General features: G+C 70.3%; 31 protein-coding genes and 1 other RNA gene. 15 read left to right on the plus strand and 17 right to left on the minus strand.

Annotated elements, in window-relative coordinates; all coding sequences use genetic code 11:
• Both BM085_RS39775 and BM085_RS39780 read right to left on the minus strand, forming a co-directional pair.
• The coding region (locus tag BM085_RS39775) for a membrane dipeptidase (protein WP_177245507.1) at positions 1-407 on the minus strand (407 nt) is incomplete at its 3' end.
• A 75-nt stretch (positions 408-482) separates the two neighbouring features.
• Positions 483-1,922, minus strand: coding sequence for a flavin-containing monooxygenase (locus BM085_RS39780; protein ID WP_093891934.1), 1,440 nt, complete (start codon positions 1,920-1,922; stop codon positions 483-485).
• 79 nt (positions 1,923-2,001) lie between these two features.
• On the opposite strand from BM085_RS39780, the gene BM085_RS39785 reads away from it, so the two are divergent.
• From BM085_RS39785 to BM085_RS39825, 9 genes are all read left to right on the plus strand, one after another.
• Entirely contained in the window at positions 2,002-2,838 is an 837-nt protein-coding gene (locus BM085_RS39785) for a Nif3-like dinuclear metal center hexameric protein (RefSeq protein WP_093891935.1), read from the plus strand.
• Positions 2,835-3,575 carry a zinc ribbon domain-containing protein gene (locus BM085_RS39790; RefSeq protein WP_093891936.1) on the plus strand — a complete coding sequence of 247 codons (741 nt, stop codon included), beginning with the start codon at positions 2,835-2,837 and terminating at the stop codon, positions 3,573-3,575. Before BM085_RS39785 ends, BM085_RS39790 begins: the two co-directional genes overlap by 4 nt.
• A complete protein-coding gene (locus tag BM085_RS39795) occupies positions 3,572-4,966 on the plus strand; it encodes a bifunctional RNase H/acid phosphatase (RefSeq protein ID WP_093891937.1) in 1,395 nt (464 codons plus the stop codon). The genes BM085_RS39790 and BM085_RS39795 overlap by 4 nt, the downstream gene beginning before the upstream one ends.
• Before the next feature lie 221 nt (positions 4,967-5,187).
• Positions 5,188-5,580: RNase P RNA component class A (gene rnpB, locus BM085_RS39800), an RNA gene on the plus strand.
• Between the two features lie 598 nt (positions 5,581-6,178).
• Complete coding sequence (locus BM085_RS39805) at positions 6,179-12,430, plus strand: protein kinase domain-containing protein (protein WP_245789971.1); 6,252 nt, start codon at positions 6,179-6,181, stop codon at positions 12,428-12,430.
• 44 nt (positions 12,431-12,474) lie between these two features.
• A complete protein-coding gene (locus tag BM085_RS39810; RefSeq protein WP_093891938.1) occupies positions 12,475-15,435 on the plus strand; it encodes a DEAD/DEAH box helicase in 2,961 nt (986 codons plus the stop codon).
• On the plus strand, positions 15,435-19,589 hold the full coding sequence (locus BM085_RS39815) for an Eco57I restriction-modification methylase domain-containing protein (RefSeq protein ID WP_093891939.1): 4,155 nt from the start codon (positions 15,435-15,437) through the stop codon (positions 19,587-19,589). The genes BM085_RS39810 and BM085_RS39815 overlap by 1 nt, the downstream gene beginning before the upstream one ends.
• Complete coding sequence (locus BM085_RS39820) at positions 19,589-21,430, plus strand: DUF4357 domain-containing protein (RefSeq protein WP_093891940.1); 1,842 nt, start codon at positions 19,589-19,591, stop codon at positions 21,428-21,430. The genes BM085_RS39815 and BM085_RS39820 overlap by 1 nt, the downstream gene beginning before the upstream one ends.
• Positions 21,427-22,629, plus strand: coding sequence for an McrC family protein (locus tag BM085_RS39825; RefSeq protein WP_093891941.1), 1,203 nt, complete (start codon positions 21,427-21,429; stop codon positions 22,627-22,629). Before BM085_RS39820 ends, BM085_RS39825 begins: the two co-directional genes overlap by 4 nt.
• A 10-nt stretch (positions 22,630-22,639) precedes the next feature.
• On the opposite strand, the gene BM085_RS39830 is transcribed toward BM085_RS39825, so the two are convergent.
• From BM085_RS39830 to BM085_RS39840, 3 genes are read right to left on the minus strand one after another with little or no spacing between them, the layout of a single operon-like run.
• Positions 22,640-22,840, minus strand: coding sequence for a DUF397 domain-containing protein (locus BM085_RS39830; protein WP_093891942.1), 201 nt, complete (start codon positions 22,838-22,840; stop codon positions 22,640-22,642).
• Between the two features lie 21 nt (positions 22,841-22,861).
• Positions 22,862-23,062, minus strand: coding sequence for a DUF397 domain-containing protein (locus tag BM085_RS39835; RefSeq protein ID WP_093891943.1), 201 nt, complete (start codon positions 23,060-23,062; stop codon positions 22,862-22,864).
• A gap of 7 nt (positions 23,063-23,069) precedes the next feature.
• Positions 23,070-23,873, minus strand: a complete 804-nt coding sequence (locus BM085_RS39840) for a helix-turn-helix domain-containing protein (RefSeq protein WP_245789972.1) — start codon at positions 23,871-23,873, stop codon at positions 23,070-23,072.
• Between the two features lie 275 nt (positions 23,874-24,148).
• On the opposite strand from BM085_RS39840, the gene BM085_RS45040 reads away from it, so the two are divergent.
• From BM085_RS45040 to BM085_RS39860, 4 genes are all read left to right on the plus strand, one after another.
• The gene (locus tag BM085_RS45040; protein ID WP_093891945.1) at positions 24,149-24,361 is read left to right on the plus strand and encodes an ATP-binding protein; all 213 of its coding nucleotides are present in this window, start codon (positions 24,149-24,151) and stop codon (positions 24,359-24,361) included.
• Positions 24,358-24,594 (plus strand): hypothetical protein, encoded by a 237-nt coding sequence (locus BM085_RS39850; RefSeq protein WP_093891946.1) that lies wholly within the window; start codon positions 24,358-24,360, stop codon positions 24,592-24,594. Before BM085_RS45040 ends, BM085_RS39850 begins: the two co-directional genes overlap by 4 nt.
• Positions 24,595-24,759: 165 nt before the next feature.
• On the plus strand, positions 24,760-26,910 hold the full coding sequence (locus tag BM085_RS39855; RefSeq protein ID WP_093891947.1) for a UvrD-helicase domain-containing protein: 2,151 nt from the start codon (positions 24,760-24,762) through the stop codon (positions 26,908-26,910).
• Between the two features lie 431 nt (positions 26,911-27,341).
• Positions 27,342-29,654, plus strand: a complete 2,313-nt coding sequence (locus BM085_RS39860) for an ATP-binding cassette domain-containing protein (protein ID WP_093891948.1) — start codon at positions 27,342-27,344, stop codon at positions 29,652-29,654.
• Between the two features lie 133 nt (positions 29,655-29,787).
• On the opposite strand, the gene BM085_RS39865 is transcribed toward BM085_RS39860, so the two are convergent.
• The 5 genes from BM085_RS39865 to BM085_RS39885 all read right to left on the minus strand — a co-directional run bounded on the left by BM085_RS39865 (position 29,788) and on the right by BM085_RS39885 (position 32,756).
• Positions 29,788-30,567 (minus strand): SDR family NAD(P)-dependent oxidoreductase, encoded by a 780-nt coding sequence (locus tag BM085_RS39865; RefSeq protein ID WP_093891949.1) that lies wholly within the window; start codon positions 30,565-30,567, stop codon positions 29,788-29,790.
• Positions 30,568-30,744: 177 nt separating this feature from the next.
• Positions 30,745-31,092: a hypothetical protein gene (locus BM085_RS39870; protein ID WP_093891950.1), complete on the minus strand. Its 348-nt coding sequence runs from the start codon at positions 31,090-31,092 to the stop codon at positions 30,745-30,747.
• Positions 31,089-31,502: an acyl-CoA thioesterase gene (locus tag BM085_RS39875; RefSeq protein WP_093891951.1), complete on the minus strand. Its 414-nt coding sequence runs from the start codon at positions 31,500-31,502 to the stop codon at positions 31,089-31,091. Before BM085_RS39875 ends, BM085_RS39870 begins: the two co-directional genes overlap by 4 nt.
• A gap of 3 nt (positions 31,503-31,505) precedes the next feature.
• Positions 31,506-32,129, minus strand: coding sequence for a TetR/AcrR family transcriptional regulator (locus BM085_RS39880; protein WP_093891952.1), 624 nt, complete (start codon positions 32,127-32,129; stop codon positions 31,506-31,508).
• Between the two features lie 186 nt (positions 32,130-32,315).
• Positions 32,316-32,756, minus strand: coding sequence for an STAS domain-containing protein (locus BM085_RS39885; protein WP_093891953.1), 441 nt, complete (start codon positions 32,754-32,756; stop codon positions 32,316-32,318).
• A gap of 366 nt (positions 32,757-33,122) precedes the next feature.
• On the opposite strand from BM085_RS39885, the gene BM085_RS39890 reads away from it, so the two are divergent.
• Positions 33,123-33,494 carry an STAS domain-containing protein gene (locus BM085_RS39890; protein ID WP_093891954.1) on the plus strand — a complete coding sequence of 124 codons (372 nt, stop codon included), beginning with the start codon at positions 33,123-33,125 and terminating at the stop codon, positions 33,492-33,494.
• A gap of 301 nt (positions 33,495-33,795) precedes the next feature.
• Here the strand turns inward: BM085_RS39890 and fxlM are convergent, their stop codons facing one another.
• The 5 genes from fxlM to BM085_RS39915 all read right to left on the minus strand — a co-directional run bounded on the left by fxlM (position 33,796) and on the right by BM085_RS39915 (position 40,872).
• Entirely contained in the window at positions 33,796-34,968 is a 1,173-nt protein-coding gene (gene fxlM, locus BM085_RS39895) for a methyltransferase, FxLD system (protein WP_093891955.1), read from the minus strand.
• Between the two features lie 191 nt (positions 34,969-35,159).
• Positions 35,160-36,155: an NAD-dependent epimerase/dehydratase family protein gene (locus tag BM085_RS39900; RefSeq protein WP_093891956.1), complete on the minus strand. Its 996-nt coding sequence runs from the start codon at positions 36,153-36,155 to the stop codon at positions 35,160-35,162.
• Positions 36,156-36,223: 68 nt separating this feature from the next.
• Positions 36,224-38,449 (minus strand): SulP family inorganic anion transporter, encoded by a 2,226-nt coding sequence (locus BM085_RS39905; protein WP_425443296.1) that lies wholly within the window; start codon positions 38,447-38,449, stop codon positions 36,224-36,226.
• A 128-nt stretch (positions 38,450-38,577) separates the two neighbouring features.
• Complete coding sequence (locus tag BM085_RS39910; protein WP_093891958.1) at positions 38,578-40,122, minus strand: hypothetical protein; 1,545 nt, start codon at positions 40,120-40,122, stop codon at positions 38,578-38,580.
• A 183-nt stretch (positions 40,123-40,305) separates the two neighbouring features.
• Positions 40,306-40,872 (minus strand): YbhB/YbcL family Raf kinase inhibitor-like protein, encoded by a 567-nt coding sequence (locus BM085_RS39915; protein WP_093891959.1) that lies wholly within the window; start codon positions 40,870-40,872, stop codon positions 40,306-40,308.
• A 102-nt stretch (positions 40,873-40,974) separates the two neighbouring features.
• On the opposite strand from BM085_RS39915, the gene BM085_RS39920 reads away from it, so the two are divergent.
• Complete coding sequence (locus BM085_RS39920) at positions 40,975-44,358, plus strand: AfsR/SARP family transcriptional regulator (protein WP_177245508.1); 3,384 nt, start codon at positions 40,975-40,977, stop codon at positions 44,356-44,358.
• Between the two features lie 28 nt (positions 44,359-44,386).
• Here BM085_RS39920 and BM085_RS39925 read toward each other — a convergent pair whose 3' ends face one another.
• On the minus strand, positions 44,387-44,668 hold the full coding sequence (locus BM085_RS39925) for a hypothetical protein (RefSeq protein ID WP_093891961.1): 282 nt from the start codon (positions 44,666-44,668) through the stop codon (positions 44,387-44,389).
• A gap of 1 nt (position 44,669) precedes the next feature.
• On the minus strand, positions 44,670-45,241 hold a 572-nt coding region (locus tag BM085_RS39930; RefSeq protein ID WP_143121291.1), incomplete at its 5' end, for a DEAD/DEAH box helicase.

Consider the following 45,241-nt stretch of genomic DNA (forward strand, 5'->3'; position numbering starts at 1 on the left):
GAGGCGACCCGCACGCCCAGCCGGTGCAAGGTGGGCAGCAGCTCGACGCTGGCGTCCAGGCCGGGGGCGCTCTCCAGCGCCAGCACCAGGGCGATCCTGCCCTCGCCGAGGGCCTGGTCGATCTGGGCGCCGTCCAGGCAGAGCCGTACCGCGTCGGGGTTGCCCTCGGCCAGGGTGTGCGCGCACTCGATCATGCGCAGGGTCTGCCGCAGCGCCCCCTCGGGCCGGTACTGGTCGTCGATGAAGACCGGCAGCACCTGCACGTTCACCCCGCCCTCGTGGAGCTGGGGCAGCCAGCGCTCACGGAAGAACGACGCCCACTGCCGCGGGGGTCGTGCCGTGACCGCCATCAGCAGGTCGTTGTGGGTATCGGCGACCACGGCGTCACGGTGGAGTTCAGCGGACACGGGCAGGCCCTTCTTCGCAGGTGGCTCTCGTCACGGATGACGCTATCGAGAGCCCGTGCCCGGTGTCCGGACGGGTCAGCGCGCGAAGCGGAACGCCGCCGGCCGGGGCGCCCTGGTGATCCGCCGGTAGACCGTCGTCGGGGCCGGCCAGTTGTTGGTCACCCGGCCCGCCGCGTTCTTGTACCAGCTCGTGCAGCCCGCCCCCCACACCATGGAGTCCATCGCCCGATCCAGGCTCCGCCGCCACGCCTCCATCGCCTCGGGCCTGACCTCCATCGGCCCTCTTCGCGCGAGGTACGGCAGGCAGCGCATGATGTATCCGACCTGACACTCGATCATGAAGACGATCGAGTTGTGGCCGAGGTTGGTGTTGGGCCCGTAGAGCAGGAACAGGTTCGGGAAGTGCGGCACCGCGATGCCGAGGTAGGCCTCCGCCCCGTCCTTCCACTCCTCGCCGAGACGGCGCCCCTGACGGCCGGTGATGTCGATGGGCGCCAGGAAGTCGGTGCTCCGGAACCCGGTGGCGTAGACGATCACGTCCGCCTCGCGGAGGCCGGTGGCGGTCTCGACGCCCGCGGGGACGATCCGGGTGATCGGTTCGGTGACGAGATCCACGTCGGCGCGGGTCAGCGCGGGATAGAAGCCGCTGTCGATGATGACCCGCTTGCAGCCGACCGGGTAGCCGGGGGTCAGCCTGGCCCGCAGCTCCGGATCCGGGACCTGGTCGCGCAGGTGCTCCAGGGCGCGCCTGCGCAGCAGCCCGGCGCTCCATCCGCCCGCGAGGGCCCGGTAGAGGGCGCCCTCGGCGTACCGGTAGACCCACTCGCGGTAGCCCCGCTGCAGGAACGGCACATGGCGGAAGGCCGTCCGGGCGGTCTCGCCGAAGACGGCGTCCGGCTTGGGGATGACCCAGTTGGGAGTGCGCTGGAAGACGTCCAGGTGCCCGGCGACCTCGGCCACCCGGGGGATGAGCTGCGCCGCCGACGACCCGTTGCCGATCACCGCCACCCGCCTGCCGGTCAGGTCCTGGGAGTGGTCCCAGCGGGCGGAGTGGAAGGCCGCGCCCCCGAAGGAGGACATCCCCGGGATGTCGGGCAGCCGGGGGCGGTTGAGCTGCCCGACCCCTGAGACCACCACGTCGAAGAGCTGCTCACCGGCCGCCGTGCGGACCCGCCATCTGCCCAGCGACTCGTCGAAGGCGGCGGCCGTGACCTCGGTGTTCAGCCGGATCCGCGGGCGCAGGCCGTACTTGTCGGCGCACATCTCCAGGTAGCCGAGGATCTCCGGCTGCCCGGGGTAGCGGCGGGTCCAGCTGGCGTATCTCTCGAAGGAGAAGGAGTACAGGTGCGAGGGGATGTCGCATCCGGCCCCCGGATAGGTGTTGTCCCGCCAGGTGCCGCCGACCCCGGGCCCCTTCTCGAAGATCGTGTAGGAGCGGATCCCCGCCCGCTCCAGCCCTATGGCCATGCACAGCCCGCCGAACCCGGCACCGATGATCGCGACATTCGGCTTCATACGCCAGCCCTTCGAGGTCAGGATCCACTTACATTAGGCGATCCGCCTGCGTTCGGACATAGGCCGGTAGTCTGCGCACGTGCCTACTCTTGCCGACGTCGTCCGAGAGCTCGAATCGACCTACGACCCCCGATGGGCGGAGTCGTGGGACGCGGTCGGACTCGTCTGCGGGGACCCCTCTTCGGAGGTGCGCAGGGTCCTGTTCGCGGTGGACCCGGTGGCGGCCGTCGCGGACGAGGCCCTCCACTGGGGCGCCGACCTGATCGTCACCCATCACCCGCTCTACCTGCGCGGCACCACGAGCGTCGCCGCCACCACCTTCAAGGGCCGTCTCGTCCACACACTGATCAAGAACGACGTCGGCCTCTTCACCGCCCACACCAACGCCGACGTCGCCGACCCCGGAGTCTCCGACGCGCTCGCCCACGCCGTGGGCCTGACCGGCCCGCTCACGCCTCTGCTGCCCTCGGCGGACGACCCCCGGCGCGGCCTCGGCCGCGTCGGCTCGCTGCCCGCCCCGCTCTCCCTGCGCGAGTTCGCCCGCCAGGCCGCCCGGGGGCTTCCCGGTACGGCGGGCGGCCTGCGGGTCGCCGGAGACCTCGACCGCGAGGTCCGGCGGGTCGCGGTGAGCGGGGGGTCGGGAGACTCCCTCCTCGGTACGGCCCGCGCCGCCGGAGTGGACGTCTTCCTCACCGCGGATCTGCGCCACCATCCGGCGAGTGAGTTCATGGAGGCCTCCGACGGCCCCGCGCTGATCGACGCCGCCCACTGGGCCACCGAATGGCCCTGGCTGACCGAGGCGGCACGCCGACTGGCGTCCGGATTGGCCGGGAAGGGGATTACTGTTGAGACGCGCGTATCCGAGACGGTCACGGACGCCTGGAAGACAACAGCAGAGTGCGAGGATTTGAAGTGAAAGCAGCCCCGGCAGCCCAGAAGCGTCTGCTCGACCTGGCCGAACTCGACTCCGTCATCGACCGGCTGGCCCATCGTCGCCGCACTCTGCCCGAGCTGGCCGAGATCGACGAGATCTCCGCCCGCGTGGCGAGGCTCGCGACTCAGGTGATCTCGGCCGAGACCGAGGCGGGTGACCTGGCCCGCGAGCAGTCCAAGGCGGAGGCGGACGTCGACTCGGTCCGTATCCGCGCCGAGCGCGACCAGAAGCGCCTCGACTCCGGCCAGGTCTCCTCCCCGAAGGACCTGGCGAGCCTCCAGTCCGAGATCGCCTCCCTGACCCGCCGCCAGGGCGACCTGGAGGAGGTCGTGCTGGAGATCATGGAGCGCCGGGAGTCGGCCGACGCGCAGGTCACCAAGATCGCCGCTGAGCGCGACGGGCTCGCCGCCGCCCGCAGCGTCTCCGAGGACCGCAGGGACGCCGCCTTCGCCGAGATCGACAAGGAGAGCGCCGAGGTCAGGGGCAAGCGCTCGGAGGTCGTCGCCGACATCCCCGCCGACCTGCTGGCCCTCTACGACAAGCTCCGGGACCAGTTCGGGGTGGGCGCCGCGATGCTGCAGGGCGCCCGCTGCCTCGGCTGCCGCACCAGCCTGTCCATCGCCGAGATCAACCGCATCAAGGCCGCCTCCCACGACGAGGTGATCCGCTGCGAGGAATGCCGCCGGATCCTGGTCCGCACCGCAGAGTCAGGCCTGTGACCTCCTTCGTCATCGAGGCCGACGGAGGGTCCCGGGGCAACCCCGGACCCGCCGGCTACGGTGCGGTCGTCAAGGACGCCGCCGATGGCCAGGTGCTGGTCGAGACGGCCGAGGCGATCGGCGCCCAGACCAACAACGTCGCCGAGTACCGAGGGCTGATCGCGGGCCTGCAGTCGCTCCTCGCCCTCGCGGGCGACGGCGCGGTCGTCGAGGTCCGGATGGACTCCAAACTGGTCATCGAGCAGATGGCCGGCCGTTGGAAGATCAAGAACGAGGGGCTGCGCCCGCTCGCGCTGGAGGCGGGCGCCCTGGCCCGGCGTCTCAGGGTCACCTGGCAGTGGATCCCCCGGGAGAAGAACAAGGACGCCGACCGGCTGGCCAACGAGGCGATGGACGCCGCCGCCAAGGGCCGCCCCTGGCAGCCCAGCGGTTCGGCACGCATGGGTGCGGCGGGCACGGGTTCCGTACGCACGGGTGCGGCGGGTATCGGTTCGGTGGGCACGGGTTCCGCACGCACCGGTTCCGCGCCCAGCGGTTCGGTGGGCACGGGTTCGACGGCCGCCGCCGGCCCCTCCGAGGCCCGGGAGCTCGGCCCCTCCGACGCCTCGGCCGCCCAGGTCTCCGGCCGCCCTGCCACGGCTGCCGCCCCGCTCGCCGCGCAGGACTCCCTTCTCGACCTCATCGACGCCGATGCCCTCTCATTGGGCCAGGACGTCTCATCGGGCCAGGCGGCGGCGTCCGGGACCGCGGGCACCGGTTGGCGCGCGCCCACGACGGTGGCGACCTCGCTGCTCCTGCTCCGGCACGGCGAGACCCCGCTCTCGGTCGAGCGCAGGTTCTCCGGACTCGGCGACCCGGAGCTCACCCCCAACGGCATCGCCCAGGCGGAAGCCGCCGCGGCCAGGCTGTCGCGCGAGCCGTACGGCATCCAGGTGGTCGTCAGCTCACCGCTCAAGCGCGCCCGCGCCACCGCCGAGATCGTCGCGGCCCGGCTCGGGCTGGAGGTGATCGTCGAGGAAGGGCTCAGGGAGGCCGACTTCGGCGACTGGGAGGGCCACACGTTCACCGAGATCCAGCGCCGCTGGCCGGACGCGCTCACCGCGTGGCTGGCGGACCCGTCCGCCGCGCCGCCGGGTGGGGAGAGTTTTGGGGTGGCGGCGCGGCGGGTCCAGGCGACCGGGGACCGGCTGGTCGAGCGGTACGAGGGCAGGACGGTCCTCGCCGTCTCCCACGTCACGCCGATCAAGATGCTGCTCCAGTCAGCGCTGCTGGCTCCCCTCGCCGCGCTGTACCGCATGCATCTCGATCTGGCAGCCCTGTCCCTGATCGAGTATTACGCCGATGGGCCGGCGGTGGTCAAGGCGTTCAACGACACCTCGCACCTGCGCTGAATCGGCACTTCCCCGCCGGCGGCCCGTGTGTGCGGGGGCGGCACACCCCCCGTCCCCCGCGACACGCGGAGCCCGTCCGGTCTGGTGATCGGTCGTGCTCTCATCGGTCGTCCCCCGGGCGCTCGTGCCCCCTGGGGCCGTGTGATCCCCATTCCACCGGAGATGACTTGCCGCTCGGTTGGAGACCACTTGGGAGCCGATAGGCTTGCGGTCACGGCGGACGAGCCGGCCGGGCGGCCGCGTCGGGTCTCTTCGGAGGCCCGCCGAGGAAGGTCCGGGCTCCACAGGGCAGGGTGGTCGGTAACGCCGACCCGGGGTGACCCGCGGGACAGTGCCACAGAGAACAGACCGCCTCCCGCAAGGGAGGTAAGGGTGAAACGGTGGTGTAAGAGACCACCAGCGCCCACGGTGACGTGGGCGGCTAGGTAAACCCCACCCGGAGCAAGGTCAAGAAGGGACGCTCTTCGGAGCGTCCCGCGCGCGACGTTTGAGGGCTGCCCGCCCGAGTCGCGCGGGTAGACCGCTTGAGGCCGTCGGCAACGACGGCCCTAGATGGATGGTCGCCCCTTCACGCAAGTGAAGGACAAAACCCGGCCTACAGGCCGACTCGTCCGCCCTCTCGCCGCTGACCTGCGGCGGAACCCTCGCTCGGGGAGATCGAAGCCCCGAGAGGGCACATTACGCGGACCCGAGCGCCGAGGCGAAGGCGTTGTCCAGTGCCGTGCGAGCCCGCTCGGACGCCTCTGGGACCAGATGCCCGTACAGGTGGTGCGTCCATGTCCTTGCGATCGATCCGACTCGCCATGTGGTCCGTCGCCGCGGTGCGCCACGTCGAAGTGGCCGGGGCCGATGGCTCCCTCGGGATGAGCGTGTTCTCGCCCGGTGAAGGCCCGCGGAGGATGGCTTCGGGGTCATAACGATCACCACGTTGGGTGTAACTCCGACCTGCTGGGACGTGGATATGACAAGCATGCGTCTATGTGCAGGCCGTCCCACGGCCCCCTCGATGATTTCTCACGATTTGGCATACTTGTCCGTTTTTATCTAGGTCGCTAGGTCGCTGTTAATGCGGTCAACAAGGAAGACGTGTGTTCCATTCTCTGTCAAGAGTGTACGCTGCTGGAAATATTAATGACCTACCTTTTTGTGGCATAAAAATATGCCAATTTCCACTTTAGTCCGTTTTGTCCCTGAGTGTAGGGAGAACGAAGAGTGTCGGTGAATCTGGACTGGGTGGCGAGCCGGTTCCGTCTCCTGGGAGCCGTCGGTAAAGGCAACATGGGGGAGGTTCACCGCGCCGAGGATCTGTGGGCGCCCGAAGGCACAAAGGACCGCGTCGTAGCGGTGAAGCTGATCCTGCGCAGCCGCTCCGGAGCCATGCTCACCTCGGCTACCGACCTCAAGACGGTCCAACGGTTCGAGCGCGAGGTGCGCATCATGCGCAGGCTCGACGGCCACCCGAACCTTCCCCGCACTTTCGACGGTGGTGTGGACAACACCGGCCTGCCTTACCTCGCCATGGAGTTCCTTGACGGGGAAACCTTGCGAGACTTGGTGAGCGAGCATTCGCAACTGCCCATCTCCTGGGTGGCGGCGCTGGGGGCGCAGATCGCGAACGGTCTGTCCGCGGCGCACACCGCCGGGGTCGTCCACCGCGACCTCAAGCCTGCCAACGTCATGCTGCTGCGTGGCGGCGTAGTCAAGGTCCTCGACTTCGGCATGGGCCGGATCGTCCATGACGTCGGGACCGGCAAGGTGACGAGCACGGGTGTCACGCTCGGCACCGCTCGTTACATGGCGCCCGAGCAGTTCCGCGCCTCGGCGGTGACCCAGGCGGCCGACCTCTACGCCCTCGGGTGCATGCTGTTCGAGCTCCTTACCGGCGTCCCGCCATTCCACAGCGAGTCCGCGCACGAGCTCGGGCACAAGCACCTCTCCGAACCTGCACCTCCGGTACGGCTGCTCCGTTCCGACGTCCCCGAAGACCTGGTGAGGCTCGTCGAGCGGCTGCTCGCCAAGGACCCGGCGGAGCGGCCCGCCGACGCGGTCGCCGTGCGCGAGGCTCTGCTGCCGTTCGTCGAAGGCCAGGAGCAGGTCTCCGGCTGGGATGGCTTCGATCCCGTACGTCACCTCGCGGCTGCTCGCGCTGAGAGTCGCGTTCCCACGTTCCCCGCCAATCCTGTGAACACTCCGGAGCCTCGGCAGGGCGCATCGGGGATGGACGTCTTCGGCGTGCATCGCAAGCTCATCGAGGACTACCGGTCGTTCACCGAGGGCGGCACGATCATCCGCGACGACCGGATCTCGGCCTTCGTCGAGAACGACCTGGACGCCAAGTCCCAGTGGCCCGACCCCTGGCTGTCGTTGAACCCGTTCTTCGCCTCGGGCGGCACCGTTCTGGAGCTCGCGAACGAAGGAGCGCTGCACCCGGAGTGCGCTCGTATCTTCCAGGCGGGCAAGACCAGGGACGGCATGGTGTGCGACGGCCGTCCGCTCACGCTCCACCGGCACCAGCGCGAGGCCATCGACACCGCCCGATCGGGTGCCTCCTACGTCCTCACCACCGGCACCGGATCGGGCAAGTCCCTGTCGTACATCGTGCCGATCGTCGACAAGGTGCTGAGGGATCGCGAGCACGAGGGCCCCAAGGCCCGCAAGCGGGTCCGCGCGATCATCGTCTACCCGATGAACGCCCTGGCCAACAGCCAGATCAAGGAGCTCGACAAGTACCTGCGCGACGGCTACGGCCCCGGCCGTGAACCGGTCACCTACGCCCGCTACACCGGCCAGGAAGACGACGAACGCCGCAAGGAGATCCGCGACAACCCGCCGGACATCCTGCTCACCAACTACGTGATGCTGGAGCTGATGCTCACCCGGCCGGGTGACCGGCTCTCCCTCATCAAGATGGCCAAGGGGCTGGAGTTCCTCGTCTTCGACGAGCTGCACACCTACCGCGGCCGCCAGGGAGCGGACGTCGCCCTGCTCATCCGCCGGGTGCGCGAGGCATGCCAGGCCGAACACCTGCAGTGCGTCGGCACCTCCGCCACCATGTCCAGCGAGGGCACCGCCGAGGACCAGAGAGAGGTCGTCGCCCGCGTCGCCACCACCCTCTTCGGCACCGAGGTGAGCTCCGGGAACGTCATCGGTGAGACGCTCGTGCGTGCCACCGAGGAGGCCCCCGGCACGGTGCCGGCCGAACGGCTTCGGGCCCCGGGGGCGCCGCGTGCCTACGCCGACCTGGTGCGGGACCCTCTGGCCCGCTGGATCGAGACGCGTTTCGGCCTCGCCGTGGACGCGGCGGGACGCCTGGTACGGCAGAAGCCCGCCAAGATCGAGGAAGCGGCCGCCGAACTCGCCCGGGACAGCGGCCTGACCGAGGACGTGTGCGCGGACGCGATCCGCCGAACGCTCAAGGCCGGCGCGGAGGCCAGGCACCCGGTCACCGAGCGCCCCCTGTTCGCCTTCCGGCTGCACCAGTTCCTCTCCAAGGGAGACACCGTCTACGTCACCCTTGAGGACAAGTCGACTCGTCACCTGACGCGTGACTACCAGCTCGTCCAGCCTGGCTCGGATGGCAAGATCCTGCTCCCGCTGGCCTTCTGCCGCGAGTGCGGCCAGGAATACCTGACCGTGTGGCGCACGGAGAAGGACGGCAGGGGCCTCTACGGCCCGCGTCCGGACACCGCAGCCACCGGTGGCCGGGCCGGGGACGGCTACCTGTACATCGACCCCGACCGGCCCTGGCCGCGCACGCCCGAGGAGGCCATCGCCGACCGCCGGCTGCCCGAGTCATGGCTGGAGGTCGACGACGGCGGGCAGGAGATCGTCCGCAACTCCTACCGGGTGCGACTGCCCAGTGCCGTCACCGTCGATCCGTACGGGGGCGAGGGGCGAGGCGAGCTGAAGGCGGCCTTCATCCCCTCCCCGTTCCTGTTCTGCCTGCACTGCGGGGTGAGCTACGAGCAGGTCAGGGGCAAGGACTTCGCCAAGCTGGCGCGGCTCGACCAGGAAGGGCGTTCCTCGGCGACCTCCCTCGTCTCCACCTCCATCGTCCGCTCCCTCAAGGAGGCCCCGGCCGAGGCGCTCAAGAAGGAAGCCCGCAAGCTGCTCACCTTCGTCGACAACCGGCAGGACGCCTCCCTGCAGGCCGGTCACTTCAACGACTTCGTGCAGATCACCCAGCTGCGCGGCGCCCTGTACCGGGCGGCCGTCGAGATGGGGGAGGAGGGCATCCGCCACGAGGAACTCGCCGCGCGCGTCGCCGGCGCCCTGGGCTTGGACGTCGCCGAGTACGTGGGCACCGCGGATCTGCCGCCCTCGATGGCGCGCAACGCCGCCAAGACCCTGCGGGACGTCATCGCCTTCCGCCTCTACCTGGACCTCGAACGAGGCTGGCGCGTCACCATGCCCAACCTGGAGCAGACGGGGCTGCTGAAGATCGACTATGAGGACCTGGGGTGGATCGCCGAGAACGAGGACCGCTGGTCCGGAACCCACCGGGAGCTGCGTGAGGCCGAGCAAGGCCGGCGCGAGGAGATCATGCGGGTTCTGCTGGACGAGATGCGCCGAGCCCTCGCCATCGACGTGCAGCACTTCCGGGAGGACTTCGACACCCTCCAGCGCGCCAGCGAGGAACGCCTCATCGACCCCTGGGTGCTCTCCGCGAGCGACCGCCCCGGGATCGGCACCGCCTATCCCCGGGGGTCCAGGCCCGGTCTGGACCGTTCCGGGCTGTTCCTGTCCGGGCGCGGCAAGTTCGGCAAGTATCTACGGCGGGTGCACTTCGGCAGCGACCTGCCGGTCGACGACGCCCAGCAGATCATCGTGGACCTCCTGAAGGTGCTCGCAAAAGCCGACCTGGTACGGGAGATCGACGCGACTCCGCAGCGCGCCGGCCGCTTCCGGCGTCCGGCCGGTCCGGCCGTCACCGGTTATCGCATCTCGGCCGCGGCCCTCATCTGGCGTGCCGGAACGGGCGAGACCGGCACGCACGACCCGCTGACCCGCACCTATCCCAGCGGCGAGGGCCCCCGCGTCAACACCTTCTTCCGCGACCTCTACCGGAACGCGGCCGGCGCCCTCGGCGGCCTCGCCGCCCGCGAGCACACCGCCCAGGTCGCCCCGGAGGAACGGGAGAGGCGCGAGGAGGCCTTCCGCACCGCCGAGCTGAAGTTGCTGTACTGCTCGCCGACCATGGAGCTGGGCGTCGACATCTCCGAGCTCAACGCCGTCATGATGCGCAATGTGCCGCCCACCCCGGCCAACTACGCCCAGCGCAGCGGACGCGCCGGCCGGTCGGGGCAGCCCGCGCTCGTCACCACCTACTGCGCCACCGGAAACAGCCACGACCAGTACTACTTCCGCCGCTCCGAGCGCATGGTCGCGGGGGCCGTCGCACCACCGCGTCTGGACCTCGCCAACGAGGACCTCGTCCGCTCCCACGTCCAGGCCATCTGGCTCGCCGAGACCGGGACCAAGCTGGGACGTGCCATCCCCGACGTCATCGACGTCGGCTACGCCGAGGACGCCCGCCGTCCCGACCCCGCGCTGCCCCTGCACGACCACGTCGCCGCCGACTCGCGCAAGCCGGGCGTCCAGGCCCGTGCCGTGGCGGCCGCCCGCAGGATCTTCGGCGGACTGCTGACCGAGTTCGCCGACACCACCTGGTGGCACGACCAGTGGATCGAGGAGAAGGTCCGTGCCGCGCCCGATGTCTTCGACCAATCGTTCGACCGCTGGCGTGCGCTGTTCCGGGCCGCCCTCGTCGACCAGGCCGAGCAGAACCGGCGGGTCCTGGACCACACGCTCTCCGAGCGCGACCGCAAGATCGCCGTCGGTCGGCGAAGGGAGGCCGAGACCCAGCTCAACCTCCTGAAGAACGAGAGCGTGGACAGCAAGTCGGTCCTGTCCGACTTCAATCCGTACCGCTACCTCGCCAGTGAGGGCTTCCTGCCCGGTTACTCCTTCCCCCGGCTGCCGCTCGCCGCGTACGTCCCCACGAACGGGCGCAAGTTCGGCGACGGAGACTACCTCCAACGGCCCCGGTTCCTGGCGATCCGCGAGTTCGGGCCCGGCGCCCTCATCTACCACGAGGGCGCCCGCTACCAGGTCACCCGCATCCAGTTGCCACCGGACGCGACCGGTGACGTCGTCACCACCGGCGCCCAGAGATGCGCGGGCTGCGGCTACCACCACGACCCCAAGGACCGCGACGACCGTTGCCGGATGTGTGACGAGCCGCTGAGTAAGACCACGCACGGGTTGCTCCAGCTGCACACCGTCTACACCAAGCGCCGCGAGCGGATCTCCTCCGACGAGGAGGAACGCCGCAAGGCGGGCTTCCGGCTCGTGACGTCCTACCGCTTCCAGGACCATGGCCCGCGTCCCGGCCGCCGGGACGCCCTGGTCTCCGACGCCGGCGGCGGGCTCGCCATCGTGTCGTACGGAGACTCGGCGACCGTCCGCCTCACCAACATGGGTCGCATGCGTGCCAAGCCCGACGATCCGGACGGCTTCTGGCTCGATCCCGCCGACGGCCGCTGGATGAACGAGCGCGACGCCGGCGAGGCCTCCGGCGATTCCAGCGAGATGCCGGTCATCGATGCCGACGGCAACGAGAAGCGCCGCAAGAAGCGTGTCATCCCGTACGTCGAGGACCGCCGCAACATCCTGGTGCTGAAGCTGGACGAGCCGCTGCCGAGGCCGGCCGCGCTCTCACTCATGTACGCGCTGGAACGCGGTATCGAGGCCGCCTTCGAGTTGGAGGACTCCGAGCTGGCCGGCGAACTGCTCCCGCCGGACGACGGCCCCCGCGACCGGATGCTGTTCACCGAGGCGGCCGAGGGCGGTGCCGGTGTCCTGCGCCTGATGCAGTCCGAGCCCGAGGCACTGGCCCGCGCCGCGGCCGAAGCCCTGTCCATCTGCCACTTCGACGCCGACGGCACCGACCTGGGAGGCCCGCACCCTGACCGGCCCTGCGCCCTGGGCTGCTACGAATGCCTGCTCACCTACGGCAACCAGCTCGACCACGGGTCGATCGACCGCCACTCGGTGCGTGACCTGCTGCTGCGCTTCGCGGGCGCACGGGCGCAGACGACCGGCCAGGGCGAGACCCGCTCGGAGCAGCTGGCACGCCTGGCCGCGCAGTCGGACACCGCGCTGGAGGGCAGGCTCATCGCCTGGTTCAAGGAACGCGGTCTGCGGCTGCCCGACGAGGCGCAGACCTTCGTCACCGAGGCGCTCGCCCGGCCCGACTTCGTCTACCGGCTGCCCGGCGTCAACGTCGCGGTCTTCGTCGACGGACCCGTCCACGAACACGTGGCGGTCGCCGAACGCGACGCCGAAGCGGAGAACCGGCTGTTCGACAGCGGCTGGGACGTCGTCCGCTTCCCGCACGACGGCGACTGGGCCGTCATCGCGGAGGAGTTCGAACGCTACTTCGGGCCCGGCGTAGGGGCCTGAACCGGAGAACCGTCGCGACAACCGCAAAGGAATCCATCCCCCCGATGACGACCGCCTCCTACACCCCCGGTTCCCTGGTCTCCGCCCGCGACCGCGACTGGGTCGTGCTGCCGGAAAGCGCCCCCGACATGCTCGTCCTGCGTCCCCTGGGCGGGGCCGACGACGACATCGCGGCCGTCTTCCCGGACTTCGAGCCGGTGCGAAGCGCCGAGTTCGCGCCCCCGTCACCCGCCGACCTCGGCAACCACCGCGCCGCCGGCCTGCTCCGCTCGGCGCTGCGCATCGGCTTCCGCTCCGGCGCCGGCCCTTTCCGCTCACTCGCCGGGATCACCGTCGAGCCCCGCGCCTACCAGCTCGTCCCGCTGATGATGGCGCTGCGCCAGAAGACCGTACGCATGCTGATCTCCGATGACGTCGGCATCGGCAAGACCGTCGAGGCCGGCCTGATCGCGAGCGAGCTCCTCGCCCAGGGGAGCGCGCGGAGCCTCGCCGTGCTGTGCTCTCCCGCGCTGGCCGAACAGTGGCAGGAGGAACTGCGCAGCAAATTCGGCATCGACGCCGAACTGGTCCTGGCCTCCACGGTCTCCAAGCTGGAGCGTGGGCTCGACCTCGGCCAGTCCCTGTTCGACAGGCACCCGAACGTCGTGGTCTCCACGGACTTCATCAAGTCTCCCCGTCATCGCGACGACTTCGTGGACCACTGCCCCGACCTGGTCATCGTCGACGAGGCCCACACCTGCGTCGCCGCCGACGACAACAGCTCCGCGCAGAACCAGCTGCGCTACGAGCTCCTCCAACGCGTCGCCGACCCCAAGGTCGACCGTCACCTGATCCTGGTCACCGCGACCCCGCACAGCGGCAAGGAGAGCGCGTTCCGCAACCTCCTCGGCCTGGTCAGACCGGAGCTCGCGGAGGTCGACCTCGCCTCGGAGGAGGGCCGAAGGCTCCTCGCCGCGCACTTCGTGCACCGCAAGCGGGCCGACGTGCGCCAGTTCCTCACCGTGAACGACGGCCTGGCCGACGACGACCTCGCCGAGGAGACCGCCTTCCCCTCGGACCGGTACTTCAAGGACGAGACCTACAAGCTCTCCCCGGCCTACCGCGCCCTCCTCGACGACGCCATCGCCTACGCGGGCGAACGCGTGACCGCCGCCGGCGACCGGGGCAAGCGCGAGGCCCGGATCGCCTGGTGGTCGGCGATCGCGCTGCTGCGATCCCTGGTCTCCTCGCCACGGGCCGCCGCGCAGACCCTGCGCACCCGCTCCGCCGCCGCGACGGCCGCCACCGCCGAGGAGGCCGACAGACTCGGCGCCCCGCTGACCGGCGACTCATCCGACAACGACGCCCTGGAAGGTCTCGACGTCGCTCCTGGCGCGGAGACCAACGAGGCGGGGGTGCGCCTTGCGGAACTGGCCGACCGTGCGGCGCTGCTGGAGGGACCGGTCGCGGACCTGAAACTCGCGGCACTGACCAAGCACCTCAAGGCGCTGCTCGCCGAGGGACACCACCCGATCGTCTTCTGCCGCTACATCCCGACCGCCGAGTACGTCGCCGAGCACCTGGACGGCAAACTCGGCAAGAGGACCGTCGTGCGCGCGATCACCGGGACTCTCTCCCCGCAGCAGCGCCTGCAGCGCATCGAGGAGCTCGCCGACGCGGCGGGCGACGACCCCGCCGCCCGCCGCGTCCTGATCGCCACCGACTGCCTGTCCGAGGGCGTCAACCTCCAGCATCATTTCGACGCCGTCGTCCACTACGACCTCGCCTGGAACCCCACCCGCCACGACCAGCGGGAGGGCCGCGTCGACCGCTACGGCCAGAAGAGGGACATCGTCAAGGTCATCACCCTCTACGGCGGTGACAACGGCATCGACGGCAAGGTCCTCGAAGTCCTCATCGCCAAGCACCGCCGGATCCGTAAGGACCTGGGCGTCTCCGTCTCCGTCCCCGACGCGGCCTCCTCCGGGGTGACCGACGCGATCGTCGAATGGCTGCTGATGCGCAACCAGCGCCGCGAGCGGGAGATCCACCGGGGGCAGGACGCCCTCTTCGGCCTCGAAGAGCTCAGGGCGATCGACGAGAAGGCCACCGCGCTGGAGGCGGAGTGGAACTCCGCCGCGGAACGCGAGAGAACGTCCCGCTCCCGCTTCGCCCAGCGTTCCATCCACCCCGAGGAGGTCGCCCGCGAGGTCGCCGCGATCCGCGACACCCTGGGCCGGCCGGGGGAGATCCGTGACTTCGTCCGGCAGGCCCTGACCGCCCTCGACGGGGTCCTGCGCGACGACCCGAGCGGCACGGGAGACTTCACCGCGGACGTGAGCGGCACCTCCGCCGGGCTCCGTGACAGCCTCGCCCCCGTCATTGGAGGCGGCGCCGTCGAGTCGGGCCGCCCGGTCCCGTTCCGGGCGACGGCGGCGGTGGCGCGCGGCGAGGCCGCCCTGGTCCGCACCGATCCCGTGGTCGGCGCGCTCGCCGGTCACGTCCTCAACGCCGCCCTCGACAGCGGGGCCGACGGCCCCCGCCCCGCCCGCCGCTGCGGAGTGATCCGCACCGGGGCCGTCGGCACCCGCACCACCCTGCTCCTGCTCCGCTACCGCTTCCGCCTCACCCTGCCCTCCCGGGCGGGCGAGCGGCAGCTCGTCGCCGAGAACGCCCGCCTCCTGGCCTTCCGGGGCTCACCCGCGAACGCCGAGTGGCTGCCCAGCGAGGACGCCCTGTGCCTCCTCGACGCCACCGCCGACGAGAACACCGACGCCATGTTCGGCGAGCGGACCATGAGCCGCGTCCTCGCCGGGCTGCCCGCCGTCACCGCCCACCTGGAGGAGTACGGCGAGCAGCTCCGCGCGGAGCTGCTCGACTCCCACCGCCGGGTCCGCACCGCCTCCGGCGAGATCATCCGCGGTCTGGAAGTCATCACGCAGAGACCCGCCGACATCCTCGGCGTCTACGTCTACCTGCCCGCGTCCCAGGCCGCCGCTCCCACCGCCGCCGGAGGAATCGCCTGATGTCCGCCGTCACCCGCAACCAGGTCTTCTCCGCCGTCCACACCGTCGGGGGCCTCCTGCCCGCCGACATGCTGGTCCGTATCTCCGAAGGCAAAGACGTCAAGGGCTCCCTGCCCGCCGACTACCGCGTCGTCGGCTCACGGTCGGTGCGCGACGACGCCGAGCGACACTGGGAGTACCTCAAATCGATCTGGAAGGAGCTGCGGCTGAAGCTTCCCCGCACTCCGGAACCCGAGACCCCGGCCGACCACACGGGCCTCGCGATCACACAGTGGCTCGAACCGCTCTTCGAGGAACTCGGCTTCGGCGGCCTGACGGTGATCGGGGCGACGGGCATCACCTCCGACGACGGCGGCAAGACCTTCCCGGTCAGCCACCGCTGGGAGCACGTTCCCGTGCACCTGGCCGCGTGGAACGCCGCCCTGGACAGGCGTCCCGGCGGCGCGGGCACCGTCCCGCCGCAGTCGCTCGTCCAGGAGTGCCTCAACCGCGCCGAGGCCCACCTGTGGGGCGTCCTCACCAACGGACGCCGGCTGCGCCTGCTGCGTGACTCCAGCGCGCTCGCCACCGCCTCGTACGTCGAGTTCGACCTGGAGGCGATCTTCGATGGCGAGCTGTTCAGCGAGTTCGTCCTGCTCTACCGGGTGCTGCATTTCACCCGCTTCCGGGTCGGGGAGGGCGAGGCGCCGTCGGCGTGCTGGCTGGAGAAGTGGCGCGCCGAGGCGATCGAATCCGGCACCCGGGCGCTGGAGCACCACCGCGACGGGGTCCAGAAGGCCATCACCACGCTCGGCACCGGCTTTCTCAAGCATCCCGCAAACGCGGACCTCCGTAGGAACCTGGACGTCCACACCTTCCACGCCGCGCTGCTCCGCCTCGCCTACCGGCTGATCTTCCTCTTCGTCGCCGAGGACCGGGGCGTGCTGCACCACCCCGACGCCGGCGAGCAGGCATGCGACCGCTACGCCGACTACTTCTCCTCCGCCCGGCTCCGCCGTCAGGCGAGCCGCCGCCGGGGCACCGCGCATACCGACCTCTACCGGGCCCTGCGGATCGTCCTCGACGCGCTCGGCGATGAGAACGGCCGCCCGGAGCTGGGGCTGCCGGGCCTCGGCGGCCTCTTCGACGACGCCGAGACCGACGCCCCGCTGCGCGGCCTGTCCCTGGCCAACACCTACCTGCTGGAGGCCGTACGCCACCTCTCCCGGGTCCGGGACGTCAAATCGGCGCGCTGGCGTCAGGTGGACTACCGCAACATGGGCGCCGAGGAACTCGGCTCCATCTATGAGTCGCTCCTGGAGCTCGTTCCCAAGCACAGCGCCGTCGACAGCACCTTCGAGCTGGTCGATCGCCTCGGCAACGACCGCAAGAAGACCGGCTCGTACTACACCCCGAGCTCCCTGATCGAGACCCTGCTCGACTCCACCCTCGACCCGGTCATCGACGACGCGGTCAAGCGCGGCGAGCGGAAGGCGTCGGCCGCGAGGGAATCCGACCCCGCCGAGGGCATCGTCGCCGAGCTGCTGTCACTCACCGTCTGCGACCCGGCCTGCGGCTCCGGCCACTTCCTCGTCGCCGCCGCCCGCCGGATCGCCAAGCGCGTCGCCGCCGTACGGGAACGCAACCCGGAGCCCACCGTCGACGCGGTCCGCCACGCCCTGCACGAGGTCATCGCCCGCTGCGTGTACGGCGTCGACCTCAACCCGATGGCCGTCGAGCTGGCCAAGGTCTCGCTCTGGCTGGAGGCCCTGGAGCCGGGCAAACCGCTCGGCTTCCTCGACGCGCACATCAAGCATGGCAACGGACTGATCGGGGCGACGCCCACGCTGATGCGCGGCGGCATCCCGAACAAGGCGTTCAAGGCCGTCGAGGGGGATGACACCGGATTCGCGAAGTTCCTGGAGAACCAGAACGACAAGGAACGCGCGGGGCAGTTCACGCTGTTCGAGGTGCGTCAGGAGATGAAGGTGGCCAACACCGCCTTCGCCCCTGAGCTGCGCCGCATCACCGCGGCTCCCTCCGACGACCTCGCGGACGTCCACCGCCAGGCCGCCGCTTACCGTGACTGGGAGACCTCCGAGGCGTATGCCCGCGCGGTGCGGGTGGCCGACGCCTGGTGCGCGGCGTTCATGTGGCACAAGACCAAGGACGCGCCGCCCGCGATCACCGAGAAGGTCTTCCGCGCCCTGCAGGACCCGAAGGGCACGGCCGCCTCGGAGGGGACCCACAAGGAGATCGAACGGCTCCGCGACCAATACCGCTTCTTCCACTGGCACCTGGCCTTCCCCGACGTCTTCGTGGTCCCGGACGGCGACACCGGCGCGGACGTGGACCCGGCCACCGGCTGGGCAGGCGGCTTCTCCTGCGTCCTGGGCAATCCGCCGTGGGACAAGGTCGACTTCGAGGACAAGAAGTACTTCAGCGTCGTCGAGCCGTCGATCGCCGCGATCTCCGGGGTGGCGCGGCGGACCCGGATCGCCGAGTGGATGAAGGAGAACCCGGAGGCGGGGGAGCGTTACCTGACCGAACGCCGCAAAGTGAAATCCACATTCCACTTCACTGGCAAATCTGGAGTGTTCTCGTTCTGTCAAGCGGGCCTCAGTGTCAAGGGTGTTAATTCTCTTTTTCTGGACCATCTCTTCGTGGAACGGTTCTCGTCGATCATCGCGCCCATGGGTCGCCTTGGATGCATCGCTCCGACAACCATCGCGACAGGAGCTGGTGCGCAATACCTGTTCAGCGATCTCACCCGGCGCGGCGCCATCGCTTCACTGTATGACTTTGAAAACCGCAAGCCACTATTCGTTGGGGTGCACTCCAGCTATAAGTTCTGCTTGCTTTCCCTGACTGGCCGGGGGCTACGAGAACCGGTCGCGGAGTTCGCATTCTTCCTTGAAGAAATCGGAGACCTCGACGATGTCGGCCGAGTCTTCGCGCTCAGCCCGGAAGAGATCGCGATCATCAACCCCAACACCGGAAGCCTGCCTATCTTTCGCACCCGCCGCGATGCCGATCTCACCACTGCAATCCACCAACGCATCCCGGTTCTGAAAAGCGAGATCGTCGAAAACAGAAATCCCTGGGAAGTCAACTTCAAGAATCTTTTTAATAGCACCGACGACTCAGATCTCTTCAATGCGAGTGAAGCCTTAGAGTCCAGTAATTGGGGGCGAGAGGGGAACGTCTATATCCGGGACGGAAAGCGAATGCTTCCAGTGTATGAGGGAAAGATGGCTCACATTTTTGACCATCGCTGGAACCGATACTATGGCGCCGGGGACAATGACTATGAGGCCGTCCCGATAGCCACTAAGATTGACGCATACGGTGTAACGAACCCTCGGCGGTGGATCCAGGAAGACGGACTCGTTCTAACCACTCGCAATAAAAAGGACGTCAAGATTCCAGGCGTATCTCTGAGGCTAGAAGAAGAAGGGTGGAGCCACGACTGGCTGTGCGGCTGGCGAGATATTGCTCGCACAACTGACGAGCGCACCGCCATCCCTGCCTTTATTCCCCGCGTAGCATCCGTAGAGACCTTTACGCTGATGTTGCCGACGGCTACTCCCATGCTTACCAGTGCCCTCGTCGCCGCACAATCCTCGCTGGTCTTCGACTTTGTCGCCAGGCAAAAGGCAAGCGGGGCACATATGGGACGCAGGATATGGAAGCAGCTGCCCGTTCCCAGTCCCGAGATGCTGGAACCCCACACGCCGTTCATCACTCCCCGTGTCCTTGAACTTGTGTACACCGCGCACGAAATGGCCGGGCTCGCCCGTGACCTCGGTGACTCCGGCGCCCCCTTCCAATGGGACGAGGAGCGCCGTGCCCGGATCCGGGCCGAGCTGGACGCCTACTTCTTTCACCTCTACGGGATCGCCCGCGAGGACGCGGACTACATCCTGGAGACCTTCCAGTCCGACTCGGGCGGCGGTCTCAAGAACAATGAGATCGCCAAGTACGGCACCTACCGCACCAGGGACCTCGTCCTGGCCGAGTACGACCGCATGGCCGCCGCCGGTGTCAGCCTGACCGCCCCTCTCATCGACGGCGAGAACTACACCTCCATCCTCACCCCGCCCCCGGGCCACGGCCCCCGCCATCCCGCGGCGCACGCCGTACCCGCCGCTCGGCCGGAAGCCGGAGGAGCCTGATGTCCAGCCCCTACCCCCTGTTCCGGCTCCGTCTGCCCGATGGCGGACCCGTCGCGCGCGGCCGGCTTCTGGATGAGGAAGGGGCCAATGGCAGCCAGAAGTTCGTGGTGCTGGCCGGGTCGCCGATCCGGCGGGAGGTCGTGCCGTCGTTCGAGAAGCGAGTCGCCTCCGCACACAGATCCCGTCAGGAACTGATCGACGCCGGCCTGATCGCGGAGTCCACGACCTTGCCGGGATATCTGGAGGCGACAGCGGACATCGTCTGCGGCTCACCCTCGGCCGCCTCAGCGATCGTGCTCGGTCGTAGCTCCAACGGGTGGACCAACTGGAAGAGCGACGACGGGCACCCGCTCGGCGACTTCGTCGACCAGACGGCGTGGGGACCCAGCCGTATCTGGCTGGTCCGGGGGTCCAATGTGGCCAGGGTCGACATGGTCAGGCAGCTCTGGCTTCCCGAGGGGTGGGTGAGCCTCGCGGCGAGTCGGTTGCGTGAGGGCGTCGAACCAGGCATGAGCAAGAACCGGCTGCGCGGTCTCGTGGAGGAGGACTACGAGTCCACCGTCACCTACACCCAGCGAATCCGGCTGGTCGACGACGTCCACTTCTTCCTGTCCCGGATGAAGCGCGGAGACACCGTCTGCACGATCTCCGGCGGCATGCTGTACGTCGGCGAGATCGCCGGTGAGGTCCGGCAGGTGGCATCCGAGGGGGGACGGTCGAACCTGCGGCGCCCGGTGGAGTGGCAGAGCATTGGTTACCCCTACGAGGAACTACCCGAGGAGCTCCAGCAGAAGCTGTCCGTCCAGCACGACATCGTCGATCTCACTCCCGTCCAGGCGCTGGTGGTCGGCCTCGGCCGGAGTGACGAGGAGCTGGCCGATGTGGCCCGGGACGTGGCGGGCGACCTGAGCATGGAGGCCGCCGCACTCGACGCCCGGCGGAAGGTGGAGCTGCCCGAGCCCACCGGGGAACTCGTGGAGGAGCTTCTGGTCCATGACGTGGAGTGGTTGCGCGAGGTGCGCGATCTGCTGTCGGACGAGCGGCAGGTGATCTTCTATGGGCCGCCCGGCACGGGTAAGACCTACCTGGCGCTCAAGCTGGCCGAGTTCTTCGGCGCCGGGGCCGAGCAGGTCAAGCTGGTGCAGTTCCATCCCTCGTATGCCTACGAGGACTTCTTCGAGGGCTTCCGTCCTCAGGAGGATCCGGAGACCCGGGAGGTGGCCTTCCGGCTCACTCCGGGACCGCTGCGCGAACTCGCCGACCTCGCCTCGCGGGAGGGCAACCGGCGTGTTCCGCACTTCCTGATCATCGACGAGATCAACCGGGCTAATCTGGCGAAGGTCTTCGGTGAGCTGTACTTCCTGCTGGAGTATCGCGATAGGTCGGCACGGCTCACCTACTCCGGTGACGACTTCTCGCTGCCGCCGAACCTGTTCGTCATCGGCACCATGAACACCGCCGACCGTTCCATCGCCCTGGTGGACGCCGCCATGCGCCGCCGCTTCGCGTTCGTCGAGCTCTCGCCTCGCACCGAGCCGACCCGCGGGCTGCTCCGCCGCTGGCTCGCGCGAGAAGGGCGGGACACCGAGCCGGCCAAGCTCCTCGACGCACTCAACTCCCGCATCACCGACCCGGACTTCCAGGTAGGGCCTTCCTACCTGATGAAGGACGGGGTCTACCGCGACGGCGGGCTCGAACGCGTCTGGCGTACGAAGATCCTGCCGCTGCTGGAGGAACATCACTACGGGGAAGGCGTGGACGTCGAAGGGCGCTACGGGCTGCGAGCGCTGCGCGCCGCCATCGCGCCGTCTCCGAAGACGGCGGAATCCGATCCGTCGTGACGGTCATCGAGCTCGCCGAGCACGGTGCGCCACTCTCGGTCGTGCTCGACGACGCCGCCGGACGGGCGCTCGCCGCCTCCGGCCTCGTTGAGGCGGCACCCGACCCATGGTCTCCCGGGCGGTGGCGGGTGACGGCCGGGGGCAAGGTGGGCGTGGCGACGGTGACCGTGCCCGGTGGCGGTGCGGTCACCGTACGGATCACCCCCAAGGTGCCCATCGCCAGGCTCCTGTTCCTCCTCGGCTACAGCCTCGACCCGAAGGGATGGCGGACCGAGGAGGTGCCGGTGGACGAGGAGCCCGAGCTGCTGCACGTCCTCGCCCGTCTCTTCGCGCCGCAGGCGGAGACGGCCCTGCGGCAGGGGCTGATCCAGGGTTATCGCACCGCCGAGGAGACCGCCCTCATCGTGCGCGGACGCATCCGCGAGGCCGACCAGATCCGCAGGCATCACGGCAGGCTCATGCCATTGGAGATCGTCCACGACGACTACACCGCCGACATCGCCGAGAACCGGCTGCTGCGCACCGCCTGCGAACGGCTTCTCCGGCTGCCCGGCGTCCCCGGTGACGTCCGGGGCAGGTTGCTGCGGCTACGGGCCCGGCTGGCCGACATCATGGTGATCGGTACCGGTCAGGAACCTCCCAAGTGGCGGCCCAGCCGCCTCAACGCCCGCTACCACAGGGCGCTGCGCCTCGCTGAGATCGTGCTGCGGGGCGCCTCGGTCGAGCACCGGCCCGGTGACGTCATCGTGAGCGGTTTCCTCTTCGACCTGGCCAAGGTCTTCGAGGACTTCGTCACCGTCGCCCTGCGGGAGGCCCTGGCCGACAGCGACGGCCACTGCGTCCTTCAAGCCACCGGCTACCTCGACGAACGCGACGCGATCCGCATGGCTCCGGACTTCGTCTGGTACGCGGAGGATGGCACTCCGCTCGCCGTGGCCGACGCCAAGTACAAGGCCGAGAGACCCAAGGGGTTCCCGGACGCGGACCTCTACCAGATGCTCGCCTACTGCACCGCGCTCAACCTACGGGAGGGGCACCTGGTCTACGCGAAGGGCGATGCCCCGCACGCGGCCCATCGCGTCCGGCATGCCGGGATCACCCTCCACCAGCACGCCCTCGAACTCGACCAGCCGCCGGCCGGACTGCTCGCCGAGGTGCAGGCCCTGGCCCGGCGGCTGACCGCGTCCGTGCCCGCGTGACGTTGAGGCGTCAGCCGAACGCGCCGTCCTTGACCCCCCGGATGAACGCGCGCCATTCGTCCGGGGCGAAAGTCAGCACGGGCCCGCCGACGTCCTTGGAGTCCCGTACGGCCCGGCCTCCACCAGGGAGCGCCGCGACCTCAACACAGTTGTCACCCGAGCCGGAGTAGGAGCTCTTCCGCCAGGTGAGGCGGGGCTGAGTAGGGTTCACAGTTCCGCCCTTGATGACTTTCTAATGGTCGAATCTGCCGTTCTTGACGCCTTCGATAAAGGCAGACCACTCCCTACGGGTGAAAATCAAGCCCGGCTCGTCAGGGGCTTTCGAATCGCGCACCGCGACGATTCCGGGAATGTTCCGGGCGACTTCGACGCAGTTGTTGCCGTCACCTTGGCTGAGTGTGCTCTTGTGCCATTGGGCGTCAGATAGGTCCATCGGTGCCTCACAGCCGGTCGATCAGTGCGGACAGGTACGCGATCGAGGCGTCAGCTCCAAGTGCGTCGGCCACGAGGCGCTGCATCATTAGGTTATAGCGTTCGAGATGCTGGGGCTCTTCGAGATAGAGATTGTCTGTCGGGGTCTCGATGTAGACGACGTTCTGATCGGTGGGATCAGGGAACCCCAGAATGACGAACTGACCAGACATGCCTACATGCGGGCCCGCCGACAACGGCATGACCTGGACGGTCACATGCTCAAGCGGATGGGTATCGATCAGCTTACGAAGTTGCTCGCGCCTGACATCCGTGTCGCCTACCGGCCGTAGAAGGGCCGCCTCGTCGATGACCGCGCGGTAGCGGGGTGGATTCGGGCGCCGCAGAATCTCCTGTCGGCGCATTCGGGCTTCTACGCGCTTGTCGATCTCGGCGGGGTCAGCCATAGAGGTTCGGATCAACTCGGCCGTGTAGGCGGAGGTTTGCAGCAAGCCGGGGATCACAAGGGGCTCGAAGGTATCAATTGAGGATGCCTCCGCTTCGAGCCCCACGTAGGAACCGGTAAGGACGCCCCTGTACTGCTCCCACCATCCGCGTTCCCGGGCGCTCCGCGCGAGATCCATGAGCGCTTCCCGTTCGGGGTCGGCCACCTTATAGAGGCTGAGCATGTCCCGGATGTCGCGAGGCCGTGGCCGGGCGGTTTTCCCCGCTTCGAGGCGCGAGATCGTGGCCCGCGACATGTCGAGGGACTGCGCGACCTCCTCCATGGTGAGGCCGGCGGCCTCGCGGAGACGCCGTAGTTCGGCGGCCAAGCGCCGACGGCGCACCGTTGGACTCCGGCCACTGAACGTCATCGATTACCTCCAGAGCGTAGGAATGCTGATCGTAGAGCAATCGGCGCAAGGGGAGACATGTCGGTCGAGTTTCAAAATGAGAGTTGCATTTTTAGCGGTGCAGACAACATCATAGGCGCGTCAGGCGAACACATTGAGTGAGTAGACAGTCACGATATGGAACTTGTGTCGCTGATCTGGTCGGACTCCGTCCTGCTCCACGGGCCCGTGCACGGGAGGCACGGTGCTCGCCGATGACCTTCTCGCTGTTCCGGTGCGGCCGGAGCGTACGTGGTGAGGTGACCGACCGCAGCGCCGTCTGGCCGGCCCTCCTGTCGGCCGGTCCGGACGCCGAGCACGGACGCGGCCTGGCGATCGTCGCGGCCTACGCCGACCGGTGGGGCGTCGAGCCCGCACCCGAGGGCAAGACCGTCTGGTTCGTCTGCGCGGAGTGGAGGTCCCGGTGAACGGCTCGCTGTCCCTGACGGACGCGCACGAGGACGTGCGCGTCTGCGCGGGGTGCGGCACCCGCGTGGTCACGCTGGCCGCCGCCGTACGCATGATCTGGGCCGACGTCATGGACGCCGCGATCCCATCCGACGTCGCCGAGCGGGTCACCGCACCGGTCGCCGCCATCTGGGTCGACGTGTCCTGCAACCCGGTCTGCCCATCGGACGGCGGTGAGCCGTGCCCTGACTGACCGCGATCCCGCGCCGGATGACCGGGCCTCGCCGCCCGGCGCGGGATCACCGGATATGGCTGCCGGACGGCCGAACCCGGCCTCCGTGCTGAAAAACATCGCACGGTAGACGGTCGCGGTCGTATGATCCACTTTCTCCGGTCGCCCCCCACAGGAGGTTCGCCCATGCCCCAGCTCGCCTTCGCCAACAGCTTCTGGGAGTCCTACGACCGCCTGGAGAAGCCACTCAAGGCGGGGGTGCGCAAGGCCATGGAGAAGTTCCAGCGGCTCACCATCGCGGAGCTGTACGCCGATGAGGGCCTGCACCTGGAGTCGGTGACCAACGCGCGGGACCCGAGAATGCGGACCATCCGCATCACCCTCGGCTGGCGCGGCGTGGTGCTGGCGCCGGACGACGGAAGCGATGTCTTCCTGCTGCTGAACGTCCTTCCCCACCAGGAGGCCTACGGCTGGGCGGCCAAGCGCCTCTACACCGTCAACACCGCCACCCGCGCCCTGGAGGTGCGCAACGTCGTCGCCATCGAGCAGCTCACGCCCGCTCTCGAAAAGGCCGCGGCCGCGGCGCCGGCGCTGCTGCTCTCCCGCCACTCCGACACGGTGCTGCGCGACCTCGGCATCGACGACCAGGTGCTGCGCGCCGTACGGACGATCATCGACAAGCCGCAGCTGGAGGCGTTCGCCTCGCTGTTCCCCGAGGACCAGTTCGAGGTGCTGCAGTTCCTCGCGGAAGGCTTCTCACCCGAGGAGGTCTACCGGGACGTCGTCGCCGAGCGCCGGCCCGCCGACGCCGCGCCTGAGTCCACCGAGAGCCTCGCGATGGCCATCGCCAACACCGCCAGCCGTATCACCCTCATCACCGAACCCGACGAGCTGGCCGAGATCCTCGACAAGCCGTTCGCGGCGTGGCGGGTTTTCCTGCACCCGTCCCAGCGGCGGGTGGCCTACCGGGGCTCCTACAACGGGTCGGCGCAGGTGACGGGCGGTCCGGGAACGGGCAAGACGGTCGTCGCCCTGCACCGGGTCAAACACCTGCTCTCCCGCTCACCCGGCAGCCGGGTACTGCTCACCACCTACACCACCGCTCTGGCCAGGACACTGCGCGAGAACCTGGCGCTGCTCCTCGACGACGGCAAGCAGCTGGCCCGGGTGGACGTCACCACCGTGAACGCCTTCGCGCACCGCGTCGTCCGCGACCTGTCCGGGCGTGCGCCGTCCCCGATCGGGGACGCCGACGAACGGCAGATCTGGCGGCGGGTCCGCCGGCAGTTCGACCTGCCGTGGACGGAGCAGTTCCTGGCGCAGGAGTTCCGGCACGTCGTCCTCGCCCAGCGCGTCAGCAGTGGCGAGGAGTATCTGCGGGCCGAACGGCGGGGGAGAGGCTCGGCGCTCGGGCCGCGTCAGCGGGAACGGGTCTGGCAGGCGATGGAGGCGTTCTCGGCGGAGTTGCGTACGGCGGGCGTCACCACCCACCTGCAGATGTGCGCGCGGGCCACCCTTCTGCTCGGCGGCGCGGATCTCACCCGGCACGGCTACGACCACGTGGTCGTCGACGAGGCCCAGGACCTGCACCCCGCGCAGTGGCGGGTGCTGCGCGCGGCGGTCCCGGAAGGACCGGATGATCTCTTCATCACGGGTGACCCGCACCAGCGGATCTACGACTCCCGGGTGTCGCTCGGCGTCATCGGCATCTCCGTCACAGGACGCAGCAGCCGGTTGCGCGTCAACTACCGCAACACGGCGGAGATCCTCACCTGGTCGACCGGGGTACTCGGCGAAGCGCGGATCGAGGAGCTCGGCGGCGGAGGCGACGACAGCCTGGCGGGCTACCGCTCCCTGCTCCACGGCAAGCGGCCGCACACCGCCGGCCATCCGACGGAGCAGGCCGAGGTGACGGCGCTCGTGGAGCAGGTGAAGGACTGGATCGGGCAGGGCGTCCGGCCGAGTGAGATCGCCGTCTGCACCCGGTTCAACGTCCTGCTGGACAAGGTGAACGACCGGCTGACGGCCGCGGGCATCCCCGCGGTCCGGGTGAAGGACCACCCCGGTGTGGACGTCGAAGGGGTGCGTCTGACGACCATGCACGCCATGAAGGGGCTGGAGTTTCGCTGCGTCGCGGTGGCGGGGGTGAGCGCGAGCGCATTCCCCTTCGCACGGGAGATCACGCCGCCGGAGGTGGACCGGATACAGCACGACAGCGACATGCTCAGGGAACGCTGCGTGCTCTTCGTCGCGTGCACCCGGGCCCGTGACGCACTGCACGTGTCCTGGAGCGGGACGCCCAGCCCGTTCCTGTCGCCTGTTTCCACATCTCATTGAGGAGGCGCAGGGGCGGGGCGTAGGGCACCGTCGCTGAGGCCGTCACGCGCCGGCGCGACCACTGAGCTCGGCAAGTTTCTTACGATCATGTCCGGCAGCGTCGACGACCTGGAGAAAGCGGCCCCCGCGCAGCGGTAGCGGCACGCCAGGGCCCACCGTCGGTGAGAGCGGCATGGATGCCTTGGCGCTTTCGCCGAGCGCGACCCCGGCCGCTGAGCATGACGCCGGCGTCACGCGACCCCGGCCGGCACCGTCGGTCGGGTGGACAGCGGACCGCAACGCGACCGCGTCGACGGAAGAAAACCAGACGTACTACTCGAAGCTGGTTAGATCGAGCGAGGCGACGCCGAGGGAGACCGCGGAAGCGGCCTCACATGTACAGGCCCCACCTATCCAGGCCCCGCATCCCCACATATACGGATGGAGACACGATGAGCATGGCCATGAGTCCGGACGCGCAGTCGCCTGCGCCGCATGCCGCCGACAGCCACGATCTGATCCGTGTGCAGGGCGCGCGTGAGAACAACCTCAAGGACGTCAGTATCGAGATCCCGAAGCGCCGGCTGACGGTGTTCACCGGCGTCTCCGGCTCGGGCAAGAGCTCGCTGGTGTTCGGCACGATCGCCGCGGAGTCGCAGCGGCTGATCAACGAGACCTACAGCGCCTTCGTGCAGGGCTTCATGCCGACGCTGGCGCGGCCGGAGGTCGACGTCCTCGAAGGGCTGACGACGGCGATCATCGTCGACCAGGAGCGGATGGGCGCCAACTCCCGCTCCACCGTCGGCACCGCCACCGACGCCAACGCGATGTTGCGGATCGTCTTCAGCCGGCTCGGCGAGCCAAGTGCCGGGCCGTCGTTCCACTACAGCTTCAACCTGCCCGCCGGCGCCTGCCCGCGCTGCGAGGGCATGGGCAGCGTGACCGACATCGACCTGTCCCAGCTCTACGACGACTCCAAGTCGCTCAACGAGGGCGCGATCACCGTCCCCGGCTACAGCATGGACGGCTGGTACGGCCGGATCTTCAGCGGCTGCGGCTTCTTCGACCCCGACAAGCCGATCCGCGACTACACCGAGACCGAGCTGCGTGACTTCCTCCACCGCGAGCCGACCAAGATCAAGATTGACGGCATCAACCTGACGTACGAGGGTCTGGTTCCGAAGATCCAAAAGTCGATGCTGTCGAAGGACAAGGAGGCGCTGCAGCCGCACATCCGGGCGTTCGTGGAGCGGGCGGTCACCTTCACCGCCTGTCCCGAGTGCGGCGGCAGCCGGCTCAACGAGGCGGCCCGCTCCTCCCGGATCAAGGGGGTCAACATCGCCGACGCCTGCGCGATGCAGATCAGCGATCTGGCCGAATGGGTCCGCGGTCTGGAGGATTCGTCGGTGGCGCCGCTGCTGGCCACGCTGCAGCAGTCCCTGGAATCGTTCGTGGAGATCGGGCTGGGCTACCTGTCGCTGGACCGGCCCTCGGGCACGTTGTCGGGCGGTGAGGCGCAGCGCGTCAAGATGGTCCGCCATCTGGGCTCCTCGCTCACCGATGTCACCTATGTCTTCGATGAGCCGACCACGGGGCTGCACCCCCATGACATCCAGCGGATGAACGATCTGCTGCTGCGGCTGCGGGACAAGGGCAACACGGTGCTCGTCGTGGAGCACAAGCCGGAGACGATCGCGATCGCCGATCATGTCGTCGATCTGGGTCCGGGGGCCGGTACGGCGGGCGGCGCGGTCTGTTTCGAGGGCAGTGTCGAGGGGTTGCGGGCCGGCGCCACCCTCACCGGCCGTCATCTGGACGACCGGGCCGCTCTCAAGCAGACGGTGCGCACCCCCTCCGGCGTGTTGCAGATCCGCGGTGCGCGGGCGCACAACCTGCGCGATGTCGACGTCGACATCCCGCTCGGGGTGCTGGCGGTGGTGACCGGGGTGGCCGGGTCGGGGAAGAGTTCGCTGGTGCACGGGTCGATCCCGGCGGGTGCCGGGGTGGTGTCGATCGGCCAGGGGGCGATCCGCGGCTCGCGGCGCAGCAACCCGGCGACCTACACCGGGCTGCTGGAGCCGATCCGCAAGGCGTTCGCGAAGGCCAACGGGGTCAAGCCGGCGCTGTTCAGCGCCAACTCGGCGGGGGCGTGCCCCAACTGCAACGGCGCGGGCGTCATCTACACCGATCTGGCGATGATGGCCGGGGTGGCGACCGTCTGTGAGGAGTGCGGGGGCAAGCGGTTTCAGGCCTCGGTGCTGGAGCACCGTCTGGGCGGCCGGGACATCAGCGAGGTGCTGGCGATGTCGGTGAGCGAGGCCGAGGAGTTCTTCGGCGCGGGTGCGGCGCGCACGCCGGCCGCGCACGCGATCCTGGGGCGGCTCGCCGACGTCGGGCTCGGTTATCTCAGTCTCGGCCAGCCGCTGACCACGCTGTCGGGTGGTGAGCGGCAGCGGTTGAAGCTGGCCACGCACATGGCCGACAAGGGTGGTGTCTACGTTCTGGACGAGCCGACCACCGGTCTGCACCTGGCCGATGTCGAGCAGTTGCTCGGTCTGCTGGACCGGCTGGTGGATTCGGGTAAGTCGGTGATCGTGGTGGAGCATCATCAGGCGGTCATGGCGCACGCGGACTGGATCATCGACCTCGGTCCGGGGGCCGGTCACGACGGCGGCCGGATCGTGTTCGAGGGCACGCCCGCCGATCTCGTCGCCGCCCGCTCGACGCTGACCGGCGAGCACCTCGCGGCCTACGTCGGCGCCTGACCGGGGCCCTCGCGGACACCGTGGGACGAGTTCTCTCATCTGTTGCGACTCGTCCCACACGCTGCCCTGCATCCGGCTTCACATCACGCCGCGAGGCTCTCACCCGTGCTTCCGTGACGGACTCAGCGAGTACTCAGTGAGTGGAGAACCCGCCGTCGACGAAGATCGCCTGCCCGGTGACGTAACCGGAGGCGCGGCCGGCCAGGAACACCGCCGCGCCGGCGAAGTCCTCGGCCAGACCGTTGCGCCCGACCATCGTGCGCGCGGCCAGCGCCGCCACCTTCTCGGGGTCGGATGACAGCCGGGCGTTGAGCGGCGTCATCACGAATCCCGGCACGAGCGTGTTGCAGGTGACGCCACTCGGCGACCACGCCTCGGCCTGTGAGCGGGCCAGCGACTCCAGCGCTCCCTTGGAGACGCCGTAGGCGCCGCTCTGGACGAACGCCCTGTGTGCCTGCTGGGAGCTGATGTGGATGATCCGCCCGAATCCCCGTTCCGCCATACCGGGACCGAACCGCTGTCCCAGCAGGTAGGGCGCTTCCAGGTTCACCGCCATCGTGACGTCCCACACGTCATCGCCCAGCTCGGCCATCGGCGGGCGCAGGTTGATCCCGGCGCTGTTCACGAGGATGTCGGGCTCCCCGAACGCCTCGACCGCCTTCTCGGCCGCCACCCGCACACCATCGCGTGTGCTCAGGTCCGCGCTCACCCAGGCCGCACGGCAGCCGTGGGCCGTCAGCTCGTCGACCGTGGCGATCAGGTCCGCCTCCCTGCGCGCGACGACCACGACGCTCGCCCCCGCGCGCGCGAGGGCCCCGGCTATGGCGCGGCCGATGCCGGAACTCCCGCCGGTCACCACGGCGACCCGGTCGTCCAGCGAGAACAGTTCGGACAGGTAAGGCTGTGTGGTCATGGCGGCACACTTTAGAGGATCGACTCCGGAGCACCGAACGGGGCCGGTGCGCCTGACGGGCAGCGGGTCGATCGAGATCGATGTGGACGGCGAGGTCCGGGGGCTGGTGCGCCTGACGGACATCGGGCAGGAGGCGACGGGCGCCCCCTCGCGGCCGGCCGAGACGGCCCTGCGGTGTTACCGGCGGCCGGCGGCGGCGGGGCTGTCCCAGGTGGCGGAGGTCAGCGTGCCGCGATCGCGGTAGGCGCGCATGATCTCGACGTGCAGCGGGTGCCGGACGAACGCCCGCAGGTCGCTCTCGGCCCGCCACACCGACACCGACCCGATGCGGCGGCGCGGCAGGTCGGCCCAGAGCCACACTCCGATCGCGCCCGCCAGCTCCGGCCACAGCCCGCTCAGCCGCCACCCCGCAAGGCAGGCGCGCGGCAGGTCGACGATCCGGTGCACGCGGAAGTCGGTGCGGCTGACCACGACCGGCCCGTCGCCGCGGGGCTCGGGGCCCGGGATCCAGCGCGACCGGATCACGCGGCCAGCGCCTTCGCGGCGTCGCGGGTCTCATCGCTGAACGGCGTGGGCCGCAGCGTGGCGGGGTCGAGGTTGACGTTCACCCGGCGGCCCTCGGCGTGCACGGTCTGGCCGTCGGGCGACAGGACGCGGAAGCCGTAGATGCCGCTGGTGTTGCCCATGCGCTCCATCCAGAAGTGCACCAGTGGCTCGCCCGCGCCCATGATCGGCACGTGATAGGTGATCTGGAACTCCCGGACCGCGAGGAAGACGTCCTTGAACCGGGACCGGGCCGGGTCGAAATGCCAGCCGAGTTCGGTCCAGAAGGCGCTGATGGCGCGTTCGACGAGCACGCCGTAGTGGGCGTTGTGCAGCAGGCCCATGGCGTCGAGGTCGTCGAAGTGCACCTGGACGGGACGGGTGTGGGACAAAGGTCAGTCCTCCGGGAGGATCGAAGGGTCGGTGGCGAGCGCGCGCAGCCGGTCGAGGACCGCTCTGCGGGCGTGGCGGTAGGCGGCGTCGCTGTCGCGCAGCCGGGCGTGGGTGACGGCGGCCTCGCCCAGCGCCTCGATCTCGTAGGCGAGCTGGGCCGGGTCGGCGGTCAGCTCGCCGAGGTCGACGGCGTCTTGGACCCGGTGTTCGAGGTAGCCGAGCCAGTCGTCCATGGCGGCGGCGACGCCGTCCCTGACCGGGCCGGGACGGTCGTCGAACTCGACCTGGGCGACGAAGAAGAAGCAGCCGCCGGGGAGCACGCCGTCGGCGTAGAAGGCGAGGCGGGACTCATGGAGGGCGAACAGCCGCCTGAGGCCTCTGGGGGCGGTGGCGGTGGGGGCGATCACCCGCTCGAGCCAGAGGCGGCGGGCCCGGTCGATGCAGTCGAGCTGGAGCTGCTCCTTGTCGCGCCAGTGGGCGAAGAACCCGGATTTGCTGACGCCGGCGGCCTCGGCCAGGCGGCCCAGGGAGAGGCCGCCCAGACCGTCGACGGAGGCCAGGGCGACGGCCTGGTCGAGGATCGCTTCGCGGCTGCGCTGGCCGCGCAGTTTTCTTCCGTCGGGCATGGAGGAAACGGTAACACAATAAGACCGATCGGTCGTTCTTTTTTTTATTGGAACGACCACCGCAGGGCCCCATGGATGGGAGGACGGCACCGTACGGCCTCCGGAAGATCCGCCGCGATGTCCTGGCCCACGTCCCGGCCCGTCCACCACAGCCGCCCCCCGGTGCGGTCGCCGTACGGGAGGGGGTCAGGGCGCGGGTGGCGTGCCGTCCGGGTCCGGTGGCAGGGGGCGCCCGCCGCCGGGCAGTTCCGGCCGGGCCTCGGCCGCCTGGCGCAGCGCGTCATCGGAGCTGGGGTGGATCTCGAAGGCCTTGCGGAGGCCGGTGATCGTCAGCACGCGTGCCAGGGGTCCGTGAACGCCGCTGAGGACGAAACGGGTGCCCGTCGCCTCGCTGTGCTGCAGGGCCGAGACCAGCTCGCTCAGCCCGACCGAATCGCAGAAGGTGACCTCCGTCAGGTCCACGATGAGAAAGGGACTGTCGGGCCCGTCCCAGATGCGGCGTAGCTGCTCCCGTAAGAGCGGGGCTGAATGGAACCCGAGCTCTCCGCCGACGCGGACCACGGCCGCGTTCTCGCGGAGGTCGCACGAGATGGTGAACGCCGAGCCGTGCCCGGCACCGAACAACATGATGAGCTCCTTACGCCTACGGGTTTCAGGGCAGGCGTGTCCCTTCCTATCAGTGTTACGGATCTCCTCACGCACGCCGAGAGCCGGCGGCGGTCGCGCGGCCCATCCCGCCGGCCGTACATGCCCGCCGCCGTCACCGGCCGCCGGGTTCACGCGATGACCGGGAGGCCGTCGCGGGCCGTCGGTAGGATGAGCGTGGTCGCGCCGGCCCTGATCGTCTTCCCGCCGTACGGGCCGGTGAGCGGCCGCGAAGGATGTGAGGAAGCGGGTGAGCGACGTGGACGTCCCGCGGGCCGCCACGGGCCGGAGATCGGCATCGGCGCGGCATTCCGGGCATCCCGCCCGCCCTGATTGGAGAGGTGCCCGGTGACCGCTGCCGTCCGATTCACCCTTGAAAGCGGTGCGCAGCAGGCTGTGGCGCCGGTGCAGGTGATCGCGCTGTCGGGTGATCTCGACTTCACCAACGCCGAGCAGTTGCGCGACGACATCCAGGCCGCCCTCACCCCGGACCATCGGGATCTGGTGCTGGACCTGACCGGGCTGGACTTCTGTGATTCCACCGGGATCAGGATCTTCCTGGCCATCCGTAAACTCCTGCAGGAGCGCGGCGGCGCCGTCGCCCTGGCCGGCCTCAACTCCCGGCTCACCAGGATCTTCCGGCTGACCGGGCTCGCCCAGGCCTTCACCGTCCAGCCCACCGCCGCCGACGCCGTCACCCTCCTGCGCTCCCGCCCCTGACCCCGCCTCCGGCGCGTACGGCGCCGGCGGGCGATCGCCGGACCCGTCCACGGCTCCCGCCTGAGACGCCTGAGACCCCTGAGACGGCTGAGACGGCTGAGACGGCTGAGACGGCCGACGGGACAGGGAGGCGTCCGGCAGGGACGGCGGTCCGGATGAGCTCCGGGGAACGTCTCCCGGCGGGTGGCCACCCACTGCGGCTCAGCGGGCGGCCAGCGACTCTTCCCACCCCCGCTTCCCCGCAAGAGGAGGACCAATCGCCTCCAGCGGGAGGAGACCGGTCGAGGGCTCGGCGCGGGGCTCAGCCGGTGTCCCAGGACAGGACGAGCGTGGTGTGCCGTTTGCGGATGACCAGCCCGCCGACGGGCACGGCGCCGACATGGGCGTCGACGCGCAGTCCGTCCGTCATCGGACGTCCTGCCCTGTCCCATGCCTCGATGTGGGCGACGAGATCACCGGCGAGCCTGGCCGCGTCGGGTCCGAAGGCCCGCGCGACGAGGGTGTCGTACGCTTCCGACTCCAGCACGCAGAGGCTGTCGCCTTCGACGATTCCGATGACCATCTTGAAGCCCCGCAGGTCGAGGGGGCCCGACGCCAGCCGGCCGGGCTGTGTCTCCGACAGGGTGCACCAGCGGGGTTCGCGCACCGCCAGCCACAGGCTCAGCCCGTCGACGAGCTGCGCGAGCCCCGTGTTCACCTCGGAGAACAGCTCGGTGACCGGGCCGTCGAGCGCCGTCAGAAGGTCGCCGATCTCGCCCCCCTCCGGCAGCGAGATCGTGAGATCGGATCCGGGATCCAGCACCCGGGTCGTCTCCGGGCCGGCGGAGGGACCTCGCATCCGCATGAACCCGCAGGGCACCACCGACCGGCTCCTCCAGTGCCCGTCCGCCCGCTCCAGGGCCACCGAGCGCTGCACCCCGTGCAGATCCAGCGGGGCGACGACGCGCCCGCCGGGGCCGAGCTGGTCCAGCCAGGCCGGGGCCAGGTCCCACACCCCGACGGTGGCGATCACCCGGTCGTAGGGGGCCCGCGGCGCGAACCCCTCCGCGCCGTCCCCGCACACCACGATCACCTCGGGATACCCGGCCCGCTCCAGGTGGTCGCGGGCCCGCGCGACCAGGTCGGCGTCGATGTCGACGCTCACGACCTGACCTTCCGGCCCCACCAGGTGGGACAGCAGCGCGGCGTTGTAGCCCGTCCCCGACCCGATCTCCAGCACCCGCTGGCCCGGCTCCACGCCGAGCTGGTCGAGCATCAGGGCCATGATCGCCGGCTGTGACGACGAGCTGATCGGCCGGCCCTCCGCGTCGCGCTTGGTCACGATGGCGTCGTCCTGGTACACGGCGTGCACCGGGACCTCCGGCAGGAACACGTGCCGGGGCACCGCCCGCAGCGCGTCGGCCACGGCCGGGCTGATCCTGCGCTCGCACACCTGCGCGACCAGGTCCTCCCGCAGGTCATGCCATTCGGTCATCGCCGGCCTCCACGCCAGTCGCCCGCTTCTCCGCGCCCTGACGGAGTCTCATGCCCCAGCGGAGCCGGAGAGATCAGGGAGCCTGCCCGGACAGGCGCCGGTCCGCCTCACGCCGCCCCCTCCCCGTCGCGGAAGCCCTGGGGAGGGGGCGGCGTGCGCGTCTGAGCCGAGCTGGATGTCCGTGGAAGGCTTTATGCCCACTCGGCGAGGATTCCGGCCTCCTTTTCGGGGTCGATGCCGTGCCGGCCGAAGGAGCGCTCCGCCACGGGGATCTCGCGGAGCCACGCCCAGGTGTCGCGGACGGTCTCGGCGACGGGGCGGCAGCGCAGCCCCGCCGCGTGGGCCTTGGCGGACGACGGCAGCCAGAGCCCGGCGAACTCCGGGGTCCGCGGGGCCCAGAGCGGCAGCTCGGTCCAGGGCTGGATCTCCCGGTCGAGCAGGAACCGGTCCTTCACCCAGACGAACTCCGCGTCCGAGCCGGTTACCGCGCGGCACTCGGCCAGCCAGTCGCCGAAGGCGATGTTGCCCTGCACCCCGCTGGCGAAGAAGCGGTCGTTCACCCCGGCCTCCGCCTGGGTCAGGGTGAAGGCGGCGATGTCGCGGACGTCGATGACCTGCATCGCCACGTCCGGATCGCCCGGCGCGAGCACCCGCCCGCCCCGGGCGATCCGGGTGAGCCACCAGGGCAGGCGGCCGACGTCCTCGTGCGGGCCGAGCAGGAGGCCCGGCTCGATGATCAGGACGTTGCCGTCGAAGCCCTGCTCCACCGCGCGCTCGCAGCCCGCCTTGAGCGTGCCGTAGTCCCCGTCCTCGGGCCCGGCGTCCGGGGCGCACTCGAACCGGGGCGCGCTCTCGTCGACCGCCCCGGGCTCCGGCCAGTCGGAGCAGGCCGAGATGCTGGAGATGAAGGTGTAGGTGGCCGCCCTGCCGTTGAGCGCGCGCACCGACTCGCCGACGACGCGGGGGACATAGCCGCAGACGTCGACGACGATGTCCCACCGCCTGCCGTCCGTGAGGCGCGCCAGATCCTCGACGACCTCGCGGTCGCCCCTGACCGCCTCGACGCCGGGCAGGTCGACACCGCTCCTGCCCCGGTTGAACGTCGTTACCTCATGCCCGCGCCGTAGTGCTTCCTCGACGATCGCCCGGCCGAGGAAGACCGAACCACCGATGATCAGAGTCCTCATAGCGTCTCATTCTTCGACCCGCTCCGGCAGTGGACAACGTGCTTTCACCCTTGGCGCAAGCCGTCCGCTCAGAGCGGACTGGCCGTGAGCGGCGGCTGTTCGAGGACGTGGACCTGGGCCGTGCCGATGTCGAAGTAGAGGCCCACCAGTTGCAGGCGTCCGGCCCGGACGAGCCGGTCCACCTGGGGATAGGTCCGCAGGTTCTCCAGCTGCTGGATCACGTTGACCCTGCAGAGGCGGTCCAGCGGGCCGTCGTCGAAGCCGTCGCTCTCGGTGGCGATGAACCGGGCCAGGCTGTGGTTGCCGTGGTGCAGCCAGCGGCTGAGCGCGGGCAGTTCCGTCGCCTTCTCGTAGCCGCTCAGCAGTGTGGCCATGGCGCCGCAGCCGGAGTGGCCGCAGACCGTGATGGTCTGGATGTTGAGCGCGCCGGTGGCGTACTCGATCGCCGCCGCCACCGAGTCGTCCGGCGGCGCCGCCCCCAGGCGCGGCACCAGGTTGCCGATGTTGCGGACGGTGAACAGGTCGCCGGGACCGCTGGCGGTGATCAGGTTCGGCACGACCCGGGAGTCCGCGCAGGTGATGAAGAGATGGGAGGGATCCTGCTTGCGGGCCATCGCCAGCAGGAACGGGCGGACCAGCGGAGCCGTGCGACGGTGGAACTCCCGTGCCCCGGCGAGCAGGTCGGGCACGGCGGGACTGCCCTCCGCCGGTGAGTGCACGGCGGGGCCGCCCTCCGGCGGTGGGTGCTGGGCGGGCACCAGGGAGCTCGCGGGCGCGGGCCGTCCCCGCCGCCGATGGGCCCAGGGCAGCCACCAGCGCTCCGGCGCGCGCGGCGGCGTCTTGGCCGGGAACATCCGGGCCCCGCTGGCGGCCATGGCGTACCACTCGTCGTGGATCTCGTCGATGTCGACGGTGCCGCCGCCGCGTTCGTGGTCGTGCCGCCAGGTGTGGATGGCCTCGAAGGCGGCGTTGTCCATGAAGTCGATGTTCAGGTCCAGCTCGACCGCGGCCCCGGCCGGTACGGCGCGCAGCTCCGAGGTGAGCCTCGGCACGCCGAGGAAGGTCAGCGAACCGCCGATCAGCACGTGCCAGCGGCCGTCGGGCTCGGGCTTGGCCCGTACGGTGATCCAGGTGAGGCGGCGCAGCGCCGACAGCATGGCGAGGCCGAAGCCGAACAGCACACCCTCGGCGAGACCGACCAGCACCACTCCGGCCATGGTGGCGACGTATATCGGGATCTCGCCGTGGCCGCGGAGGTTGCGCAGATGCCCCAGGTTGACCATCTGGACGCCGATGAAGACCAGCAGGGCGGCCAGCGCCTCCATGGGGATCAGCGTGATCGTCCACCCCAGGCAGACCGCGAACACCAGGATCCACAGGCCGTGCATGACCGTCGACCAGCGGCTGCGCGCCCCGGCGCGGACGTTGGTGGTGCTGCGCACGATGACCCCGGCGATGGGCAGGCCGCCCAGCGCGCCGGTCACCATGTTGGCCACGCCCTGGGCGGTGAGCTCCCTGTCCAGGTCGGACCGCTTGCCGTCGTGCAGCTTGTCGGTGGCCACCGAGGAGAGCAGCGACTCCACTCCGGCCAGCAGCGCCACCAGCAGCACCGCCCCGATGATGCCGTGCCAGTCACCTCCGGGCCAGATCGGCGTGGCCCACTCGCTCAGGCTCTGCGACAGGTCGACCCGGGTGACGTCCCAGCCGAGGGCCCCGGCGGTCGCCGAGGCGACGAACAGGGCCGCCAGTGGCGCCGGGACGATCCGCAGCCGCTGCGGCAGCCGGGTCCAGCCGACCAGGACCGCGATGGTGAGCAGGCCGACGAAGACCGCGTGGCTGTGGTTGTGGATGATCTGCTGGGGCAGCTCGATCAGGTTTCCGATCGCCGATCGCTGCGGGCTGCCGCCGAGCACCACGTGTAACTGGGAGAGGGCGATCACCACGCCGACCCCCGCGAGCATGCCGTGCACCACGGCGGGGGAGACCGCCAGCGCCGCGCGGGCGACCCGGAACAGTCCCAAAAGGAGCTGCAGGGCGCCCGCCATCAAGGTGATCATGCAGGTGGCGCGCCAGCCGTACGTCGTCACCACCTCGGCCACCACCAGTGAGAGCCCGGCTGCGGGACCGCTCACCTGGACGGCCGAGCCGCCCAGGGAGCCCGCCACCAGGCCGCCTACCACGGCTGCGATGAGCCCGGCCGCCAGTGGTGCTCCAGAGGCCACGGCGATGCCCAGCGAGAGGGGCACCGCCACCAGGAAGACCACCAGGGAGGCGGGCAGGTCATGCCGCAGCACGGATGTGATGCCACTCTTCGCGAGCGACCGGTAACTCTTCGTGTCCGTCCCCATGAGACAGACCTTATGTTGTGTGCCCCTCCCCGCTTAAGCGGTTATCGGAGGCCTTTACGCGGGGCGGGGAGAAATCAGCGGTAATAGTCGGGGTAATCCGGCTCCTGTGCCCGGTGGTGGTTGCCCCGGGAGCCGGCGCGATCCTGTCCCTCGGGAGTGGTGGCGGTCCCGGTGGGACCGGTGCCGTAAAGATCGTCGTAGCTCGGCCAGCTCGCGCCGGCACCGGCGCCGCCACCGGAGGCGGGCTCCGGCCAGGCGGCGGGGGGCACGGGGGTGGGAGTCGCGGGGGCGGCGCGCCGCCCGTCGGGCTGGTAACCGTAGCCGCCCGCGGCGGCCCCCGGCCGGGCCTCGGCCGTGCGGTCGTCATAGGCGGAGACGCTGCGGGAGGGCCCCGTCGGAGTCGAGATCGCCGGGGTGGGGCCGGTGAGCGCGTCGTCGTCGATGGTGGCCCAGCCGGCGCTCACCTCGTAGGAGGCGGCGGGCGGGGCGCTGTACACCGGCGTCTGGTACGAGTTGTAAGAGGGCGCCGGGTCGTCGAGTATGTCGGCGGTGTTCGCGGCCGCCCAGCCTCCCGAGCCCGGAGCGGTGGCCTGGGCCCAGGGATTGTCGGCGACGGGCCTGGAAGGTTCGGGCGAGGCGCCGTAGGGCGCCGCGAGCGGGTTGCCGGCGCTCGGCGTCGCGGGGAAGCCGCCGCTGGTCGTGGGGCCCATCGGGGGCATCGGGGGGAGCGGTCCGGCGCCGGAGTCCGAGCCGAGGGGCCCGCCGGTCGCGCCGAGCGCGGGCATCGAGCCGCTGGAGGTCGCCGGGCCGGTGCCGCGTGAGTAGGGGCCGGCGAGCGGGTCGCTCAACGGGTCGGGCCGGGAGGGGGCGCCGTTGCCCGGAGCGGAGCCGCGGCTGCTCCTGCGGGAGCTCGAACGCGGGGTGCGGTTCTCACCGAAGGCGCCGGGCGTGGGGGCCGCGAAGGTGACCGTCTTCTGCTCGGCCAGGGCGGAGGTCGTGGGGGCCGGGTTCGGCTGGACGGGGCCGACCAGGTCGGACAGGCCCGAGGGCAGGGCGGCGGAGGCGACGGCCGGCGCGGGGCTGGTCGCGGGCCGGGGCTGCGGCGCCCGGTTCGGCAGCGGTGCCTGCATGGTCACCGCGTCGGCGTCCACCCGGGGCTGCGGCGCCCGGTTCGGCAGCGGGACCTGCATGGTCGCCTCGGCGTCCACCTGGGGCGAATCGCCCTCGACGGGACGGCTGGCACCCATCCGAGCTGCCAAGGACCCTCCGAAACCGCCCTCGTCAGCCTGGAGCCGCGTCCAGTAGTCGTCGTCGTAGTCGTCGGCCTGGCCGAACTCGTTCACGCCTCGCTTGCCGCGCGAGCTCGCCGGGCGCGGCTGGCGCGGCGGCTTGGGCTCGTCGAACGGGGTGAGGTCGGGCGAGAAGTGGTTCATCTTCGGCTCGCGCGTGGCGAAGTCGTCGGTGGACGTGGTGGGCGTCTGCGCCTCCTTCTCCGCCATCTCGCGCAGGCGCTCCGCGGGGAGCGCGCTCTCCCTGCGGTTCATCGACCGCATTCCCAGTGCCACGACGACGAGCACGAGGAGCACGACGGCGACCAGGCTTACTACGACCGCGATCATTGCACCACCCTCAAGGCCATGGCCTTCCAGCGGCGCCGGTGAGGTCGCGCGGCCATCGACGCGACCTGCCCCCTTGCATCACCTGCGCTCGGACATTGGATCTGATTGTGTCGGACCACTATGAGCGTTGTCACACCCTAAGTGAAGAATCGGTAACCATTACTACCTCCGGTGTTTGGCCTGTCACTCGATGTGCGCCGTGGTGAGACGTCCCCAGGCGATCGTCTTGTCCGCGATGCTCTTCAAGGTCTGGTCGAGGGAGGCGCCCTTTTTGAGGTTGACCTTGTCGTTGAGCGCGTAGACGGTGAAACGATAGTTCTCCTGGGCGTGGCATGGAGGGGTATAGCCCACCTTGCCGCCTGTCGTGCTTCCCTCCAGGGCTCCCACCGGGATGCTGTTGTCGGCCAGCTCGTTGGTGCGCGGGTCGATGTCGAACACGACCCAGTTCACCTCTCCACCGGTACGTGCGTTGCTGTCGGCCACGATCGCGACGGACTTCGTGCTGTCCGGGACACGCGACCAGCGCAACGGCGGGTTGCCTGCCGAACCGTTGCACGAGTAGTCGGACGGCAGAGGAGCACCGTCCTTCAAGCGGGGACTCGAGACGCTGATCGGCTCCAGCTGCAGCCTATCGGCAGCGGCGGAACTGCCCACCATCCCGCAGCCGGAGGAGAAGACGACGAACGCCGCGGCGATCGCCGTTCCGACGGCCTGCCGCGGGCGGCGCGTAGACGTGTTCGGCTGCCCCATGCCCGATGATGCTACGCGGGTCTGGAAGATGCGCAGACCGGATCGCGAGGTTCCATGGCGCGGAAATGCCCGGGAATCGGACAGAATCGAAGGATGGAGGGGGTGAGGTTGGACACGGAAATGACCTTCGCCATCCTCGGGCCCCTGGAGATCCGCCGGTGCGGTGAGAGCGCGGAGATCGCGGGACAGCGCCTGCGCACCCTTCTCGGCCTGCTGCTTCTCGACGCCGGCCGGATCGTGCCCGTCGATCGGCTGATCGCGGGGGTGTGGGAGGACCGCCCGCCGAACGCGGCGGGAAACGCGCTGCAGGCCCTGATCTCCCGATTACGCGCCGCGCTGGCCGATCAGCGTGGATTGGTGGAGGCCGACGCGGCCGGCTACCGGCTGGCCGTCGACCCCGACCGGGTGGACGCCCACCGGTTCACCCGGCTGGCCGCCGAGGGCCGCGCGGCCCTCGCGGCGGGCGCTCCGGCCGACGCCGCGACCGCCCTGCACACCGCGCTCGCGCTGTGGCGCGGGCCCGTCCTGGCCGATCTGGGAGGCAATGACGCCGTCGCCGCCGCGATCACCGGGCTGGACACGCTCCGCCTGGCCGCTCTTGAAGACCGGGTCGAGGCCGACCTGCTGCTCGGGCGGCAGAGCGAGGTGGCCGCGGAGCTGCCCGGTCTGATCGCCGCCCACCCGCTGCGCGAGCGGTTCCGCGGCCAGTTGATGCGCGCCCTGTACGGCTCGGGCCGCCACGTCGAGGCCCTGGCCTCCTACGAGGAGGCCCGCGCGGTCTTCGCCGGCGAGCTCGGCGTGGACCCCTCGCCCGAGCTGGCCGGCCTCCACCTCTCCATGCTGCGCCGCGAGTGGGCCGAGAACTCCGTGCCGCGCCGCGAGCGGGCCGGGAACGGCCTGCGGCCCCCGCCGCCCGGCCGGGACGGCCGAGGGCTTCCGCCGCGAGGTGAGACCGGCGCGGAGGCTCCGCCGCGGGTCCGGAGCGGCCCGGAGACCCTGCCGCCCGGCCGGGACGGCCGAGGGCTTCCGGCGTCCGCGGAGGCCCCGCGGCGGGGCAACCTGCCGGCCAGGCTCACCAGCTTCGTCGGCCGGGAACGCGACGTGGCGCGGACCGCCGAGCTCCTCGCCGGACACCGGCTGGTCACCCTGCTCGGTCCCGGCGGCGCGGGCAAGACCAGGCTGTCGATCGAGTCGGCCGAGGCGGTCGCCGGGCGGATGCCCGACGGGGTGTGGCTGGTCGAGCTCGCCCCGGTGGCCGAGCCGTCCGAGGTCCCGCAGGCCGTGTTCTCGGCACTGGAGCTGCGCGACCCCCCTCCGCCGGCGTCCCCCGCCACCCCGGGGGCGATCCCCCTGCCCGCCGCCCGTGACCCGCTGTCCCGCCTCGTCTCCGGCCTCGCCGGGAAACGGCTGCTGATCGTCCTGGACAACTGCGAGCACGTGGTCGAGGCGGCCGCGGCGCTCGCCGACCGGGTGCTGGCGAGCTGTCCCGGGGTGCGCGTCCTGGTCACCAGCCGTGAACCGCTCGGCATCACCGGAGAGATGAGCCTGCCGGTGCCGCCGCTCGGCCTCCCCCCGGTCGACGGCGACCCGGGCGACGCCCTCGACTACCCGGCCGTCCGCCTGTTCGCTGAGCGTGCCGCGGCCGTCCGCCCCGGTTACCGGGCCGAGGACGAGGCCGCCGCGGTGGTGCGGATCTGCCGCGAGCTCGACGGCATGCCGCTCGCGATCGAGCTGGCTGCCGCCCGTCTGCGCTCGCTCTCCGCCGAGCAGATCGCGCACCGGCTCGACGACCGCTTCCGCCTGCTGACCGGCGGCAGCCGTACGGCGTTGCCCCGCCACCAGACGCTCCGGGCGGTGGTCGGGTGGAGCTGGGACCTGCTGGACGAGCAGGAAAGGGTGCTGGCCCGCCGCCTGTCCGTCTTCGCCGGGGGCGCGGCCCTCGACTGCGCCGAGGAGATCTGCTCGGGGCACGGCCTGGACCGGGCCGAGGTGCTCGACGTGCTGGCGCGGCTGGTGGACAAGTCCCTGGTGGTGGTCCAGAGCCACGGCGCCGCCGTCCGCTACCGGATGCTGGAGACCATCCGCGCCTACGCCGCCGAGCGGCTGGCCGAGTCGGGCGAGCAGGGCCGCGTACGGCTGGCCCACGCGATGTTCTTCACCGAGCTGGCCGAGAGGTCCGATCCCGGCCTGCGCGGTCACGGGCAGCTCGCCGTCGTCGCCGAGATGGCCGCCGAGCACGACAACCTGTCGGCCGCGCTGCGCTGGGCCGTCGAGGCGGCCCGGTCCGGCCTGGCGCTGCGGCTGGTCGGCGCCCTGGGGTGGTACTGGTGGCTGCGCGGCTACCGGGTCGAGGGCGCCCACCGCGCGTACGAGGTGCTCAGGCTGGCGGGCGACGACGCCGACCCCGCCCGGCTCGCCCTGGCCCGCGCCTCCTACGGGGCCAACGCGGTGGGCGGCGGCATCCAGCTCGACACGGCGCGCGCCGAGCTCGCCGAGGCGGTACGGCTGGCGCGTGAGGAGCCGGCCCGGCCGTGGCACCCCCTGATCGTGCTGGCGGGCCCGATCATCGCGCTGGTCACGGGTCTGCCCACCGGCGACGACCACCACCTCGACGAGATGCTCGCCCATCCCGACCCCTGGGTGCTCGCCTCGGCACGGCTGTTCCAGGGGTTCGACCACCTGTCCATGGGCCGCATCCCCGAGGGCAGGGCCGAGCTGTCGGCCGCCCTGCGCGGCTTCCAGGAGGTCGGGGACCGCTGGGGCGTCGCCAACGTGCTCGCCTCGCTGTCGGACCTGCACTTCCTCCACGGCGAGCCCGAACGGGCGCTGGGGGAGGTCCACCGGGCCATCACCCTGATGGAGGAGATCGGCGCGGTCGACGAGGTCGCCTACATGCGGGGCCGTCTGGCGGTCGGGCTCAACCTCACGGGGGACAGGGCGGCGGCCGAGGAGATCCTGGAGCAGACCCTCCGCGACGCCGTCAGGAGCGGGGACCGGATCGCCGCCCTGACCCTGCTCAGCGCCAGGGGGGACTTCGCCCGCGAGGACGGCAGGCTCGACGAGGCCAGGCACTACTACGCCGAGGCCATGCGGGTGGTCGACGAGACGCCCAGCGTCTCGCTGCAGATGCGGGCCTCGGTCAACGCGGCCCTGGGCCTGCTGGCCGAGCAGGAGGGCGACCTGCCCCGCGGCAGGCGGCTGCTCGGCACCGCGCTGGAGCAGGCCTCGAAGTCGGCGGACGTGGCCGTGATGGGCCTGGTGCTGATCGGCTGCGCCGGGCTGGTGCTTTCGGAGGGCGCCCCCGCCACGGCGGCCATGCTCCTCGGCGGCGCCGCCGCGGTCCGCGGCATCGACGCGGTGGTCGACTTCGACCACGTGCGGATCACCGAGCGCACGATGGCCGCGCTCGGCCGGCAGGAGTACTTCCGGCACTACGAGCGCGGCCGCCTGCTGCCCCGAGAGAAGATCATCGCCCTGGCGGGCTAGAAGCCTTGAGGGCGGGGCGGGAGGTCGCCTAATCGCCGTTCAGCTCCCGGTAGGGCTTCCTCAGCAGGTCGACGAGCGGGATGTGCCGCACCTTGACCGGTGGCGGCTCCAGCGCCCGCAGCAGAAGGTCCGCGGGGGCCGCCGCGACGTCCGGCCGGGGCCGCAGCCGGCTCAGCGAGACGCCGGGGGAGTAGAAGTCGGCCGTCCGCCGGTCGAACGGCGCATCCGGCGCCGCCCCGTCTTCCACCGGGTCCCGCCCGGCCGGCGGAACCGGCGGGGCGGACGAGGCCGCGTCGCTCTCGTGGGGCATGTCAGCTCACCGCCCCGGGGCCGAGGCTGAACAGCTCGCGCAGGTGCTCGGTGGACAGGTTCGTGATCCAGTCCTCGCCGGCGCCGACCACGCTGTCGGCGAGTGCCTTCTTGCGTTCGATCATCTCGTCGATCCGTTCTTCCAGGGTGTCCACGCAGATGAACTTGCGGACCTGGACGTTCCTGCTCTGGCCGATCCGGAAGGCCCGGTCGGTGGCCTGGTTCTCCACCGCCGGGTTCCACCACCGGTCCACGTGGATCACGTGGTTGGCGGCGGTCAGGTTGAGGCCGGTGCCGGCCGCTTTCAGCGACAGCAGCAACAGCATCGGCTCGTCGTCGCGCTGGAAGCGCTCGACCAGTTCCTCGCGCCGGTTCTTGGGCAGTCCGCCGTGCAGCCACAGCACCGGCCGGTCCAGGTGGGCGGTCAGGTAGGGCTGCAGGAGGGAGCCGAACTCGGTGTACTGGGTGAAGACCAGGGCCTTGTCGCCCTCCTCGACGATCTCCTCGGCCAGTTCCTCCAGGCGGGCCAGCTTCCCCGACCGGCCGGCCAGCCGCGAGCCGTCCTTGAGCAGGT

The sequence above is a fragment of the Streptosporangium canum genome, assembly GCF_900113865.1.
Classification (GTDB): Bacteria; Actinomycetota; Actinomycetes; order Streptosporangiales; family Streptosporangiaceae; genus Streptosporangium; species Streptosporangium canum.

Bases quoted from the DNA above. Each gene is read 5' to 3' on its own strand.
- BM085_RS39780 (WP_093891934.1), bottom strand. From the start codon at position 1,922: ATGAAGCCGAATGTCGCGATCATCGGTGCCGGGTTCGGCGGGCTGTGC.
- BM085_RS39810 (WP_093891938.1), top strand. From the start codon at position 12,475: ATGACGACCGCCTCCTACACCCCCGGTTCCCTGGTCTCCGCCCGCGAC.
- BM085_RS39815 (WP_093891939.1), top strand. From the start codon at position 15,435: ATGTCCGCCGTCACCCGCAACCAGGTCTTCTCCGCCGTCCACACCGTC.
- BM085_RS39820 (WP_093891940.1), top strand. From the start codon at position 19,589: ATGTCCAGCCCCTACCCCCTGTTCCGGCTCCGTCTGCCCGATGGCGGA.
- BM085_RS39835 (WP_093891943.1), bottom strand. From the start codon at position 23,062: ATGGACCTATCTGACGCCCAATGGCACAAGAGCACACTCAGCCAAGGT.
- BM085_RS45040 (WP_093891945.1), top strand. From the start codon at position 24,149: ATGACCTTCTCGCTGTTCCGGTGCGGCCGGAGCGTACGTGGTGAGGTG.
- BM085_RS39855 (WP_093891947.1), top strand. From the start codon at position 24,760: ATGCCCCAGCTCGCCTTCGCCAACAGCTTCTGGGAGTCCTACGACCGC.
- BM085_RS39860 (WP_093891948.1), top strand. From the start codon at position 27,342: ATGAGCATGGCCATGAGTCCGGACGCGCAGTCGCCTGCGCCGCATGCC.
- BM085_RS39865 (WP_093891949.1), bottom strand. From the start codon at position 30,567: ATGACCACACAGCCTTACCTGTCCGAACTGTTCTCGCTGGACGACCGG.
- BM085_RS39880 (WP_093891952.1), bottom strand. From the start codon at position 32,129: ATGCCCGACGGAAGAAAACTGCGCGGCCAGCGCAGCCGCGAAGCGATC.
- BM085_RS39885 (WP_093891953.1), bottom strand. From the start codon at position 32,756: ATGTTGTTCGGTGCCGGGCACGGCTCGGCGTTCACCATCTCGTGCGAC.
- fxlM (WP_093891955.1), bottom strand. From the start codon at position 34,968: ATGACCGAATGGCATGACCTGCGGGAGGACCTGGTCGCGCAGGTGTGC.
- BM085_RS39900 (WP_093891956.1), bottom strand. From the start codon at position 36,155: ATGAGGACTCTGATCATCGGTGGTTCGGTCTTCCTCGGCCGGGCGATC.
- BM085_RS39910 (WP_093891958.1), bottom strand. From the start codon at position 40,122: ATGATCGCGGTCGTAGTAAGCCTGGTCGCCGTCGTGCTCCTCGTGCTC.
- BM085_RS39915 (WP_093891959.1), bottom strand. From the start codon at position 40,872: ATGGGGCAGCCGAACACGTCTACGCGCCGCCCGCGGCAGGCCGTCGGA.
- BM085_RS39925 (WP_093891961.1), bottom strand. From the start codon at position 44,668: ATGCCCCACGAGAGCGACGCGGCCTCGTCCGCCCCGCCGGTTCCGCCG.